The following is a 49,991-nucleotide window of genomic DNA, read 5'->3' as shown; positions in this document are numbered from 1 at the left end:
CTACGGGCTTATTCGGCGCCGAGACCGGCGTCGCTGACGGTGGGCTCGCCCTCGGCCCGAAGGACCTTGTTCAGGAGGGTGAGGTCGTAGATGCCCTTCAGGTCGGGCTTCTCCAGCAGGCCGGCGTTGACGGCGTGCTCCGCCTCGGTGTCGAGGGTGGAGGCCAGCGGGTCGTCGAGGAAGGTGATGGACTTCCACGCCGGGTCGATGACGTCGGCGGGCAGCGCCTTGCCGGACAGCTTCTCCAGCGCCTTGTTGGCGGAGGCCTTCGCCTTCTCCGGGTTGGCGTTGATCCACTGATTGGTCTTCAGCGACCCGCGCAGCACGGCCTCGACGACGTCGGGGTGCGCCTTGAGGAACTTCTGCGACACGATGATGTTCGTGATCACGAACTTCTTGCCGGGCCACAGCGACGACTCGTCCAGCAGCACCTTGGCGCCCTCGGCGACCAGCTTGGACGCGGTCGGCTCCGGCACCCAGGCGCCGTCGATGGAGCCGGACCTGTAGGCGTCCGGAGTGACCTTGTTGTCGGTGCGGACGACGGAGACGTCGCCCTTGCCGCTCTGCGGGTCGACCTTCCAGCCCTGGTCGGCGGCCCAGTTGAGGAAGGCCACATCCTGCGTGTTGCCGAGCTGCGGGGTGGCGATCTTCTTGCCCTTGACGTCCTTCAGGGACTTGATCTTCTTCGGGTTCACGACGAGCTTGACGCCGCCGGAGGCCGAACCGCCGATGATCCGCAGGTTCTTGCCGTCCGCCTTGGTGTAGCCGTTGATCGCCGGGGACGGGCCGATCCAGCCGATGTCGATGGACCCGGCGTTCAGGGCCTCGATCTCGGAGGGGCCGGCGTTGAAGGTCAGGGGTTTGATCGTGGTGCCGCCGAGTTCCTTCTGGAACAGGCCCTCCTGCACGCCCACCAGAGCGGTGGCGTGGGTGAGGTTGGGGAAGTAGCCGATCTTCACTTCGTCGGCGGAGAGCTTCTCGGCGCCCGCCGCGGCCGCGGGCTGTCCGCTGTCGTCCGTGGAGTCGGATCCGTATCCGCATGCGGTGAGCAGGAGGGGGAGCGCCGCTGCGACGGCGAGGGTGCGCAGGGCGGTGAGCGGTCTTGCGGCAGACACGGAGGTGTCCTCTCTGGGGATGGACGATCAGGGAGGTACGCGACGGCGCGGTGCTGGGGGAACCCCATGATTCCCTAGTTTTCCTACCTGGCTGATAGGGATCGTGGCAGAAGGTGGCGCCCGGCCCAAGAGGATGTTCATATGATGGACGTGAGCATCTCGGTTCTCGAGATGGCGTGTACCGCGGGTGGCGCCACGAGCCCGTGTGACGGTTGGGCCTCTTGTCGTGCCGGGGCCGGAAAAAACGCTTGGACTGGGCACCCGCCGTCGCGGGACACTCCCTTCCCGGCCTGCCCGTACGCGCTCGGTGGCAGGGCCGGGGACCGCGGGGGCGGCTTCGGCCGTCGTACGAGACCACGGGATGGGGGGACCGTGTCGTCCGACTCACGAGAGGCATCGCCCCGCAGGGGCGCGGTGCTGCTCGCACTTCGCTGCTACGGACGGGAGTTGGCCCGGCTCCGGCGGCTGACGGTGCCCGCGATGCTGCTTCCGGCGGTGGGCAACATCGGCCTCAACTACATCGCGCCGCTGGTCGTGGCGAAGCTCGTCGCGCGCATCGCCGGAGACGGCCGGGTGACTCTCGGCACGACGCTGCCGTACGTCCTCGGGTTCGCCGGCGTCATGCTGGGCGCCGAGGCGCTGTGGCGCGTCGGCCTGCACTTCCTGAATCGCCTCGACGCCCTCGGCATCGAGCAGCTGTACGTGTTCGGCATGGACGAGCTGTTCGCCAAGGACGCCGCGTTCTTCCACGACAACTTCGCCGGGTCGCTCACCAAGCGGGTACTGAGCTTCGCTTCCCGGTTCGAGGAGTTCGTGGACACGCTGACCTTCCAGGTCGTGGGCAGCCTGGTGCCGCTCGTGTTCGGGTCGGTGGTGCTGTGGCGCTACCAGCCGCTGCTGGTCGTGGGGCTGCTGGTGATGATCGCGGCGACGGCGCTGTGCGTGGCGCCCCTCGTCCGCCGCCGTCAGAAGCTCGTCGACCAGCGCGAGGAGGCGATCGCGCGGGTCTCGGGCCATGTCGCAGACAGCCTGATGAACATGGAGACGGTACGGGCGTTCGCCGCGGAGGAGCGCGAGGCCGCCGAACACCGGGCCCGGGTCGCGGAGTCGCGGCGGCTGTCGCTGCGCTCCTGGGACTACGGCAACCTGCGCATCGACTCGCTGGTGGCGCCGATGTCCGTGCTGACCAACGCGCTGGGCCTGCTCCTCGCGGTGGCGTTCGGCGGGGGCGGGCACAGTGTGGAGGCGGTCGTCGTCGCCTTCACGTACTACACCAACGCCACGCGGATCATGTTCGAGTTCAACCAGATCTACCGCCGGCTGGAAAGCTCGATGACGGAGGCCGCGCAGTTCACCGAGCTGCTGCTGGTGCCGCCGACCGTGCTGGACCCGGAGTCGCCGCAGCCGCTGCTCCCGGTGGCCGCCGACGTGCGCTTCGAAAAGGTGACCTTCGCTCACGGGAGCGCCGCCGAGCCGCTCTTCGAGGGGCTGGACCTGACCGTGCCCAGCGGGGCGAAGGTCGGACTCGTCGGCCGGTCCGGCGGCGGCAAGACCACGCTCACCCGGCTGCTGCTGCGGATGACGGACATCCACTCGGGCCGGATCCTGATCGGCGGTCAGGACATCAGCCGGCTGCGCCAGGCCGATCTGCGCGGCCTGATCGCCTATGTGCCGCAGGACCCGGCGATGTTCCACCGCACGCTGCGCGACAACATCGCGTTCGCCCGGCCGGAGGCCACCGACGCCGAGATCCGCCGCGCGGCCGAGGCGGCCCACGTCACGGAGTTCGCCGACGCGCTGCCGGACGGCTTCGCCACCATGGTGGGCGAGCGCGGGGTGAAGCTGTCCGGCGGGCAGCGCCAGCGGGTCGCCCTGGCCCGGGCGATCCTGCGCGACGCTCCGATCCTGCTGCTCGACGAGGCCACCAGCGCGCTGGACTCCGAGAGCGAGATCCTCGTCCAGGAGGCGCTGTGGCGGCTGATGGAGGGGCGTACGGCGCTCGTGGTGGCGCACCGGCTGAGCACGGTCGCGGGCATGGACCGGCTCGTCGTCCTCGACCGCGGCGAGATCGTCGAACAGGGCACGCACCAGGAGCTGCTCGCCTCGGGCGGCGCCTACGCCAAGCTGTGGCACCACCAGTCGGGCGGCTTCCTCGACTCCTCGGCCGCCTGAGCCGTACGCCTTCCCCGGGGCCGTCAGGCCGCGCCGAACGCCGAGAACGCCCATCCCGTGGCCTGGTGCGTCGCATCGCCCGGCAGCGCGGCCCGCGCGTCGCGCAGGGCCTCGGCCAGGGACAGGCCGGCGCCCAGCCCCTTGTGCAGGGCGAGCATCAACGGCACCACCGCCTCGTCGTTGACGGGCGCGCTGCACGCCACCACTCCGGCCGTGCCGAGCGGCAGCAGCGCGGTGACGAGACCGAGGAGCTCGTCGGCGCCGACGGAGGCGAACCGGGCGGTGTCGCAGCAGGACAGGATGATCCGGTACGGGCTGCGGTCCAGACGCTCGAAGTCGTGCACGATCAGCGGGCCGTCGGCCATCGTCAGCGACGAGAACAGCGGGCTGTCGGCGCGGAAGGTGCCGTGCGCGGCGATGTGCGCGAGCGCGGCCCCGTCCAGCTCCCGCAGCACCCGCGACACATGGGCGTCGTCGCCCCCCAGCACGGTCGGCGACCCGTAGCGGCCCGCCAGTTCGGGCACCTCCGCGCCGCCGGTCGCCAGACCGGGGCCGCGCACCAGCACCTGCCGGGAGTCGGGCGGCGGCTGCGTCTCGCGGGCGCGCAGCCAGCTGCTCGCCGACGGCGACACGCTCAGCACCCGCTCCCGCAGCGCCGGCAGCAGCGCCCACGGCACCCGGTGCAGCGAGCCCGGCGGCACCACCACGACGGCTCCCGTGCCCAGGTGCCGGGCGGCCGGACCGAGCAGCAGCTCCTGAAGGCGCCGCCCGGCCGCCTCCACCAGCGGCAGCCGGGCCGCCGCCCCCGGATGGGCCAGCCGCCGCAGCCCCGCCTGCACATGCTCCGCCTCGACCACCGCCTCTGCGAGCCGACCGGCCTCGAAGCGCCGTACCCGCCCCTGTCCGCACAGCAGCACATGCACCCGGCCGTCCAGCACGGCCAGTTCGACCAGCCGCGCGTCCCCGAGCCGTGCCAGGAGCCGGCCCGGCTCGAACCGGTCGCCGCCACCCGGTGCCGCGCCGCGCAGATGGAGGGTGCGGGAGCGGATCTCCCGTTCCAGGCGCCGCTGTTCCCGCTCCAGCGCCGGAACCGGATGGCCGTCCTGGCGGGCCTCCTGCGCCCGGGCGGCGATCTCCCGGAACGCGGTCAGGCCGCTGAGCAGCGCCGGATCGGCGGGCGGCCGGGTCGGCGGCGCGGACAGCACCGTGGCCCGCCAGCGCTCGCTCCACACCAGCAGCCGCCTGGGCTCACCCGTAGCGAGGGCCGACTCCTGGGCCAGCGCGGCCAGTTCACCGCCCTGCGCGGTGGCCCGCGCCCGCAACTCGGACGCACCGAGCGTCATCCGGTGGTCGTCCAGCACGTCCAGGCCGCGCCGGCAGGCCTCCAGCACACCCCGGCCCGAGCCGGCCGCCCGCGCCCGCAGCGCCTGCGCGGCCCAACCCGTCATCCGCGCCAGCGGCGGCCCGCCGTGCCGGCTGCGCGCGGCGGCGGCCAGATGGTGCTCCGCTTCGGCGGGCCGGCCCAGGGCCAGCGCGATCCGGCCCGCCAGCAACGACGCCTCCGGCGCGGCCGGGGAGCCGAAGGCGGCCAGCCGCTCGGCCACCGCCGCGGCGTCCGCGACCAGCCGGCCGGAGCGGCGCCCGACGGCCACCCGCGCCTCGATCAGCACCAGCCGGGCATGCGTCTCCCACCAGGCGCGCCGCTGACCGGCGAACAGCCGCACGGCCTTCGTCGCCCGCGCGATCGCCGTGCGCGGATCGTCCGCCAGCCGCGCCGCGCGCGCCGCCGCCAGCAGCAGCTCGGCCTTGCGGGTCGACTGGCCGCCCAGCCGGTCGAGTTCGGCGATCGCCGTGTCCGCCTCGGCCAGCGCCTCCGGCGCCAGCCCCGCCGCCATCAGCACCTCGCAGCGCCGGATGTTCAGCATGAAGGTGGGCGTGCCGAGCTTGGCGTAGCGCTCCTCCGCCTCGTCCAGCAGCCGCAGCGCCGCCGGGATGTCGCCCCGCCGGAACGCCGCGAGGCCCCGGCTCTCCACGGCGTCGGCCTTGTCGTGCTCCTGGCCGGTGGTGTCCCACAGCGCCTCCGCCGCCGTGAAGTCGGCGTCCGCCCGCTCCACCGCGCCCAGCGCCAGATGCACGGTGGCCCGCAGCGTGAGCGCCCGCGCCGTCCAGATCACGTCGTCGGCCTGCCGCAGCACGGGAACGGCCCGGCGCACGTCCTCCAGCGCCTGACGGTGCCGGCCCAGCACCCACCACACGTACGCCCGCCGGTACAGCACCCGTGCCCGGGTGTGCCCCGTCCCGCGCGCCACACCCTCCTCGAACGCCGCGAGCCCGTCCCGGGTGCGGCCCGCGTGCACCAGCGCGACCCCGAGCGTGGCCAGCACGTCGGCCTCCCGCTCGGCCGAGCCCGCCCGCGCCGCCAGGTCCCGGGCGCGCCGCAGATGCCGCAGGGCCGGGCGCATGTCGCCGAAGTCCCGCTGCCAGATACCGATCACCTGGTGCGCCACCGAGGCGTGCAGCGGCGACGGGCCGGAGTCCAGCAGCGCCCGCGCCCGCGCCAGCGCCTCGGCCGGGTCGGCGAACACCATCGGCAGCAGTTCCGGCACCGACTCGCTTCCCGCTGTCACCCACCGGATGGTAGTGGCACCCAAGTGACGCCGGAACCGCGTCCCCGGTGTTCGCGGAACCGCCTGCCCGGTGTTCGACGCTGTATCAATCGAGGGTCCGGAGGCTCTGACTGACGACCATCGTCCCAAGGGGAGGACACCCACGCCATGGCACCACAGCGATTCCACGAGCAGTTCGACCAGATCCAGCGCTCGATGCCCGACGTCCCCCTGGCGATGGGCCCGGACGACTCGGCCGAGTTCCTCTACGAGAAGGGGGTCGTCCTCGCCCGCGACGGCGAGGAGGCCCGGCTGGTCGAGGACACCGTCCGCACGCACTTCACCGCGGCGCCCGGCCTCAGCGCCGACCAGGTGCGCCGGGCGAGCCCCGAGACCAACCGCACGGGCGTCACCCGGATCCAGGTCGGCGACCCCTCGGCCGGCGACCCCGGCGGCGACGTCGCCGTCGCGCACGCCCTGCGCGCGCTGCGCGAACCCGAGGGCCGGACCGGCCGCCGCCTGGTCAGCCGCAACCACGTGGTGTCCATCGCGGTCAACGCCTGCCCGGGCGACGAGCCCGTGCCCGCCCCGTTCGGCCAGGGCACCAACCCCCAGCCCGCCGAGGGCGCCCACGACCCGGACACCGCCGTCGGCGTCCTGGTCATCGACACCGGCCTCACCCACGACTACCGGGCGGACCCGCTGCTCGCCCACGTCACGGGCGACGGCCAGGTCCGGGAGACGGACGGCGACGGAGTCCTCCAGCAGTACGTCGGCCATGGCACGTTCATCGCCGGACTGGTCGCGGCCGTCGCGCCCAACACCGACATCACCGTCCGCAACACCCTCAACGACGCCGGCGCCATCCTGGAGTCCGACTTCGGGCACAAGCTGTTCGAGGCGGTGGACCAGCACGGCTGGCCGGACATCATCAGCCTCTCCGCCGGCAGCTCCAACGGACGCGTCGACGGCCTGCTCGGCGTCGACGCCTTCATGCGGGAACTGCGCGCCCGCGGCACCCTGCTCGTCGCCGCCGCCGGCAACAACTCCAGCGCCACCCCGTTCTGGCCCGCCGCCTACGCCGGCCTGTCCGACGACTGGGCCGACTGCGTCCTGTCCGTCGGCGCCCTGCGCGGCGACGGAGAGTTCGGCGCCTGCTTCAGCAACCACGGCGCCTGGGTGCGGGCGTACGCCCCCGGCGAGCGGCTCACCAGCGCGCTCACCGGCTTCGCGACCCCCGTGCCGTACGTCTACCAGCACTCCACGTACGACGCCTGCCGGTTCGGCTTCCAGTACGCCTGCACCTGCCAGTACCCGCGCCACACCGGCCTGCTGAGCGAGACGCGGGAGGGCACCGGGGGCAAGGCGGACCAGGTGATGTTCGAGGGGTACGCGCACTGGAGCGGCACCTCCTTCGCCACGCCGGTGGCCGCGGGCCTGGTCGCCGCCCACATGAGCGCGCACAAGGAGCGCGACCCGCGCGCCGCCTGCCGGCAGCTGCTGTCCGCCAACACCGAGTACGCGGAAGTGCGCGGGGCGCACGTCCCCGCGCTGCGCCCGCCCACCTGGCGCCCGGTGCCCGTCCGGCCCGCTCTGCCGGCATGAGTACCGGAACCCTCCCCTCCACGGCGTACGATGACATGCCGTACACGAGGGGTGAGTCGGTGGATCGTGCAGATGTCGGCGCGCTCGTCCAGTCCGCCGTCGACGGGGACGCGTCGGCCTGGAAGGCGCTGGTGGAGGGGCTCAGCCCACTGGTGTGGTCGGTGGTGCGCGCGCACCGGCTCTCCGACGCCGACGGGCACGAGGTGTACCAGACCGTCTGGTTCCGCTTCGCCCAGCACCTGGGGCGGATCAGGGAACCGGACAAGGCGGGCTCCTGGCTGGCGAGCACCGCGCGCCACGAGTGCCTGAAGACGCTGCGGAGCCTGAGCCGCCTGACGGTGACCGACGATCCGCAGCTGCTGGACCGGGTCAGCGAGGACGGCTCGCCGGAGCAGTCGCTGCTCGACTCCGAGGAGGCCGCCGCGCAGAGCGAGCGGATCCGCCGGCTGTGGCAGGAGTTCGAGCGGCTCGGCGACCGCTGCCGCCAGTTGCTGCGGGTGCTGATGGCCTCCCCGCCGCCCAGCTACCAGGAGGTGTCCGCCTCACTGGGCGTCGCCGTGGGCAGCATCGGACCACTGCGCCAGCGCTGTCTGCGGCGCCTGCGCGCACGACTCGACGCACGGGGGACCTCGTGAACGACGACGACCACACCTTCATGAGGGACCGCGGCGACGGCGCCGGCGGGTTCGAGGAGGCGGTGCTGGAGGAGGAGCTGCGGCAGGCCGCCGCCGTCCTGGACCCGGTGCCGGAGGCCTTGCGCCAACTGGCCGTCGACGCCTACGCGCTGCACGACCTGGACGCCCGCATCGCCGAGCTGACCTTCGACTCGCTGCTCCACGCGCTGCCGGTCAGGGGCGCCACGGACGTGCCGCGGATGCTGACCTTCCAGGCCGGGGAGCTGACCGTGGACGTGGAGGTCTCCGGGGACGGCCTGATGGGACAGGTGATGCCGCCGCAGCCCGCCCGGATCGAGGTACTGAGCGGCCCCGGGGCGGGAGCCCGGCTCACGGCCGACGACCTGGGCCGCTTCACCGCCGACGCCCCGCCCACCGGCCCGTTCGCGCTGCGGCTGCGCACGGGCGGGCACGTGGTGGTCACGGAGTGGCTGCGAGCGTGACCACCCGCGCCCCTGGGGACCTCACCAGGTGACCGGCAGGGTCTGCGGACCGCGGATCATCGTCCGGCGGCGCCAGGCGACCTGGCCCGGCGGAACCGCGAGCCGCAGACCCGGCAGCCGGTCCAGCAGCGTGTCCACCAGCAGCTCGGTCTGGAGCCGGGCGAGGACCGCGCCCGTGCAGTAGTGCGGTCCGTTGCCGAACGCCAGATGGGGGTTGGGGTCGCGGTCGGGGTCGATCACGTCCGGGTCCGGGAAGACGTCCGGGTCCCGGTTGGCGGCCAGGTAGGAGACGTAGACGGGCTCGCCGGCGGCGATGCGCACCCCGTGGACGTCGACGTCCTCCAGCGCGATGCGGGCCAGGCCCACGCTGCTGCGGTGCGGGATGTAGCGCAGCAGCTCGTCCAGGACCGGGCCGCGCGCCCCGGGCCGCTGCCGCATCCGCGCCATCAGCTCCGGCCGGGTCAGCATCAGGTACAGCATCTGGCCGCAGTTGTGGGTGACGGCCTCCCCGCCGATCTGAAGCGGCCCGGCCAGGCCCACCGCCTCCTCCTCGGAGATCTCGCCCCGGCCGACCGCCGCACCGAGCAGCGACAGCACGTCCTGGGCGGTGCTGTCCCGGCGCGCGCGGATCGTGGCGGCGATCCACCCGTACATGCCCTCCTTGGCCCGGTCGGCGGCCTCGGCGCCGCCGGACGTGGAGATGATCTGCCGGGTCCAGGTGTGCACCCGCTCCCGCTCGGCGACCGGCACCCCCATCACCTCGGCGACCACCGCGATCGGGAACGGCTCCAGCACCCGCTCGACCAGGTCCGCCGGCGGCCCGTCCCGCAGCATCGCGTCCACCAGCTCGTCCAGCAGCTGCTGCGCCCGGGGCCGCAGCCGCTTCATCGCGCCGACCGTGAAGGCCCCGGCCACCGGCTTGCGCAGCCGGTTGTGGTCGGGCTGGTCGGCCCAGGCCAGCGAGCCGGGGCGCGGCTTGAAGTGCGGGGCCAGCCGGGTGACCTGGCGCCGGGTGACCTCCGTGCGGCTGAACCGCGGATCGTTCGTGACCAGCCTGACGTCGTCGTAGCGGGTGGCCAGCCACGCCCAGCCCTCGCCGTGGGGCAGCCGGACACGGGTGACCGGGCCCTCGCGCATCAGCTCGGCGAGCACGGGATCGAACTGTGTGCCCTCCAGGTCGAGCGCGGGCCACTCCCGTACCGGAGGAGGCGCCGGCCGCTCGGCGGGGGGCGGAGCCGGCCGCTCCACGGGCGACGGCGTCACCCCCGACGGCGAGGACGGCGTCAGCCCGGCGGGCGGGGGCGTGGTGATCTCCTGCGTCATACGTCAACCCTCGCCGCGCCCCGGGCGGTTGTCGCGCCGGAGTGCTCCAGCCGGAGGTCGGGCCGGAGGTCAGCCGTCCACGCCGTCGACGAGGGCGGCCAGTGCCTCGGCGAGGCGGCCGAGACCGGGGCCGGCGGGGCCGCCCGGCTCGGTCATGTACGTGTCCCGGCGGATCTCGACCATCAGGGCACCGACCCGTGCGTCACGGCCGTAGAACTCGAGCGGCACGTAGGTGCCGGCGAACGGGCTGTTCAGGCCCGTCTCACCGAGGTCCCCGAAGACCTCGCGGGCCCGTTTGACCAGCTCCGCGGGCGTGTGGAAGGCGTCGGTGCCCAGGCACACCGGCGGCCGGGGGCCCTCGCCGTGCAGCTCGTAGGGCAGCGCGGTGGCCGGGTAGGAGTGGATGTCGACGATCAGGGCCCGGCCGGTGGCCGCGAGCCGGTCGGCGACGGCCTCGCTCATGGCCCGGGCGTAGGGGCGGAACCAGCGGGCGAGCAGCGGCTCCGGGTCGGTGTCCGCGGGCCGCAGCACCTCGCGGTGCGTGGTGTGCGTGTACACCGCGCCCATGCCGACCGCCGTCATCTCCTCCCGCTCGTCCGGGAACCTCTCCGGGTCGACGACCAGCCGGGAGAGCCGGTTGACGAACCGCCAGGGCGTGAGGCCGGCCAGCCGGGCCGCCTCTTCGGCGATCTCGGCGGTGTGCGCGTCGGTGATGTGGTCCAGCTCCCGCGCGAGCGCGAGGTCGTCGAGGACGATGCCGTCGCGCACCTCGCCCGGTATCTCCCGCGCGGAGTGCGGCACATGCAGGATCACGGGCGATCCGGCGGCGCCGGGCAGCAGCGCGAAGGCGGGCTCGGCGGGGGTCATACGGCGGCTCCAGGGACGTTGTCGGTGGCACGGTGCATGATCAAGGTGCCACATCGGACCGACATCGAAAGGGCCGGGGATCTCCATGAGGCTGGACAACGCGCGGGCCGCCGGGCACCCGTTTCTACGGGAGCTGTACCAGGACGGCTACTACCCCGACCAGGTGGTCGACCGGGGCAGGGACATCCTGCTGCGGCTGTGCGCCCGGATCGAGGCCGAGCGGCCGGCGGACCTGCCCGCGCTGTACGCCCTGACCCACGCGGCGACCGAGGAGTTCAACGACCTCGAAGCCGCCTTCGAGGAGGCCGGCAGCGAGATCGAGACCGTGGCCCGCGAGGCGATGGCCGAGGACTTCGCCTTCGTGGCCGGGGCCTACGGCTTTCCCGACGCGGACGTGGAGGAACTGATCGCGCCCCGGGAGTGGTGAACGACGGGGAACGGCTCCGCCCCGGCCGGGCGGTGCGCGGCCGGGGCGGAGTCATGGGCGCCCGCGGGACTCGGCGGACCCGTGGGACTCAGTGGTCCTGTGGGCGCCGGTGGTCCCGAGGGGACCGAGGCGTCAGCTCAGGGACGCCAGGGCCTCGTTCCAGGTGGCCGACGGGCGCATGACGGCGGCGGCCTTGGCCGGGTCGGGCTGGTAGTAGCCGCCGATGTCGGCCGGCTTGCCCTGGACGGCGATCAGCTCCTCGACGATCTTCTGCTCGTTGGCGGCGAGCGTCTCGGCGAGCGGGGCGAAGGCCTTGGCCAGGTCGGCGTCCTCGGTCTGCCGGGCCAGCTCCTGCGCCCAGTACAGGGACAGGTAGAAGTGGCTGCCGCGGTTGTCGATGCCGCCGACGCGACGGGTCGGGGACTTGTCCTCGTTGAGGAAGGTCGCCGTGGCACGGTCGAGGGCGTCGGCGAGCACCTTGGCGCGGCCGTTGCCCGTGGCCTCGGCGTACTGCTCCAGCGACGGCACCAGGGCGAAGAACTCGCCGAGGGAGTCCCAGCGCAGGTAGTTCTCCTTGACCAGCTGCTGGACGTGCTTCGGCGCGGAGCCGCCGGCGCCCGTCTCGAACAGGCCGCCGCCCGCCATCAGCGGGACGACCGACAGCATCTTGGCGCTGGTGCCCAGCTCCAGGATCGGGAACAGGTCGGTCAGGTAGTCGCGCAGCACGTTGCCGGTGACCGAGATGGTGTTCTCGCCGCGGCGGATGCGCTCCACGGACAGCTTGGTCGCCTCGACGGGCGACAGGATCTGGATGTCCAGGCCCTCGGTGTCGTGCTCCGGCAGGTACTCCTTGACCTTGGCGATCAGGTTGGCGTCGTGGGCGCGGGTCTCGTCCAGCCAGAAGACGGCCGGGTCGCCGGTGGCGCGGGCGCGGGTGACGGCCAGCTTCACCCAGTCCTTGATCGGGGCGTCCTTGGTCTGGCAGGCGCGGAAGATGTCACCGGCGGAGACCGTCTGCTCCAGGACGGCGTCGCCGGCCTGGTCGACCAGGCGGACGGTGCCCGTGACCGGGATCTCGAACGTCTTGTCGTGGCTGCCGTACTCCTCGGCCTTCTGCGCCATCAGGCCGACGTTCGGCACGGAGCCCATCGTCGAGGGGTCGTAGGCGCCGTGGGCGCGGCAGTCCTCGATGACGGCCTGGTAGACGCCCGCGTAGCTGGAGTCGGGCAGGACCGCGAGGGTGTCGGCCTCCTGTCCGTCCGGGCCCCACATGTGGCCGGAGGTGCGGATCATGGCCGGCATGGAGGCGTCGACGATCACGTCGGAGGGGACGTGCAGGTTGGTGATGCCCTTGTCGGAGTCGACCATCGCGAGTGCCGGGCCCTCGGCGAGCTCGGCGTCGAAGGAGGCCTTGATCTCGTCGCCGTTCGGCAGGCTCTCGAGGCCCTTGAAGATGCCGCCCAGACCGTCGTTCGGGGTCAGGCCCGCAGAGGCGAAGGTCTCGGCGTACTTCGCGAACGTCTTCGGGAAGAAGGCGCGCACCACGTGACCGAAGATGATCGGGTCGGAGACCTTCATCATCGTGGCCTTCAGGTGCACGGAGAACAGCACGCCCTCCCGCTGGGCGCGGGCGACCTGCGCGGTGAGGAACTCGCGCAGCGCGGCGACGCGCATCACGGAGGCGTCGACGACCTCTCCGGCCTTGACCGGGACCGACTCGCGCAGCACCGTGGTGGAGCCGTCGTCGCCGATCAGCTCGATGCGCAGGGCGCCGTCCTCGGCGATGACGGCGGACTTCTCGGTGGAGCGGAAGTCGTCGGCCCCCATGGTCGCCACATTGGTCCTGGACTCGGCGGTCCAGGCGCCCATGCGGTGCGGGTGGGTCTTGGCGTAGTTCTTCACCGAGGCGGGGGCGCGGCGGTCGGAGTTGCCCTCGCGCAGGACCGGGTTCACCGCGGAGCCCTTGACCTTGTCGTAGCGGGCGCGGATCTCGCGCTCCTCGTCGGTCTTGGGGTCGTCCGGGTAGTCGGGCAGCGCGTAGCCCCGGGCCTGCAGCTCGGCGACGGCGGCCCTCAGCTGCGGGATGGAGGCCGAGATGTTCGGCAGCTTGATGATGTTGGCCTCGGGCGTCTTGGCCAGCTCGCCCAGCTCGGACAGCGCGTCGGGGATCCGCTGGTCCTCGGTCAGGTACTCCGGGAACACCGCGATGATGCGCCCGGCCAGCGAGATGTCACGGGTCTCCACAGCCACACCGGCCTGCCCGGCGTAGGCCTGGACCACCGGCAGGAAGGAATACGTCGCCAGGGCCGGGGCCTCGTCAGTGTGTGTGTAGATGATGGTCGAGTCAGTCACCGGGTGCTCCGCTCCACGTCTGCAACATTGCTCGACATCAAGATATCTCGTGATCGCCCCCGGCTCGACAGGGGCCCGGACCGGGCCCCGCCGGCGGGGCGGCCCGGTCTCCGGCCGCGCCGGCTCAGCCGCCGGCCACCTCGCGCTCGATCCAGCGGCAGATCACGTCCACCACGTAGGCGAGCTCGGCACGGCTCAGCTGCCGTCCCTGGGGGATCCCGTGCCATTTGCGCAGGCAGCCGCGGCAGCAGGTCGCGGTCGCGTGCTGGGCGACGAAGACGGGGTGGCCCCGGTACGGCGTCTGCTTGCCGTCCTTGTACGGCGCGGCCGGCGCCAGCCGGCGGGCGACCAGGTCCCGCGCGTGCCACCGCAGCGTGGCGGGACCCCGCAGCTCCGCGGTGACCCGGTCCCGCCCGCGCAGATGGAACTTCGCGCGGAACGGATGCCGCGCGATCGCGTCCAGCCGCTGGTCGAGCGACCGGGCGGCCGGGTCGGCCGGGTCGGCAGGTGTGGGGAAGGGACCGGCCGGGGAGGGGACGGGACCGTCCGGGGAGGGGACGGGATCGGCCGGTGTGGGGTGCGGATCGGCCGGTGGTGTGGGGGAAGGGTCGGAGGTCGTCATGCCGTCTTCGAGCATAGGTCCGCCCCGGGCGCTCCGGCCCGGGGCGGCCCCCCGGGAGCCGACCGGGGCCCTAGCCGAAGGCCGCGGTGCCCGTGCCCGCCTCGTCGCCGCTTCGCTGCTGCGGGATCACCGCCGGGCCCTGCTGGAAGGCCACCGTGCGGGTGGGGGCCGGGATGGTGATGCCCTCCTGGCGGTAGCGCCTGTGCAGCCGCTTGATGAACTCGTGCTTGATCCGGTACTGGTCGCTGAACTCGCCCACGCCCAGGATGACCGTGAAGCCGATCCGGGAGTCGCCGAAGGTGTGGAAGCGGACGGCGGGCTCGTGCTCGGGGACGGCGCCGGTGATCTCGGTCATCACCTCGGCGACCACCTCCGAGGTCACCTTCTCCACGTGCTCCAGGTCGCTGTCGTAGCCGACCCCCACCTGCACCAGGACCGTCAGCTGCTGCTCGGGCCGGGTGTAGTTGGTCATGTTCGTCTTCGCGAGCTGCCCGTTGGGGATGACGACCAGGTTGTTGGAGAGCTGGCGGACCGTGGTCTGCCGCCAGTTGATGTCCTCCACATAGCCCTCCTCGCCGGTGCTCAGCCGGATGTAGTCCCCGGGCTGGACGGTCTTGGAGGCGAGGATGTGCACCCCGGCGAACAGGTTGGCGAGGGTGTCCTGAAGGGCGAGCGCGACCGCGAGGCCGCCCACGCCCAGTGCGGTGAGCAGCGGCGCGATGGAGATGCCCAGCGTCTGGAGCACCACCAGGAAGCCGATCGCCAGCACCAGGATCCGGGTGATGTTGACGAAGATCGTCGCCGATCCGGCCACGCCGGAGCGTGACTGCGTCACCGTCCGCACCAGTCCCGCGATCACCCGGGCCGCCGAGAGGGTGACCACGAAGATCAGCAGCACGGTGAGGATCTGGTTCACATGGTGCTGCACCGTGCGGGTCAGCGGCAGCACCGCCGCCGCGGACGCCGCACCGCCCGCGATCGCCGACCACGGCACCACCGTGCGCAGCGCGTCCACGATGACGTCGTCACCGCTCCAGCGGGTCCGCTTGGCGTGCTTGGCCAGCCAGCGCAGCAGCGTGCGCGACAGGAACGCGGCCGCCAGGCCCGCGGCCACGGCGATGCCGGCGAGGATGAGGTCGTCCAGGGTCACGGCGCGGTTCATCATCGGTCACCTCCGAGGAGACGTACTGCGGCGCACGAGGCCGCCGGCGGCCGGATGTGAAGTTGCGTCACGTTCTCACCTGCTCGATCACGGAATGTGCGAACGCGCCGGCCCGGCGGCCCCGGCGGAGGGACGGCCTCCGGCGCGCTCGCCCATCCTGCCGTATCTCGCACGGCAGTTCGTACGCCGGCGGCCCCTCAGATGATGCCCTCCGCCAGCTCCGCCTGGTCGCGCTCGGTGCCGTACGCGGCGGCGGTGGGCGTCCCGTACGAGCGGCGGGCGACGTACCACCACACACTGGCCAGGACCAGGACGACGGCGAGCGCCACGGAGGCGTAGTTCATCGTGTCGACCGTCACCGGCGACGACTGGGGCAGGCAGAACAGCACGGTGACCAGCGCCACCCACACCACCGCCACCCAGCCGACCGGCCTGCTCCACCGGCCCAGGTGCCACGGCCCCGGCCGGAACCGGTCACCGGCGCGCAGCCGCAGCAGCACGGGAATGGCGTACGCGGGGGTGATGCCGATGACGTTGATCGCGGTGACCGCGCCGTACGCCGTCGCCGAGTACAGCGAGGGCAGCGCCAGCAGGCAGGCGACCGCCACCGACAGCCACACCGCCGCGACCGGCGTCTGGGTGCGGCTGCTGACCCGGCGCCAGAGCGTCGAGCCGGGCAGGGCCCGGTCCCGGCTGAACGCGAACACCATGCGGCTGGCGGCTGCCACCTCGGCGTTGCCGCAGAACAACTGCGCGATGATGACGACGAGCAGCAGGGCGCTCGCGCCGTCCGTGCCGAGGCCGTCCAGCAGGATCTGCGCGGGCGGCACCCCGGTCGCGCTGTCGCGGGTGGCGTCGTAGTCCTGGATGGCGAAGGTCAGCCCGGCCAGCAGCACGAAACCGGCCAGCCACGACACCCAGATGGAGCGCACGATGCCACGCGCCGCCGACACCGACGCGTTCGAGGTCTCCTCCGACAGGTGGGCGGAGGCGTCGTAGCCGGAGAACGTGTACTGGGCGAGCAGCAGCCCGATCGCGGCCACGTACAGGGGGTTGGACCAGCCGGTGTCGTTGACGAACGTGGTGAACACGAAGGAGGGCGAGCGGTGGTGGTCGGGGACCACGGCCAGCGCGCCGACGATCAGCCCCACCCCGGCCAGGTGCCACCACACGGAGACCGAGTTGAGCACGCTGACCAGGCGGACGCCGAACAGGTTCAGCACGGCGTGCAGCAGCAGGATCGCGACGAAGATCAGCATGGTTCTGCCCGGCGTCGGATGGAAGCCCCACTGGAGGTTGGCGAAGGCCCCGGTGAACAGGGCGGCACCGTAGTCGATGCCGGCGATCGCGCCGAGCAGGCCGAGCAGGTTCAGCCAGCCGGTGTACCAGCCCCAGCGGCGGCCGCCGAGCCGGTCCGCCATGTAGTACAGCGCGCCCGACGTCGGATAGGCGCTGGTGACCTCGGCCAGCGCCAGGCCCACGCACAGCACGAACAGGCCGACGCCCGCCCAGCCCCACAGCATCACCGCCGGGCCGCCGGTGCCCAGACCGAAGCCGTACAGGGTCATGCAGCCGGACAGGATCGAGATGACCGAGAAGCTGATCGCGAAGTTGCCGAAGCCGCCCATGCGCCGGGCCAGCACCGGACGGTAGCCGAGTTCGCGCAGCCGCCGTTCCTCGTCGTGCTGTTCCGGGCCGGACGAGGCCGGCTCCAAGGTGGGGGACATGCAAAGACCTCCGAGGGGTCGACGAAGGGGGGGACTCTAGAAACGGCGGCCGGGGTCGTCGTCCGCCGCCGCACGGCAGCGGGCGCGGGCCTGGAGGAACACCTCCAGGGCCCGGGCCGGATCGCCGGGATCGGTGGTGCGGTGGGCCCAGGGCAGGGGCGTCCAGTAGGGGCCGAGCGCGTCGAACACCCGGGCCGCGTCCCGGAACCGCAGCGCACCCCACAGGGCGTGCGCCAGGTGGTTGAGGTCCAGCGGCGACCGCTCGGCGGTGCCGGTGCGGGCGAACCAGGCGTCCAGCGCCTCCCGCGCCTCACGGGTGGCGTCCTCCGCCACCCAGTGCAGATCCAGCGCGGCGTCCTGCCCGCCGCCGCGCCGGTACCGCTCCACCCGTACGTACAGCGGCATCATGTGCAGCGCCGAGCCGGGCGGCGCGGACGCGGCGGCCCACTGGGCGTAACCGGCCGCCTCGGCGAGCCGGCCGGACGATCCGCGCGCGTAGAGGAACTGCAGCATGCGGTGATGGGCTTCGCGGTTGTACGGGTCCCGCTTGCCGGCCTCGGTGAGCAGCCCCCACGGACCCACCGGCAGCGTCGGCTCCGGCGCCGCCACCCGGTGCTCCTCCCAGCTCAGCCCCGCGTCCAGCTGGGCCAGCGCCAGCAGGCACACCCACGGCACCGGGTCCGGTTCGGCGATCCGGGTGGCGGTGTGGCTCGCGTCCCAGGCCTCGATCCACAGTTCGTGCGTACGGCGGTGGCCCTCGCGCCGTGCCCGCAGCGCCCGTTCCACGGCGACCCGGGCGTGCATCACCGCGGCCGGCACGCTCTCGGGCTCCTCCGCCCGCCAGGCGCGCACGACGTCGGTGCCGGCGGCCGCCGCCGCGAGCACCTGGGTGCGCGCGGTCCACTGCCACCAGGCCGTGGTCCGCTCCAGCAGGTCCCGCATCGCCATCCAGCGTCCGGTGCGCAGATCCTGGAGGGCGGCGCGCAGTTCCGCGTCATGGCCCGCGGGGTCGAAGGCGGGCCGCGCCCCATCGCCGCGCGCCATCAGCCGTCCGCTCCGCGCTCAGGGCCCTGCGCGCGGCTCGTGCCGGACCGATCCGGACATAAGACCCTGGGCCGGCTCTGGACGGCAGGGTGGAGTAACAACAGCCCTCCTCAGGGCGGGTATCGAGGAGCGGTGCGGGTCGGCGGTCACTATAGAGGCCGCCGTTCCGGATCACCGGGGGCTTTGCCGGTCCTCCAGAACTCCGTTATGCGACTGATGAGTTGACCACCGAGTAAGAACCGGCCAGGGCGGCTGGGGCGATGCCGCGGGCGGCCCGGAGACGCTGCTTGACTGGTGCCGCGGGCGGCGGCAGGCTGGCGTCGCGGTGATCGTCGGCGGCACGGGCGGAAGGGGCACGATGACAAGTGCGGTGCTGGCCGTGGACCAGGGCACGTCCGGCACCAAGGCCCTGGTCGTCTGCCCCGAACGGGGAGTCCTCGGCACCGGGTTCGCCCCCGTGCGACCCCGCCACCTGCCCGGCGGCCTCGTGGAGGTCGACCCCGCCGAGCTGTACGGCTCGGTCCTGGACGCCGGGCACCGCGCGCTGGCCGAGGCCGGCGAACCGGTCGCGGCGATGGGGCTCGCCAACCAGGGCGAGACCGTGCTCGCCTGGGACCCGGCCACAGGCCGGCCGCTCACCGACGCGCTGGTCTGGCAGGACCGGCGGGCGCAGCGCCTCTGCGACGAACTCACCGAGCAGGCCGAGGAGTTGCGGCAGCTGACCGGGCTGCCCCTCGACCCCTACTTCGCCGCGCCCAAGATGGCCTGGATCCGCCGTCACCTCACCCGCGACGGCGTGGTCACCACCTCCGACGCCTGGCTGGTGCACCGGCTCACCGGCGCCTTCGTCACCGACGCCGCCACCGCCGGACGCACCCAACTGCTCGACCTCGACCGGGCCACCTGGTCGCCGCGCGCCCTGGAGGTCTACGGACTGTCGGGCGAGAGGCTCCCCGAGGTGGTCGACAACGCCGCGCACATCGGCACGACCACCGCCTTCGGCTCCGGCATCCCGCTCACCGGCCTGATCGTCGACCAGCAGGCCGCCCTGCTCGCCCAGCGCGTCACCGGGCCCGGCGGCGCCAAGTGCACCTACGGCACCGGCGCGTTCCTGCTCGCGCACACCGGGGACACGCCCCGGCGCGGCGCCTCCGGCCTGGTCAGCTGTGTCGCCTGGCGGCTGGCCGGGCGCACCGCCCACTGCCTGGACGGCCAGGTGTACACCGCGGCCTCCGCCGTGCGCTGGCTCACCGACCTCGGCGTCATCACCGGGGCCGCCGACCTCGATCCGGTGGGCGGCGCCGTACCCGACACCGGCGGCGTCACCTTCGTTCCCGCGCTCGCCGGACTGGCCGCCCCCTGGTGGCGCGGCGATCTGCGCGGCTCCCTCACCGGACTCGGCCTCGACACCGCCCCCGGACACCTGGTCCGCGCCCTGTGCGAGGGCATCGCCGCCCAGGTCGTCGAGCTCGCCGACGCCGCCGCGGCCGACCTCGGCGGCCCCCTCGACTCCCTGCGCGTGGACGGCGGTCTGACCCGCTCCGCCCTGCTCATGCAGACCCAGGCCGACCTGCTGCAACGGCCCGTCGAGGTGTCCGCGCTGCCCGAGGCCACCGCGCTGGGCGCCGCCGCCCTCGCCCGGCTCGGCGTCGACGACCGCCTGACCGTGGAGGACGCCCTGCCCGAGTGGAAGCCGGCCGCCGTCCACGAACCGCGCGTCTCCTCCGCCGAGGCCGCCGAACGCCTGGGGGCCTTCCGCACCGCCGTCACCGCCCTGCTCGCCTCATGACGGTCACCGCACAAGGGCCGCTGCCCGAGCGGCCGTACGACGTCGCGATCGTCGGCGCCGGCGTCGTCGGCTGCGCGATCGCCCGCGCACTGGCCCGGCATCCGGGGCTGCGGGTGGCGCTCGTGGACGCCCAGGACGACGTCGGCCAGGGCACCTCCAAGGCCAACACCGCGATCCTGCACACCGGGTTCGACGCGGTGCCCGGCTCCCTGGAGGCGCGGCTGGTGCGGGAGGGCGCGCGGATGCTCGCCGCGTACGCCGCCGAGTCCGGCATCCCGGTGGAACCGGTCGGCGCGCTCCTCGTCGCCTGGGACGCGGACCAGCTCGCCCGGCTGCCCCGCCTCGCCGAGAAGGCCGAGCGCAACGACTACCGGGACACCCGCCTCCTCGGCCCCGGCGAGCTGTACGCGCGCGAACCGCACCTCGGCCCCGGCGCCCTCGGCGCCCTGCACGTCCCCGGCGAGAGCGTCGTCTGTCCCTGGACGACCACCCTGGCCTACGCCACCCAGGCGGTCCGCCACGGCGTCGACCTGCACCTCGGGTGCGGCGTCGAACGGGCGGGCCGGCGGGACGGAGAGCACCTGCTCGCCACCACCCGGGGCACCCTGCGCGCCCGTTTCCTCGTCAACGCGGCCGGACTGCACGCCGACGCCCTCGACCGGCAGCTCGGCCACCAGGACTTCACCGTCACCCCGCGCCGCGGGCAGCTCATCGTCTTCGACAAGCTCGCCCGCCCCCTGGTCCGCCACATCCTGCTGCCCGTCCCGACCGCCCTCGGCAAGGGCGTCCTCGTCGCGCCCACCGTCTACAGCAACGTCCTGCTCGGCCCCACCGCCGAGGACCTGGACGACAAGCGGGCCACCGGCTCCACCGCCGAGGGCCTGTCCGCCCTGCGCGAGCAGGGCCGGCGCATCCTGCCCGAGCTGCTCGACGAGGAGGTCACCGCCGTCTACGCCGGGCTGCGCGCCGCCACCGGACACGAGGACTACCGGATCGCCGCTCACCCCGAGAACGCGTACATCACCGTCGGCGGCATCCGCTCCACCGGTCTGACCGCCTCCCTCGCCATCGCCGCCCACGTCATGGAGCTGCTGGCGGACGCCGGACTCGGCCCCGGCCCGGCACGGGACCTGGAACCGGTGCGGATGCCGAACCTCGGCGAGGCCTTCCCGCGCCCCTACCAGCGGGCCGACCTCATCGCCGCCGACCCGGAGTACGGCACGCTCGTCTGCCACTGCGAACGCGTCTCCCGCGGCGAGATCCGCGACGCGCTCGCCAGTACGATCCCGCCGCGCGGCCTCGACGGACTGCGCCGCCGCACCCGCGCCCGCGCCGGCCGCTGCCAGGGCTTCCACTGCGGCGCGGCGGTACGCGCACTGTTCGAGGAGGCGACGGGGACGAACGGGGTGGGCAACGGGGCCGGCGGGGAGGCGACGAGGTGAGCGGCGCGCCCGGCGAAGGCGTTGGGATGGGCGGCGGGTCCGAGGGGGCGGTGGGATGCGCGGCGGGTCCGAGGGGGCGGTGGGATGCGCGGCGGGTCCGAGGAGGCGGCGGGATGAGCGGCGGGTTCGAGGAGGCGGTGGGATGAGCGGTGTGCGCCGTGTGGACGTGCTGGTCGTCGGGGCCGGTCCCGGCGGGCTGGCGGCCGCCGCGCGCCTGGCCGCCGCCGGCGCGGGCCGCGTCGAGGTGCTGGAGCGGGAGCCGTGGGCCGGCGGCGTGCCCCGGCACTGCGCGCACGGCGGCTTCGGGACCTGGACGCACCCGCTGACCGGCTCCTCCTGCGCCCGCCTCCTCACCGAGGGCGCCACGCGCGCCGGGGCCGTCGTACGGACCGGGGTGACGGCGCTCGACTGGGCGGGCCCGCTGGCCCTGACCACGGTCTCCCCGAGGGGCCCGGAGACGATCGAGGCCGCGGCGGTCGTCCTGGCCACCGGCGCCCGCGAACGCCCCCGCGCCGCACGCCTGGTGCCCGGCACCCGGCCCGCCGGGGTGTACACGACGGGCGAACTCCAGCAGGCGGTACACCTCTACGGGCAGCACGTCGGCAGCCGTGCCGTGGTGGTCGGCGCCGAGGACGTCTCCTACGCCGCCACCGCCACGGTACGAGCCTCGGGCGCCCGCGTGGTCGCCATGGTCACCGACCTGCCCCGCGCCCAGGCCGCACCCGGGCGCGCCCTGGACGCCATGCTGCGCCACGGCGTACCCCTGCTCACCGGGACCACCGTCACCGAACTGCTCGGCCACGGACGGCTGTCCGGCGTCCGTGTGCGCCACCGGGACGGCCGCTCGGCCGTGCTGCCCTGTGACACCGTCGTGTTCACGGGAGACTTCGTGCCCGACCACGAGCTCGCGCGACGCGGCGGTCTCGCCCGCGACCCCGGCACGCGCGGACCCGCGGTGGACGGCGCCCTGCGCACCTCCCGCGCGGGCGTGTTCGCCGTGGGCAGCGTGCTGCACCCGGCCGGGAGCGCCGCGGCGGCGGCACGGGAGGGTGCGCTGGCGGCCGGCGCGGTGCGCCAGTGGCTGGCCGGAGGCGACTGGCCGGCCTCCGTACCGCTGGTGGTGGCCGAACCCCTGCGCTGGATCGCGCCGCACCGCGTCACCCCGGCCGACCGGCACGGCCGCTACGTCCTGCGTACCGCCGAGCCCCTGACCCGCCCGGTGCTGCGCATCACCCAGGACGGCCGCACGCTGGACCGCGTACGCGTGCGGGCGGTGCTGCCGGCGGCCCTCGTCCCGTACCGCACCACCCTGACCCTGACGGCCCGCTGGACCCGGCGCGTCGACCCGAGGGGCGGCCCGGTCCGCATCACCGTCGGCTGAGAACGGGAGACGCGTCGTCTCACCCCTCCCGGAACGCCCCGTGCCGTCCGGCTCCCGCCGCGAACCGCGCCGCGCCCTCCAGACTCTCCGGCAGCACGCCCATGCCGTGCAGGAGTTCGCCGCGCAGGGCCGCCTCCTCGTCCAGCCCCTCCTGGTCCAGGGCCGAGGCCCGGTCGGAGCGCAGGCACGCCTGGGGGAACCGGGCGATCGAGGCGGCCAGTTCCTCCGCCTCGGCGCGGGCCCGGCCGCCGGGGACGATCCGGTTCGCGAGCCCCATGTCGTACGCCTCCCGGGCCGGGACCGGCCGTCCGGTGAGGATCATGTCCATGGCGCGGCCGGTGCCGATCAGGCGGGGCAGCCGGACCGTGCCGCCGTCGATCAGCGGCACACCCCACCGGCGGCAGAACACCCCGAACACGGCGTCCTCCTCCGCCACCCGCAGATCGCACCACAGCGCCAGCTCCAGCCCGCCGGCCACGGCGTGCCCGGCGACCGCCGCGATCACCGGCTTGGACAGCCGCATCCGGGTGGGGCCCATGGGGCCGTCGCCGTCCTCGGCGACCCGGTTGCCCCGTCCGGTGCCGATCGCCTTCAGGTCCGCGCCCGCGCAGAACGTGCCGCCCTCGCCCCACAGCACGGCCACCCTGGCCTCCTGGTCGGCCTCGAACTCCCGGAAGGCGGTGGCGAGTTCGGCGGCCGTCGGACCGTCCACCGCGTTGCGGGCCTCGGGCCTGGAGAGGACGACCGTGGTGACGTACCCCTGACGTTCGACGCGCACCGGCATGGTGAAGAGCCCTTTCTCCTCGGCTTCTCCCCGACGTTCGTCGCCGACGGGAGAGGGAAGACTATCCGCCCGGGAAGTTCGCACAGCCGACGGCCGGACTTGCGGCAGTCCGGCCCGACGCCTCCCGTCGCCCGAGCCTTCGCCCGCACCCGTGCGGCCATACAGGAGTGACCGAAGCAGACGCAGCAGCGACCTCCCCGGCCGTGCAGGCGCGTGACCGGGCCACGTGGACCGAACTCTTCTTCGACCTGGTGCTCGCCTTCGCCGTCAGCCAGATCGCGCACCTGCTCGCCGGGCACCCCGACTGGCCGATGCTCGGACGGAGCCTGCTGGTGCTGGTGCCGCTGTGGTGGGCCTGGGTGGACGTGGTGATGGCGATGAACGCCGTCCACGAGACGAACACCCAGCGGGTCTTCCTGCTCCTGTCCGGCCTGGCCGTGTACGGCATGGCGGTGGCCGCGCCGCACGCCCCGGGCGACCGCGAGCAGGCCCTGCTCTACGCGGGCAGCTATCTCGCGCTCCGGCTGCTCATCGGCGAGGCGATCCGCAGGGAGTGCGCCCTGTACACCATCCACCCCTACCGCGCCGGACTGGCGTTCGCGCTGGCCCTGTTCGGCACCGCGACCCTTCCCGAGCCGTGGCGCACCGTCAGCTGGAGTGCGGCCGTGGCCGCCGAGATCGCGGCGCCGCTGGTGCTCCGCGGCCACCTGCGCCACCTGGCGTTCGGGGTGAACCACCTGCCCGAGCGGTTCGGGCTGTTCGTCATCATCGCGCTCGGCGAGAACGTCTTCTCCGTCGGCGCCGGTGTCGCCACCGGCCCCATGGGGCCCGCCAACCTCAGCGCGCTCGTCCTCGCCTTCCTGACGGGTTGTGCCTTGTGGTGGCTGTACTTCCATCTCGCGGCCTCGGCGGTCGCCCACGCGCTGCGGACGCATCCGACCCCGTCGGTCGTCGTGCGGGACGTCCTGAGCTACGGCCACCTGGCGCTGGTGGCCGGGCTGCTGCTGGTGTCCGTGGGCGCCCAGCGGGCGGTGGGGCATCCCCTGAGCACCGTGCCGGGTCTGGCCGCCGGACTCCTGCCCGGCGGCGCGGGCCTGTTCATGCTCACCTTCTGCTACACGCGCCGCCGGATGTTCGGGGCCGCGTCCGTGACCCGCTTCTACGGCTCGCTCGCCCTGTTCGCGCTCGCCGCGGCGGCTCCGCTCCTGCCCGCGCTCGGCGTGCTGGGCGCGACGGCCGCGCTGCTGGTCGTCGTCAACGCCCTGGAACACTGGCTGGTCAGCTCCGGCCGTGGCGTGCTGCTCGTGCTGCGCACGCGCACCGCCGGCGCGTAGGCGGCCGGGCGACGCCCCCACGCGGCTCGCCGAAAGTCCCACGGCCCGGGCCCGGGCCCGGGCCCGGCGACGGGCGACGGAACGCGGCACACGGGGCGCGGCACCTGGGGATCCGGGCACGCACGCCGGCCCGCTCGCCGACCGGGGAGGTGAGGGGGTGCCGTACCCGGTACCGGGACCCCCGTGCCGTTGGTGCCGGGGCGGGGACGTGTCACGAGACCTCCGTCCGGACGGACCTGGTCCGTGTGTTGCCTTCCAGCGCCTCGGGTCCGAACTCGCGCCCGAAGCCGGGGCTCGCGCAGCCGGCGAAGGGGCACGGCCGGGCCCCTCGGAGCGTCAGGAGGCGGACTGCCGGGCCGGCTCGGCGGCGTCCGGGGCGGGCGCCGGCGACGGGCTGTCGACGTCGCGGGGCCGCCGCGCGGACAGCGCCAGGAACACCAGGGCCGGCACCACGCACACCACGCCGCCCAGCGGCAGCGCCGCAGGACCGTGCGACAGCAGCAGGCCGCCGATGCCACCGCCCACCGCCTGGCCCGCGTAGATCGCCGAGGCGTTCATCGACAGCACCACCGGGCCCTGTGGACCGGCGGCGGTCAGCAGCCGCTGCTGCTGCGCCGGATTGAACATCCAGCCCACCAGCGACCAGCCGGCCACGATCAGGCACAGCAGGACGGCCGTGGCCGTGGTGCGTGAGGCGACGCCCGCGAGCAGCGCGAGCAGCGCCCAGGCGACCGCGAGGCCGCCGATGGAGAAGGCGGCGACCCGCAGCGGCGGTATCCGGTCGATCAGCCGGCCGGCGGCCAGGTTGGAGATGACCGCGCCGACACCGAAGATCAGGTACACGGTCGAGACCATCGCGCCGTGGATGCCGGAGGTACGGTCGGCGAACCAGGCGAGGTAGGTGTAGATCACGAACACCCCGCAGATCGACAGGGCGGTCGCGGCGAGTGTGGTGGGAACGGTGCGGATCCCGGCCGCGGTGACGCGGTCGCGCAGGCTCGCCGTCCCGGCCGAGGGAACCCGGCCCAACGCCCGGGCCAGGTCCAGGAACGCCAGTGCGCCGAGCACCGCGACGAAGACGAAGGTGGCACGCCACTGCGAGGCGTTGGCGATCAGGGTGCCGATGGGCACGCCCAGCGCGTTGGCCAGAGTGAGCCCGCCGAGGACGGCGGCCAGCGCACGGCCGCGCTCCTCGGGGACGGCGAGGGTGGCCGCGGCGGCGGTCGCGGCCGGCGTGTAGAGGGCCGCGGCGAGCGCGGCCAGCACCCGGGCCACGATCACGATCGCGTAGTTGGGAGCCGCGGCGGCCAGCAGGTTGGCGAGGACGAAGACGACCAGGGCGGACAGCAGCACCGCGCGCCGCTCCTTGTTCCCGGTCGCGACGGCCAGCACCGGGGCGCTCACCGCGTACACCGCCGAGAACACGGTGACCAGCAGCCCGGCGGTGCCGAGGCCCACCCCGAGATCACGGCCGACGTCGGGCAGCACACCGCTGACCACGAACGAGTCGGTGCCCAGGGCGAACGTGCCCAGGGAGAGCAGGAGGACGGGGCGGCGGGCCGCCCCGCTGGGCAGGACGGCCGTGAGTGAGGGGGCACGCATACGTGTCGACTCCTTGCCTGAGGCATGCGCGGAACAGGCTGGGGACGGGCATGGGCCCCTCGCCCGGGTACGGCCGGTGCCCGGGCGTACTGCGGCGGGCACACGGGCGTACTGCGTCAAGTCGGCCGACCGGCAGGCCTACCCGGCCGATTCGGCCGGCTCCCGTCGACCGCCACCACGCCGGGCCGGGCGGAACACGGCCAGCGGGCGCGGAAGTCCTCCGTGGTCCTCCGGCCGCGGCGGTCGAGGCCGGCGTGCGCCCGGCGCGGTCCGGTGACGACGGTCACGGCTCACTTCCCGGGTACGGGGGGAGCAAGGGGACGCTGCCGTGGAAGTCGGCCATGCGGGCATGAGGCCGGTCGGCCCGGCCGGTTCACGTCAGTCCCAGGCCGGCAGCGGGCAGCCCGTCTGGCCGAGCAGGGTCAGCAGGTCGTCGACCGCCCAGCGTTCGGCGAACCGGCCGTCCGAAACCCGCCAGATCTCGTGTGTGTACCAGTCGAGTTCGGCTCCGGTGGGGGCCAGGCCGAGGAAGGTGCCGGTGTGGCGGCCCCTCAGGCGGACGCGGGTGTAGACCCGGTCGCCGACCGCCGCCACTTCCTGCGGGTGCGCGGTCATCTCCAGGGCGTCGATCACGGCGGCGAGGTTCTTGCGGTAGACCTCCAGGGAGGCCACGTCGACCAGGCCGGGGTGGTGGTCGGTGAAGTCGTCGGTCATGACCTCGCCCAGACGGTTGTAGGCGCGGTCGTTGAAGTGCCGCGCGAAGCGGCGGTACAGCTCGGCGCTCACGTCGATTCCCTCCTCAGATGGTGCCGGAGTGTGCGGCGAGGACCAGGTCGGAGGCCTTCTCGCCGATCATCACGCAGGCCGCGTTGGTGTTGCCGGCCACGATCCGCGGCATGACGGACGCGTCGGCGACCCGCACCCCCGCGACCCCGCGCACGCGCAGCTCCGCGTCCACGACGTCCCCGAGTGCGCAGGTGCCCACCGGATGCCAGACCGTTCCGGCGCTGCGGCGCACGAAGTCCACCAGGTCCTCGCGCGAGGTGACCCGCGGACCCGGGGCGAGCTCCGTCTTCGCCACCTCGGCCAGGGCGTCCGTACGGGCCAGCGCCCGGGCCAGCGCGATGCCGTGCAGGAGTGTCTCCAGGTCCGCCGGGTCGCTCAGGTAGTTGCAGCGCAGCAGCGGAGGGCGGTCCGGTCCGGCCGGGTGCAGACCCACCGAGCCGACGCTGCGCGGCTGGGCGAGGACCGGCGCCAGGGTGAAGCCGGGACCCTCCCGGTCCAGGGCCGGATCGACGAACTTCAGCCCGCCGCAGTTCATCTGCAGGTCCGGGGAGCCCTCACCGGGCCGGGTCCGGGTGAAGAAGCCCGTCTCGGAGATCAGGGTCGGTTCGCGCGGCTGCTCCTCCCGGCTGAGCCAGGCCGTGCCGACGATGAGGTGGTCCTGGAGGTTTCGGCCCACGCCCGGAAGGTCGGCGACGACCCCGATGCCGTGCCGGCGCGTTGCGGCGGCGTCCCCGACGCCGGAGCGCAGCAACAGGTACGGGGACCCGAACGCCCCGGCGCACACGATGACCTCGTGGTCCGCGCGGGCCTGCCGCACCTCGCCGTCCTGGACGTACTCGACCCCGACGGCACGGCCGCCGGCGAACAGGATCCGGGTGGCCGTCGCACCGCTGCGCACCGACAGACCGGGCCGCCCCAGCACGGGACGGAGATAGGCCGCGGCGCCGCTGGAGCGCTCGTGCCCGGTGGTCTTGGTGGCCTGGTAGAGGAAGACCGAGTCCTCCTGCCGGTCCGCGTTGTAGTCGAAGCCGGTCCCGGCGTCGCGCAGTCCCACCTCCGCCCCCGCCGCGAACAGCCGCAGCGAGACGGGGGTGGGGTCGGCGTGCCGGATGACGCTCAGCGGTCCGCCCGCGCCCCGGTACTCCGACGCCCCGCCCGCGTAGTCCTCGGACCGGCGGAAGTACGGCAGCACCTCGCGGTGACTCCAGCCGGGCACCCCCCAGCCGTCGAAGTCCCGCCGGTTGCCCCGCACATGCAGCATCCCGTTCACGGAGCTGCAGCCGCCCCACACCTTGCCCCGCAGGGCCGGCACACGGCGGCCCGCGAGGCCCGGCTCGGGCTCGGTGGCGTACCCCCAGTCCAGCTCGCCCGGCCTCCACAGCGCCAGGGTGGCGGACACCTGCTCGCGGTGGATCTCCGGCCGGGTGTCGGGACCGCCCGCCTCCAGCAGGAGCACCCTGGCGTCGCTGCCGGTGACCAGCCGGTGCGTGACGGCGCAGCCGGCCGAGCCGGCGCCGACGACCACGAAGTCGTAGGCCTCGGTGACGGACATGTCTGTCCTTCCGGTCCGGGTGTCGGGGAGTCGGGGGCCCACCGCGGGAGGCGGTGACCCCACCGTGCGTACCCCGGGGCCGGGCCCGTACCGGAGCGGCCGGCGGCACCCGCCGGGACAGCGCCACATCCCCGCCCGTACTGGGCGAAGTTGACGTAGTGCCACCGCGAAGTGCCCGCAATACGGAGCGCGCCCGGCGGCGTCCGGCGGGCCCCGCGCACATCGACCACCTTGGTGGACGCGGATGCGGATGCTCGGCGTGCTCCGCCGGTACGCGGCGCCGGACACCGGCAGCCGGCGAAGGCGGCGCGGCACACCGCGGCACCAACGGAGCGACCGCACCGCAACGACCCCCGTCCCAAGGAGATTCTGTGACCAGCCAGACCGCACCAGCCAGGCACCAACAGGCTGCTCCCCCCACGAGCGCGCGGCCCTGGGCGGCGCTCGTCATCCTCGCCGCGGCGCTGGCCCTCGACTCCGGCAGCGTCGCGGTCATCAACTCGGCGCTGCCCGACATCGGGCGCGACATGAGCATGAGCGAGGCCACCCTGCAGTGGACGATGACGGCGTACGCCATCGCGTTCGCCGGCTTCCTCCTCCTCGGCGGCCGGGCGGCCGACGTCCTCGGGCGCCGGCGCTGCTTCGCGGTGGGCGTGGGCCTCTTCGCCGTCTCCGCGGTGTGCGCCGCCCTCGCCCCGGACACCGGCCTGCTGATCGCCGCCCGGGCCGGCCAGGGCCTCGGCGCCGCGCTGTCGGGCCCGGCCTCACTGGCCCTGGTGACCCAGCTGTTCCCCGAGGGCCCGCAACGCAACAAGGCGCTCGCCATCTACACCTCGGTCGGCGCGTCCAGCTTCAGCATCGGCCTCATCCTGGGCGGCGTGCTCACCGACGCCTTCGGCTGGCGGTCGGTGTTCATCGTCAGCACCGCGATCGGCGTGGCCGTCCTGGCCTCCGTCAAGGCCACCCTCCCGCAGAGCACGCGCACGCGCGAACCCCTGGACGTGTTGGGCGCGGTCGTGGTCACGGCCGGCCTGGCTCTCGCCGTGTACGGCGTCACCCGGGCCTCCACCGCCGGCTGGGGATCGACCGACGTGGTGGTCACGCTGATCGCCGCCGTGGCCCTGCTGCTGGGCTTCGTGGCCTGGGAGGCCCGCACGCCCAGCCCGCTGCTGCCGCTGAGCATCTTCCGCTCCGGCCCGGTGCGCGCCGCGACCCTGTGCGCCGTGACCTTCTTCACCGCCCTGCTGGGCATGCTCTTCCTGGCCCCGCTGTACATGCAGGGCCTGCTCGGCTACTCGCCGCTGGAGTCCGGGGCGGCGATCGTCCCGATGGGCATTCTCGTCATCGTCTCCGCCAACGCGACGGGCCGCGTCATGGGCCGGGTCGGGCCGCGGCCGCTGATGGCGCTCGGCCTGCTGCTCATCGGCGTGGGTGTCGGCGTCCTGTGGGCGCGTGTCCCGCTGGGCGGCAGCTACTGGGTGGACATCCTGCCGGCCGTCGCCGTGATGAGCGTCGGACAGGGCATCGCCTTCGCCTCGATGACGGCGGCCTCCATGACCGGTGTGCCGCAGGAGCAACACGGCGTGGCCAGCGGCTTCAACGTCACCGCCCAGCAGATCGGCGGCAGCATGGGCGTCGCCGTCCTCGTCACCGTGGCCAACGCGTTCACCGACGGCTCCGGCGCGTCCGCCACGCTCTCCGGCTACCACGCGGCCTTCTTCACCGGCGGCGCCGTCGCCGTGGCCGGCGCGGTGGTCGTCGGCCTGTCGGCGGTCGGCCGCAGGCGTACGGCGGACGGCCTCACCGCGGCCGAGGCCGGCTGAACGAGCACGGTCCTTTGCACCCTCCGGCCCGACCGGGACCCCGCCACGCTCTGCGGCCGCGCGGGGTCCCGCGTCTGTCCGGGGACGTCGCGGGTCTGTCCAGGGGCGTCGCGGGTCTGTCGGCGGACGTCGCGGGTCTGTCCGGGGGCGTTCCGGTTCGCTCACCCGCGGGACACGGCGGCGTCCGGCCCCCGGGCGGCCACCGGATGCGCTACCGATGGAGGCCGCCCCCGGAGACCGCCGTCGGACGCCGTCCTCGGACACCGCCGTCGGAGACCGCCGTCGGACGCCTTCCCCGGACGCCGCCCCGGCCGTCCGTTCCGCACCACACCGCAACAACCAGCCAGCCACCACAGGAGTACTCATGACAGTCCAACCCAGCGGCCAGACACAGGAGTTCCTCGTCGTCGGCGGCGCCGGCCGCACCGGACGCCGGGTCGTCGAACGGCTGCTCGCCCGGGGCCACCGCGTCACCGTCGCCAGCCGCCGCCCCGGCCGGGTCCCCGCCGGTGCCACGGCCGTCCGGCTGGACCTCGCCGGCGGCATCGACCCCGAGCTGCTCGAGGGGTCGGCCGGCGCGGTCGTCTCGGTGGAGCCGCCGTCCGACGCGGGCGGCGCCGACGCGCTGCTGCACCGGGGCGTGGGTGCCCTGGCGGACGCGGCGGCCAAGGCCGGGGTACCGGTCGTCCTCGTCTCCTCGATCTACTCGACCCGGGTCGACGAGCACCCGCAGTACGCCGGAATCATCAGGGCGCGGGCCGCGGGCGAGGAGGCGGTGCAGCGCAGCGGCGCCGCCTACACGATCGTGCGCCCCGGCTGGCTCGGCAACGGGCCCGCCGGCGGTGTCCGGGTGGAGCAGGGCGACACCGGCGACGGCTCCACCAGCCGGGACGCGGTGGCGGACGCGGTGGTCGCGGCCCTGTTCGATCCGGCGGCCCGCGGCAAGACCTTCGAGCTGTACGACGATGCCGGCGCTCCGCCGGCCGACTGGGGCGCCGTCTTCCCGGGGCTCGCCGCCGATGGCGGCTGAACCGCCCGTCGCGGTGGTGACCGGCGCCAACCGCGGCATCGGACACGAGGTCGTACGGCAGCTGGCGGACCACGGCCTCACCGTGGTCCTCGGCTCCCGCGACCCGGACAAGGGCCGTCGTGCCGCCGCCCGGCTCGACCCCGGGGGCCACCGGGTGCGGGCGATGCAGCTCGACGTCTGCGACGACCGCAGCGTCACGGCCATGGCCGACCGGGTGCGCGACGAACTCGGCCGCGCGGACGTGCTGGTCAACAACGCCGCCATCCTGTACGACACCTGGGCCCGGGCCCGCTCGGCGGACCTGGACGAGGTCCGGCGCGCCCTGGAGACCAACCTGTTCGGCGCGTGGCGGGTCGCCCAGGCGCTGCTGCCGCTGCTGCGCCGCAGCCCGCATCCGCGGATCGTGAACGTGAGCAGCGGGGCCGGGGCACTGCACGCGATGGGCGGGGGCACGCCCGCCTACAGCGTCTCCAAGGCGTCGCTCAACGCGCTCACCCGACTGCTCGCGGGCGAGCTGCGTCCGGACGGTGTGCTCGTCAACGCGGTCTGTCCCGGCTGGGTCGCCACCGACATGGGCGGGGGCGGCGGGCGCCCGGTGCGGGAGGGTGCCGCCGGTGTGGTGTGGGCCGCCCTGCTGCCCGACGACGGACCGACCGGCGGCTTCTTCCGGGACGGCACCGCCCTGTCCTGGTGACGGCGACCGCTCCGCCGGTGACGGGACCGCGGCCCGCCACAGTCCGGTCACCGACTTGGCGTAGTGCCGGACCGCGGTCCTCGCCCGCTGCCGTACCCGCCGGGAATTTCCTTTACTGAATTCACGGCGGTATTCGAGTCGTTGGTCACTCCGCCGGCACGAGCGGTGCGCCGAAACCGGCGTCGAGAAAAGCGAGAAGCGAAGGAGAAGGACGAATGACTACGGTCACGTCGAACACCGAAGTCGTACAGCGCATGTACGCCGCCTTCCACGCCCGGGACCTGGACCAGCTGCGCAACGAGATCTACGCCCCGGACATCACCTGGAACATGCCCGGCCAGCACCCGCTGTCGGGTCTGCACCGGGGCATCGACGCCGTCATGGCGTTCAACGCCGCCCTCGCCAAGGCGGGCATCCGCGTGGACAACCTGCACGTGGGCGAGCTCGACGACGGCACCGTGGTCGAGCGGCACCTGGGACACGGCGTCTCGGGCGGTGTCGAGTACCTGTTCCCGACCTGCACCTCCTACCGCGTGGTGGACGGGAAGATCGCCGAGGTGCGGGTGCACGCCGGTGACCCGCACGCGGTCAACGAGTTCATGTGGTCGCAGTACCGGCTGAAGGAGCTGCCCGACCGCCTGTCCGAGGGCCAGGTCTGACCAGCGAGGAGGTGAACCGGCCATGCCCGACACCACGACACCGCGCCGCCTCGCCGTCATCGGCACCGGACGGATCGGCACGGCGGCCGGCCGTCTCTGGCTCGCCGCGGGTCACACGGTCGTCTTCGGCTCGCGCAACCCCGAGGCGCACGCCGCGGACATCGCGGCGCTCGGTGAGCGGGCCGGTGTGGCGCTTCCCGCGGAGGCCGCCAAGACCGCGGACATCGTCCTGCTCGCCGTGCCGGGCGAGACGGTCGACGAGCTGACCGACGAGATCGGCGGGCTGCTCGCCGGCAAGATCGTCATCAACGCGACCAACCACCTCGCCTACGTCGACGGGCGCTGGGCCTCCGCCCTGGAGCCCGGTCTCACCGAGGGCCGCCGCATGGCGCGCAGGCTGCCCGACAGCACCGTCGTGCGGGCGTTCAGCCACGTGCCCGACGAGCTGCTCTGGCCGCGCGGCAGCGAGCAGGCCGGCTACTGGGCCATGGCCGTCGCCGCCGACGACGAGGCAGCCGCCGCGATCGTCGCCGAGTTGGTCCGGGACGCCGGCTGGGTGCCGGTCCACCTCGGCGGACTCGACGACTCCGCCGCCCTGGACCCCGGCGGCTCGGTGTTCCATCTGTTCTACAGCGAGGCCGAGATGCGGGATGTCGTCGGCATTCCCGCGACCGTCGGCTGACACCCGCGGCCCCTCCCGCGCCCTCCTGGGCCGCCTCCCCCCGGTGCCCCTTCATCGGCCCGTCCGATGGAGGGGCACCGCGTCGTGGCACGACAGTACGACGTCCGACTTGGCCAAGTGCCGCGTGCGCCACGGCATTCCGTTGTCCGGGATCCGCGGGCCTTGTGTAATGAATTCACGGCGGTATTCGAGGCATTGCCCCTTTCCGCTGAATTCGATGATGCGTCGAGCTGAAAGAAGGAGTGACGGATTCCATGGACAGGAACACCGGCGCCCTGACCCGGGAGCGCGTCGAGGCCGCCTACGGCGCGCTCGGCAGCGGGGACCGTACGGCCATCGAGGAGTACTGGGACCCCCGGGTCACCTGGCAGGCCGCCGGCCGCTCCCGGGTCTCCCGCACCTACACGGGCCTGGACGAGTTCATCGGGTTCCTCACCACGATGGGCGAACTGTCCGGCGGCTCCCTGGCGATGGAGTTCGTCTCCGTCCTCGTCGGGGACGACACGGCCGTGGCCGTCACCCACAACACGGCGAGCCGCGCCGGCGACCCCGGACGGCGGATGGACATCGAGGAGGTGCACGTCCTGCGCTGGCGGGACGGCCGCATCGTCTCCGGGCGGGGCGCGATGCTCGGCGCCGGCACCGCCGAGTTCGAGGCGTTCGTCGCCTGAACCGTCCGAGCCCCGCCCAGGTGCGAAGAACCGATTCCTCACAGGAGGCACGCATGGACACCAGGGACGTCATCACCCGCTACTACGAGCTGGCCAACCAGGGCGACTGGTCCGGCTTCGCCGACCTGTTCGCCGTCGACGCCGTCTTCGACGAGCAGCTGGCCGGCCGCGTGGAGGGACGGGAGGCGCTGCGCGGGATCCTGGCCGGCTTCCCCGAGATGTACGCGTCGTTCACGAACACCCCCCGGCACGTCGTCGTCGAGGGCGAGCAGGCGGCCGTGATCTCCCACATCTCCGCGAAGACCCCGGCCGGCGGCACCATCGAGGCCGACGTCGCCAACTACTTCCGCGTCGTGGGCGGAGAGATCGCCCATGTGGCCAACTTCCACGACACGGTGCCCTTCCGCGCCGTGCTCGCGGGCTGAGACACGGAGCGGGCCGTGGAGGAATTCGACTACGTCATCGTGGGCGCGGGCACCGCGGGATCGGTGCTCGCCCACCGGCTCACCGAGGACCCCGGCGTTCGGGTGCTGCTGCTGGAGGCCGGCGGCCCGTGGATCCCGGCGGCGGTGGACTCCGCACCGCAGTGGGTCACGCTGCTCGGCAGCTCCGTCGACTGGGGCTACCGGACGGTGCCGCAGCCCGGTCTGGGCGGACGCGTGGTGTACGAGCCGCGGGGGAGGATGCCCGGCGGCAGCAGCAACCTGTACATCATGATGCACGTCCGCGGGCACCCCTCGGACTTCGACGGCTGGGTGAAGCAGGGCGCGGAGGGCTGGAGCCACGAGGACCTGCTGCCGTACTTCAGGAAGCTGGAGTCGCAGGAGGACCCCACGGAGGGCGTCAGCGGCACCGAGGGCCCGCAGCGGGTCACCAACGCGGGCCTGCACGACCCCAATCCGTACTCGCGGACCTTCATCGAGGCCTGCGTCGAGCTCGGGCACGAGCGGACCGAGGACTTCAACGCCGGCCGGATGCTCGGCGTCGGCTGGCACCACCTCGACGTCGTGGACGGCCGCAGGCAGGGCGCCCTCCAGGCCTATCTGGAACCGGCCCTGGACCGCCCCAACCTGACCCTGCGCACCGGAGCCCGGGCGAGCAGGCTCGTCTTCGACGGCGACCGCTGCGTGGGCGTGACCTACCGGCTCCGGGCCACCGGGGCCCCCGAGGGCGAGGGCCGCCTCATCGGTGAGGCGGCGACCGACGAGCCCGGTGAGTACACCGTGCGCGCGGCCGGCGAGGTGCTGGTCTGCTCCGGCGCGATCGAGTCGCCCAAGCTGCTGATGCTGTCCGGCATCGGGCACCCGGCGCAGCTGCGCCGGCACGGTGTGCCGCTGGTCGCCGAGGTGCCCGGGGTCGGGGAGAACTTCCACAACCACGTGCTCACCGGAGTGATCGCCGAGACACTGGAGACCGTGGGGCCGCCGCGGCAGAACATGTCGGAGAGCGCGCTGTTCACCGCCTCCCGCCCCGGGCTCAGCGTGCCCGACCTGCAACTCGGCTTCGTGCACGTGCCGTTCGACATCATCGTCGGCCGGCAGCACCCGAACGCCGTCAGCATCCTGCCCGGAGTCGTCCAGCCGCGCTCGCGGGGCTGGATCCGGCTGGCGGACGCCGACCCGTCCAGCCCGCCCCTCATCCACCCCAACTACCTGGGCGACCACGACGACACCCGGCGCCTGGTGAGCGGGGTGCGGCTGGCCCGGGAGATCTTCGCGGCGACTCCGTTCGCCTCCGTCCTCAAGGGCGAGCTGCTGCCCGGGCCGAAGGTGCGCACCGAGGCCGAACTGACCGAGTTCGTCCGCTCCCGCGCCGACACCTACCACCATCAGGCCGGCTCCTGCCGGATGGGCGTGGACGACGGATCCGTGGTCGACCCCCGGCTGCGGGTGCACCAGGTCCGCGGGCTGCGTGTGGTCGACGCCTCCGTCATGCCGACCGTGCCCTCCGGCAACCCCCACACCGCCATCGTCGCCGTGGCCGAGCGGGCCGCCGACCTCATCAAGGAGGACCGAGGTGCCTGACACCCCCGCACGCACCGCGCTGCGGTGGTCCCACGCCGGGCTCAACTGCCGCGACCTGGACGCCACCGAGGCCTTCTACCGCACCTGGTTCGGCTTCGAGCGGGCCCGCGCGGTGGAACTCGGCGAGGACCGCATCGTGTTCCTGCGCAACGGCGACGCCTACCTCGAACTCTTCACCTCGCACGCCGACCCCGGACCGGCGGCCGGCGGCGACGGACCGCAGCAGCCCGGCAGCATCCGGCACCTCGCCTTCCAGACGGACGACCTCCAGGCCTTCCTCGACCGGGCCGGGGAAGCCGTCCCGATCTCCCTGGGCCCCCTGGAGTTCGACGAGTTCATCCCCGGCTGGCGCACCGTCTGGGTCACCGACCCCGACGGTGTGGTGGTCGAGGTCAGCCAGGGCTACCGCGACGAGCAGCCGGTCCACCCCCCGCACGGCCACTGAGCGCACCCGCCACGAAAGGGAAGGACACCCATGGCAGCGACCACCATCACCCAGGAGTCGGCACAGGACTTCGCCCTGTGCTGGTTCGACGCCCTCGACCAGCACGCCCCCCTCGACGAGCTGCTGCCGTACCTGACGCGGGACGGGCTCGTCATGAAGTTCCCCGAGGGCACCTTCCACGGCATCCCGGGCTTCACGGACTGGTACGACGCCGTCGCCCACAAGTTCTTCGACGAGGTCCACACGCTGACCTCGGTCCGTATCCTGTCCGGCACCCATCTGCGGGCCGAGGTCGAGGTCGTCGTCAACTGGCAGGCGAAGGTGTGGAGCCCGCCGGCCGCCCGCAGCACCTGGCTCGGCTTCGACGCCTCCCAGACCTGGACGCTGGCCGTCGAGGACGGGGCCGTCCGCATCGCCGAGTACGTCGTCGACGACATCGCCGCCATGCCCGGATCGGCCTCGCTGTAGCGGCCCGCCCGACCCGAGAGGAACACCCTCATGACCAAGCGCATCCTCATCGTCCTGTCCGAGTACGGGTACTGGGGCGAGGAGCTGATCGGCCCCCTGGAGACCTTCGACAAGGCCGGCTACCACCTCACCTTCGCCACCCCCACCGGCAAGCGGCCCGAGGCGCTCCCGCCGAGCATGGACCCCGACTACATCGACCCGCCGCTGGGCCGCTCCGTCACCACGCCCGAGATGGCCGCCAAGGTGCGCGCCGTGGAGGCCTCGGACCGGCTCGACAACCCGCTCGACCTGGCGTCTTGGCTGCCCGACCGGCCGTACCGGTCCAAGCCGTACTTCCTGCGCGACTGGGAGGCGTACAACACGCGCCTGGAGCAGGTCCGGGCCCAGATCGCCGACCGCTACGACGCGCTGCTCATCGTCGGCGGCAGCGGACCCATCGTCGACCTCGCCAACAACTGGCGGGTGCACGACCTGATCCTCGCCTTCCACGAGCTGGACCGGCCGATCGCCGCCGAGTGCTACGGCGTCGCCTGCCTCGCCTTCGCCCGCGACCAGGAGACCCGCGAGTCCATCATCCGCGGCAAACACGTCACCGGGCACTGCATCGAGTACGACTACAAGGACGGCACCGGCTTCCTCGGCACCGACTTCGTCATCGGCCCGCCGCCGTACCCGCTGGAGTACATCCTGCGCGACGCCACCGCACCCGGCGGCGCCTACCACGGCAACTTCGGCAAGGAGACCTCGGTGATCGTGGACTACCCGTTCATCACCGGACGCTCCACCCCCGACTCCTACCTGACCGGCCAGAAGACCGTCGAGGTCCTCGAACACGGCCTGCGGCAGTGGGGGTTCAGGGCGGCCACCGCCTGACGCCCGGCCGCAACCCGCCGTCCCACGAGAGGTGAGCACACCATGGACGCAAGGCCCGCGCGGGTCGCGCTGCTGGAGCAACTGCAGGCCGAAGGGGTCCGGTACATGTTCGGCAACCCCGGCACGGTCGAGCAGGGGTTCCTCGACGAACTGCGCTCCTTCCCCTCGGTCAGGTACGTCCTGGCCCTCCAGGAGGCCACGGCCGTCGGCATGGCGGACGGCCACGCCCGCGCCACCCGCACCCCGGCGGTCCTGCAACTGCACTCCGGAGTCGGCCTCGGCAACGGCATCGGCATGCTCTACCAGGCGATGCGCGGGCACGCCCCCATCGTGACGCTCGTCGGCGAGGCCGGGCTGCGCTACGACGGCATGGACGCGCAGATGGCCGCCGACCTGGTCGGCATGGCCCGCCCCGTCACCAAGTGGGCGACCCGGGTCGTCGACCCCGACTCCACCCTGCGCGTGCTGCGCCGCGCCTTCAAGGTGGCCGGCACCCCGCCCTACGGCCCGGTGCTGGTGGTGCTGCCCGCCGACGTGATGGACCGCGACACCCGCGAGGCCGTCGTGCCCGTCTCCTACCCGGACACCCGCAGCGCGCCCTCCGCCGAGACCGTGGAGCGCGCGGCGGCCCTGCTGGCCGGCGCCGAACGCCCGCTGGTCGTCGCCGGTGACGGCGTGCACTTCGCCGGTGCCCAGCCCGAACTGGCCCGCCTCGCCGAGGTGTGGGGCGCCGACGTGTACGGCGCGGACTGGGCGGAGGTCAACCTCTCCGCCGAACACCCGGCGTACGCGGGCCAGCTGGGCCACATGTTCGGCGAGCAGAGCCGGCGGATCACCGGCGTCGCCGACGGTGTGCTGATCGTCGGCACCTACGCCCTGCCCGAGGTCTACCCGGCCCTCGACGGGGTCTTCGGCGACGGAGTCCCGGTCGTGCACATCGACCTGGACACCGACGCGATCGCCAAGAACCACCCGGTCGACCTCGGCATCGCCGCCGACCCGAAGGCCACCCTCGGCCTGCTGGCCGAGGAGCTGGGCCGGCGGATGGGGCCCGACCGGCGGGCCTCGGCGGCCGAACGGCTGCGCAGGCGCGCCGCCGAACGGGCCGACGCGCTCGCCGGACTGAGGGAACGGGACTGCTTCACCGCCGACGCCGGGCAATTGCCCACCATCGCCCTCGCGCAGCAGCTGGCGCGGCAACTCCCGTCGGACGCCCTGCTGTTCGACGAGGCGCTGACCGCCTCTCCGGAGATCTTCCGGTACCTGCCTCCGACCGTACCCGGCCAGTGGATGCAGACCCGCGGCGGCTCGCTCGGCGTCGGCATCCCCGGCGCGCTCGGCGCCCAGCTGGCCCATCCGGACCGCACGGTGGTCGCCTTCACCGGCGACGGCGGCAGCATGTACACCTTCCAGGCGCTGTGGACCGCGGCCCGCCACGGCATCCCCGCCAAGTTCGTCATCTGCAACAACGGCGGCTACCGGCTGCTGGAGTACAACATCGAGGAGTACTGGCGCAGCCAGGACATCCCCGCCCACGAACAGCCCGAGATCTTCGACCTGAGCCGGCCGCCGATCGACTTCACCGGCCTCGCCGCCTCGCTGGGCGTGGCCGCCGTACGAGTGGAGAAGCCCGGCCAGGCGGAGGCCGCCGTGGCGCAGGCGCTCGCGCACCGGGGGCCGTTCCTGATCGACCTGGTGACAGCGAAGGGACGGGGGTAGCAGCCGTGCGACTGTCCGGTCACAAGATCGCCGTCCTGATGGAGAGCGACTTCTACGAACCCGAGATCCTCTACTACCGGCACCGGTTCCCCGAGGAGGGCGCCGAGATCCACTTCCTGTCCCGGCTGTGGGGCAACGACACGATCACCTTCCGGGGCCACGAGCACCGGATGCCCTTCGACGTCACCGAGTCCTTCGAGGACGTGGACGAGTTCGGGCTGAAGGAGTTCTCCGCGGTGATCGTGCCCTCCGGGATGGTCGCGGACCGGCTGCGCTACACCGAGGACCCCGGCCGGCTGCCGCCCGCGACGCGGTTCCTGCGCCGCGCGTTCGCCGACCCGGCGATCGTCAAGGGCATCATCTGCCACGGCATGTGGCTCGCGGCCCCGGTCCCCGGTCTGGTGCGTGGCCGGCGTGCCGTGGTGCACAACAACCTGCTGGGCGACCTGCGCAACATGGGCGGGGAGTACGTCGACCAGGACGTCGTCGTCCACGACGACCTGGTGACCGCCCGCACCGGCGACCACTGCCACCTGTTCGCCCGCACGATCATCGACCTGCTGGCGACCCGTCGGCGGCCGGCCCCGGTCGGGCGCCGCTGACGGAGCACGGAACGGGGGAGGAACGATCATGACACCGGTGACCGGGCGCGCACAGCCGTCTGCGGCGCGCCCGCTCATGCCCGCACCACCGCCCGGCGCCGCGGCCCCGCCGCGGCCGCCCGTCGCACGGTGGCTCACGCCCGCGGAGGACCGCCCGGCGGGGCCCGGACTGCTGGAGCCGATGCTTCCGGCGCTCGGTCCCTGGCTGTCCGGCCGCCGCTGGTTCGACGCGCGGTACGCCGGGGCGGCGCTGACGGCCCGTGCGGCGAGCGTCGTCGGCGACGAGCCGCCGCTGTTGCTGCACGCCGTCGTCTCGGCCCACCGACCCGGCGGACCGCCGCTGCACCACCAGCTCCTGCTGGGGCTGCGCCCGCACCTGCCCGCCCGCCTCGAACCCGCCGCCATCACCTGTGTGCCGGACGGCCCCTGGCGGGGCTGGCGCCTGTACGACGCGCTCGCCGACGGCACCCTGCTGGGTCTGCTGCTGCGCACCCTCGCGGACGGGGGCGCCGGTCCCGGGCCGCGCCTGGAGCGCGCCGGCCGGTATCCGCTGCCCGTCGGCGGGGTGCCCCGGCCGCTGGAGGCCGAGCAGTCCAACACCACCGTGGCCTACGGCGACCGGGTCCTGCTGAAGCTCTTCCGCCGTCCCGAGCCCGGCCCGCACACCGAGGTCGACGCGCTCGGTGCCCTCACCCGGCAGAGCTGCGCGCACACGCCCCGCCTGTACGGGGCGCTGCACAGCGACGCCCCCGGCGCCGAGGGCCTGGTGCTCGGCCTGGTCGAGGAGTTCCTGCCGGACGCACGCGACGGCTGGGAGGAGGCGGTACGGCAGGCACGCGCATGCCTGGACGGCTCGTGCCGGGGCGTCCCGGCCACCGGCGGCTTCACCGGGTACGCCCACAGCCTGGGCCGGGCCGTCGCCGAGGTGCACGGCTCGCTGGCCGAGGCCTTCGGACGGACCCGGCTGACGGCCGAGGACGTGGCCGAGGAGGCGGCCCGGATGAATCTCCGGCTCAAGGAGGCCGCCGAGGAGGTCCCGGCCCTCGGCCGGTACACCCGACGGCTGGGCGTGCTCTTCGACGCCTACGCCCGGCTGGCCGGCCGCGGCTGCCCCGTCTTCACCCAGCGCACCCACGGCGACCTGCACCTGGGACAGGCCCTGCACACCGCGGACGGCTGGCGGATCGTCGACTTCGAGGGCGAGCCCGCCCGGCCCGCCGCCGAACGCGCCCGCCCGCAGCCGGTGCTGAAGGACGTCGCCGGCATGCTGCGCTCCCTCGACTACGCCGCCCGTACCGCACTGGCCGCGCCCGACTCCGGCGATCCGGACGGCGCTTCGCCCGCCCAGCGGCTGCGGCGGCTGCGCCGCGCCCACGCGTGGGCCGTGCGCAACCGGCGGGCGTTCGCCGCGGGGTACGCCTCGGCGGGGCGGGACGACCCCGACTGCCACCCGGTGCTGCTGCGGGCGTTCGAGGCGGACAAGGCCGTCTACGAGGCCGTCTACGAGTCCCGCCACCGCCCCCACCTGCTGCCGGTCCCGCTCGCCGCGGTGCACCGGCTGGCGGGGACGGCCCGGTGAGGCGGCGGCGGAGTTCCGCACTTCCGCGTGGGGGGCGTTCCGTCCGGCGGCGCGGGGAATTCGCCTGCGGTCCCGCGGAATTCGGATCTTCGCGGGGCCGCAGGCGGGGGGCCCGGATGAATTCCGGGGGAAAGCGGAGTCGCCGGACGGGGCGCGGGAATTGGCCCGGGGCGGGGAATGCCGGCGACGGGGTCAGGGCCGGTGCTGCCGGGCGAGGACCGTGCTGGGGTCGCGGTGCGACGTCATGCCGACGGCCGCCAGCGCTTGGTCGTAGGCCTTGAGGGCCTCGCCGCTGTCGCCCTGCCGCTTCCACAGGTCGCCGATGTAGCGCCAGTTGAGGGCGGTCATGTGGGAGGGCGGAAACTGGCGCAGCTGGCGGGTCGCCCCTTGCAGATACTGTGCCGCCTGGCCTCGGTCCCCGCGCAGCAGGTGGATGTCGGCGAGCGTGGCGCGCGCGCTGACGGCCTGGATGCGCAGCTCGTTGCCCGAGAGGCCGAGGGCTCGCTCCGCGTGGGCCGCGGCCTGGTCCCAGTTCCCGAGCATGGCCTCCGCGTCGGCGAGGTGGACCTCGCAGGCGGCGAGCTCGGGCACGTTGCCCACTTCGGCCAGCAGTTGCTGAGCCTCCTCCAGCAGGTGTTTGGCCCGCTCCGGTTCAGGCGCGTCGACCCGCAGGAGCAGGAAGCCGTAGTTCATCTTGAGCATGGCCAGGTGACGCAGGTTGTCGTCCTCGGACATCAGCGCCAGCGCCCGCTCCACCAGGGCGAGGGCCTCGTTGAGCTGACCGCGCGAGCGGGCCACGAGCCCGGCGTTCCAGTAGACGGCGCCCCGTGCGGCCCGCGCGCCCTGCCTCTCGGCGGTGTCGACGAGCCTGTTCCCCAGCAGCTGGGCCCGGGTGAGGTCACCGCGCATGTGGTAGGAGCCCATGAGCGTGGCCCCGAGCTGGATGTGGTCGACGGTGACGTCCAGACCGAGGGCGTCGAGCCGGGTCATGGCACGTTCGCCGATCTCGATGCTGAGCGTGATGTCGCCGGCGTCCCGGTAGCACCGGCACAGGGCGACGTGGACCTGGCACCACTCGGCCGATCCCGGCGCCAGCTCCGGGTCCCGCTGCAGTTCGTCCAGGACCGCGACGGCGGCCTCGATCCGGTTGAGCTTTTCCAGGGCGGTGGCCTGGGCGAGTCGCGCGCGCCGGGTCATGTGCGCGTCCAGCAGGGACGGATGGGCGAGAAGCTCGCTGAGCGCCTGCAGGGCCTCGCCGTTGCTGCCGTTGCGCAGGGCCATCTCGCCGAATGCCAGGCGCAGCCGCGCCTCTTCCAGCTCCTTGTCGTCGCGTCCGGTGCGGAGGTACTCCACGGAGCACTCCAGGCGCTGGGCGAGGGCCGTGAGCACGGCGTCCGAGGGCGCCCGCTTGCCGGACTCGATCAGGGAGATGTAGCTCGCCGATATCTCCCGGGACGCGAGGTCCTGCTGCTTGAGTCCGCGCTTGCCGCGCAGCAGCTTGATCCGCTCGCCCAATTCGGTGGGGGTGGAGGTCTCACGAGGGTTCATATGTTGCTCCCTGAGGGGGTGCTTGACCACCACCATGACACTCCGACCTTACAGGGAAGTCAACGACTGGTCAAGGAGATTGGCTTGACCCTTACCCTCTTCTGCGCCGACGCGCGGTGGCCTCGGAGCGGCCATGGGTGTGCGTACGGAGAAACGAATTCCATTCGGATATCTCTATTCCGTTTCCCCTGGCCTGTATTTTGCTTTCTGCTACTTGACTCAGATAGTCAAGTCAAGTTGACTCAAGGAGTCATCGAAGTTCTCTCGAGCCTCACAGGAAGGGATTCCAGTGCGTCTCAAGATATTCGCACTCATCGCAAGCATGATCTTCATCGGCGGACTCGTGACCATGGGGACGTGGGTGCACGGGTCCCATGGCTCGGAACGTCCCCTCGTCAAGGAGGCGGGCCCGGTCACCGGCGGCGGCTGCTGCTGAGCCCCCGCTCACGCCGGTCCGGTCGACCAGGGGGTGTCTGTGCCGGTGCGGGAGTCGTGCACAGCCACATCACCGAGCGGGAAATGGCAGGCCGCGGCGTGCGTGCCCGAAGGGGCGAGGGGCACCTGCGGCGGCAGCCCCGTCTCGCAGCGCGTCCGCTGGGCGGACGCCAGTGCCGCCCACACCGGGCACCGGGGCCTGAAGCGGCACCCGGCGCCCGGCTGCGCGGCGGAGAGCTGCTCACCGGGCAGGGTGATCCGGCGCCGGGCCGGCCGGGCGGCCGGGGCCAGGAGCGGGACGGCCGAGAGCAGCGCCCGCGTGTAGGGATGGCGCGGCCGGCCGAACACCTCGGCCACCGCGCCCGTCTCCACCGTCCGGCCCCCGTACATCACGGACACCCGGTCGGCGATCTGCCGCACCACCGCGAGATCGTGCGTGACCAGCAGACAGGCCGGCCCGATGTCCTGCTTCAGCCGCAGCAGCAGGTCCAGGATCCCGGCCTGCACCGACACGTCCAGCGCGGACACCGGCTCGTCGAGCAGCAGCAGCGCGGGCTCCGTCGCCAGCGCACGGGCGATGGCGATGCGCTGCCGCTGCCCTCCCGAGAACTCGTGCGGATAGCGGTCCGCGTCCGTGGGGTCCAGGCCGACCTGGGCCAGCAGCCGCGGCACGCGCGCCCCCACGACGGCCCGCGAGGCGTGCCCCGCGAGCAGTGGCTCGGCCACGATGGCGCCGACCGGCATCCGCGGGTCGAGGCTCGAGAACGGATCCTGGGGCACGATCTGCACAGCCCCGCGCAACCGTCGTGCCGTGTCCCGGGAGAGCAGCGCCGTGTCCTGTCCGAGGACCTCCACCCGGCCGGCCTCGGGCACGGCGAACGAGGCGACCGCCATCAGGGTGGTGGTCTTCCCGGCGCCGGACTCGCCGACCAGCGCGTGGGTCTCGCCGCGGCGGACCTCCAGGTCGACGTGTTCGACGGCGGGCAGTGAGCGCTCGCTCCGCCCCCGACCGCGCGGTAGCCGGTAGGACCGGGCGAGCCCTGAGACCCGTAGCACGGCCTCGGACGCGGCGGCGGAGGGCGCGGTGCCCGCCGGCGGCGCCCCGTCGAGCGCGGCGGCGGTCCCGGGCGGTGTGACGGCCGACGACGGGAACAGCTCCGCCGCCGTCAGGTGCGGTACGACGGCCGTCCGGTGGCAGGCCACCTCGTGTGCGTCCGCTCCGGTCGGTCCGGACCCGGACAGGCCGTCCACGCCCGCCAGTTCCGGTTCGGTCCCCGCGCACCGCGGCTGGGCCAGGGGGCAGCGCGGCGCGAAGGCACACCCCGGGCCGACGGCGTCCGGCGGTGGCGCGGTGCCGGGTACCGGTGTCAGCACCACCCTGGCGTCCGGCCGGGGCACCGAGCCGACGAGCCCCAGCGTGTACGGCATCCTGGGCCGGGACAGCACCGCCGCCACCGGACCGGTCTCCACGATCCGCCCCGCGTACATGACCGCCACCCGGTCCGCCTCCTCGGCGGCCACCGCGAGATCGTGGGTGACCAGCAACAGCGCCGCACCGGTCTCCCGCCGGGCGTCCGCGAGAGCCTGGAGGATCTGGGCCTGCACGGTGACGTCGAGCGCGCTCGTGGGCTCGTCGGCGACGAGGACCTCGGGGCGGTTGGCCACCGCCATCGCGATCATCGCCCGCTGGCACATCCCGCCGGACAGCTGATGGGGGTAGGCCCGCGCGGCCCGCGCCGGATCCGGCACCCCCACGAAGTCCAGCAGTTCCACCGCCCGCCGCAGCGCCGGCGCGCGCCCCGGACGCGGGCGCTCGTGGATCCGTATCGCCTCCGCGATCTGGTCGCCGACCTGCCGCACCGGGGTGAACGCGTGCAGCGGGTCCTGGAAGACCATGCCGATCCGGCGTCCGCGGATCCGCGCCAGCTCCCGCACGGGCAGCCCGACCAGTTCGTGGCCCGACAGCCGTACCGAGCCGCCGAGGCGTCCGCCCGGCGGCACCAGGCCCAGCAGGGAGAGCGCGGTGAGCGTCTTGCCCGCCCCCGACTCGCCCACCAGCCCCAGGACTTCGCCGCGGCACAGCGTGAGGTCCACCCCGCGCACCACCGGCACGAGACCGTGCCGTCCGCCGCCGACGGCGACGGTCAGGCCGCGCACCTCCAGGACGGCGGTCACCCGGAGATCCCCGGCGCGGCGGCGTGGGACGGCACGGAGGACGTGCGCACGGCCGCGGGGTCGAGTGCCTCCCGCAGCGCGTTGCCCAGGAGATTGACCGCGAGTACGAACGCGATCAGCAGGCCCGCGGGGAAGAAGAACATCCACGGATACACCAGCGCCACATCCGTCCCGTCCGCGATGAGCGTGCCCAGGGACACGTCGGGCGGCTGCACGCCGAACCCGAAGTAGGACAGTCCGGTCTCGCTGATCACCGCCCCGGCCACGGCGACCGTCGCGTCGGTGATCAGGAACGACGCCGTGTGCGGCAGGATGTGCCGCCAGATGATCCGGGCCGGCCGCACCCCCATCAGCTCAGCCACCACGACGAACTGACGCTCTTTCAGGGACAGGGTCAGCGCGCGCACCGTCCGCGCGGTGACCATCCAGCCCAGCAGGGCGAGCACCACCACCAGCGCGAGCCAGCCCCACTTCCGCAGCCGCGGCGCCAGGACCACCAGGACCAGGAAGGCGGGCAGCACCAGCATCAGGTCCACCACGAACATCAGCACCCGGTCCGTCCAGCCGCCGAGGTACCCCGCGCAGGCACCCACGGCGGCGGCGAGCGCGGTGGCGAACAGGGCGACCAGAAGGCCGATCAGCAGCGACTTGCGCAGCCCCCACACGGCCTGCGCGAACACGTCCTGCCCGATCCGGTTCGTGCCCATCCAGTGCCGGGCGCCCGGCGGCCGGCGCAGCGCCGTGTAGTCGACGTCCGTGTGCGACCACGGGCAGACGTACGGTCCCACGAAGGCCAGCGCGGCCAGGACCAGCAGCATCGCCAGCCCGCACAGCGCGCCCGGATGGCGCGGCAGCCGGCGCAGCACGGCCCGTCCCCGTCCGGTGCCCCTCACGGTCGGCGCACCCGGGGGTCGAGCACGGCGTGCAGCACGTCGGCGAGCAGCCCGGCGGCCAGGACGAGGGCCGCGGCGAAGACGTTGACGGCCATCACCGAGTTGACGTCGCCCTTCTCCACGGAGTCCATGAACCACGTGCCCATCCCCGCCCAGCCGAAGATGCGCTCGGTGAACACGGCCCCGGTGAACACGGCGAGGAAGCCGAAGGAGAAGAACGTCGCCGACGGCACCAGGGAGATCCGCAGCCCGTGCCGCAGCAGGGCGCGGCCCGGGGTGAGGCCCTTGGCCTGCGCGGTGCGCAGATGGTCCGCGCCGAGCACGTCGAGGGTGGCGCCGCGCTGGTAGCGGCTGTAGAAGGCGATGCCGGCGAGCGCGACACAGAGCGACGGGAGCAGCATGTGCGCCGCCGCGTCGCGCAGGTGTACCGTCCAGCCGCCCCGCAGTCCCGGCGTGCGCTCTCCCGTGTAGCGGATGACCGTGCCGCCCGCCGCCCGGTTGACGGCCAGCGCGCCGGTCTTGAGGAGCAGCGCCAGCACGAACGTGGGGATCGACAGCACGGCGAAGGAGAACACGGTCAGGGCCCGGTCGGCGGGCCGGCCGCGGCGCACCGCCGCCCACGTCCCGGCGGCAACGCCCAGGGCCGTCCCGATGAGGGTGCCGGCCAGCAGCAGCCGTACGGACACCCGGACCCGGCGGCCGAACTCGGCGTTCACGGACTCCCCGTCGAGGGTGCGGCCCAGGTCGCCGCGGGCCGCCCGGGCGGCCCAGTGGCCGAAGCGCTCCGGCAGGGGAGTGCGGTCGTCGACGCCGAGGCGGGCGAGCTCGCGGTCCACGGTGCGGGCGGCCGGAGGCGGCTGCCGGTCCTCGAAGTAGGCGCGCGGGGACAGCGCCGTCGCGGTGAGCGCGTAGGACAGGACCACCGAGGCGAGGAACAGGCCCGCGCAGCGGGCCAGACGTCCGGCGATCAGCGTCAACACACTGCGATGTTAAGCTGCCGTGCCGCAATTCGCTGGCTAGTTCGGTTAGTTGACGGACGCATCCTCGACAGGGGGCGATGGATGGTACGGCGATTACGAGGACTGTTGGCCTGGGCGCTGAGCGCGGTGATCGCCGTCGCCGCCGCGGCCGGGTGTTCCGGCTCCGCCGGCCGGGACGACGCACCGCACGGGGCGCTTCCGACGTACGGCGCCTACGACATCAACCCCCGGCCGGCGGACGCACTGCGCTCCGGCGGCACCCTGACCCTGCCGATCACGCAGATGATCACGCAGTTCAACTACCTCCACGTCGACGGGGCGACCACGGGGACCTGGACCGTCGACACCATGACGGAGCCGAGGCTGTTCGCCCGGGACGTGAACGGCGTACCGCGGCCCGACCCCGCGTACCTGCGGTCCGCCGCCGTCACCAAGACCTCCCCCCAGGTGGTGACCTACCGGCTCAACCCGAAGGCCAGGTGGTCGGACGGGACGCCGCTGAGCTGGCGGGACTTCGCGGCGCAGTGGCGCGCGCTGGGCCGCGGCGACCAGCGCTACCCCGTGGCCGACCCGAGCGGGTACGACCGCATCGGGGACGTCCGGCAGGGCTCGGACCCGCACGAGGTGCGTGTCGTCTTCAAGCGGCCCTTCGCCGACTGGCAGCAGTTGTTCACGCCGCTCTTCCCGGCGGCCGCCTACGCCACCCCCGGCCAGTTCGACCGGGCCTGGCAGGGGCGGCTGCCCATCACCGCCGGACCCTTCACCCTCGGCTCCATCGACCGGACCACGCAGACGATCACTCTGGTCCGCTCCCGCACGTGGTGGGGTCCCCACCCCCGGCTCGACCGGGTGGTCCTCCGCGTCCTGGACCCGGCCGCCGCCCTCCAGGCCTTCCGCAACGGCGAGGTCGACGTCGTCAACGCCGCCACCACGGAGGCGTACCAGCAGCTCGCCAGGGCGCCGGACTGCGACATCCGGGTCGGGTCCGCCTGGGACGAGGTGCACGTCACGATGAACGGCGCCGCCGGCCCGCTCGCCGACCGGACCGTGCGCAACGCGCTCCAGCAGGCCGTCAACCGCAAGGCCCTGGCGGACGTGGCGGCGGAGGGCCTGCCCGTGAAGGTGCCCCTGCTCGGGAACCACTTCTTCATGACCGACCAGCCGGGGTACGCCGACAACTCCGGCCGCTACGGCACCTACGACCCGAAGGCCGCCGCCCGCGCCCTGGAGAGGGCCGGCTGGCACAGCCGCGGCGCGGGAAAGCCGCGCGTCAAGGACGGCAGAAGCCTCACCCTGCGCTTCGTGCTGGACGCGAACACCAACCGCCTCGGGCTCGACCTGGCCCAGCTGCTCCAGCAGATGCTCGCCGGGGTCGGCGTGAAGGTCGACCTCCTCAAGGTGCCCGCCGACGCCTACGGCCCCAAGTACCTGAACAAGGGCAACTTCGACCTCGCCATCTTCCGGTTCGTCGGCCTGACCTACCCGAGCTCCACCTACGCCATCTACCACAGCCCCCAGGGACAGCAGGTGTTCGAGAACTACGGCCGGGTCGCCTCCGCGGACGTGGACCGACTGCTCGACCGGGCCGTCGGCACCCTCGACGTGAAGCAGGCCCGCCGCCTGTACAACCAGGCCGACGCCGAGATCTGGAGCCTGGGCCACGACATCGAGCTCTATCAGCGCCCGCAGGTGCTCGCCGTCCGCAAGGGCCTGGCGAACTACGGGGTGCCAGGCCTCGGCGACATCGACTTCACCCGGGTCGGCTGGCAGAAGTGACGGCACCACCTCGCCGTCCGGGTCTGCCGCCGTCCCCTCCGGGGCCGTCCCGTCCGCCGACGGCCCACCCGCTGTGGATCCCGGCGCCGCCGTCCGGTCACACCGC

The 49,991-nt window shown here is 73.6% G+C and carries 41 protein-coding genes; 24 read left to right on the top strand and 17 right to left on the bottom strand.

Annotation, left to right across the window (positions count from 1 at the left end):
• Nucleotides 1–8 precede the first annotated feature (8 nt).
• Nucleotides 9–1,115, bottom strand: a complete 1,107-nt coding sequence (locus ABZ484_RS22485) for an aliphatic sulfonate ABC transporter substrate-binding protein (protein ID WP_358867690.1) — start codon at nt 1,113–1,115, stop codon at nt 9–11.
• Nucleotides 1,116–1,529: 414 nt separating this feature from the next.
• On the opposite strand from ABZ484_RS22485, the gene ABZ484_RS22480 reads away from it, so the two are divergent.
• Complete coding sequence (locus ABZ484_RS22480) at nt 1,530–3,287, top strand: ABC transporter ATP-binding protein (RefSeq protein ID WP_358867689.1); 1,758 nt, start codon at nt 1,530–1,532, stop codon at nt 3,285–3,287.
• Between the two features lie 23 nt (nt 3,288–3,310).
• On the opposite strand, the gene ABZ484_RS22475 is transcribed toward ABZ484_RS22480, so the two are convergent.
• Nucleotides 3,311–5,875: a CHAT domain-containing protein gene (locus ABZ484_RS22475; RefSeq protein ID WP_358867692.1), complete on the bottom strand. Its 2,565-nt coding sequence runs from the start codon at nt 5,873–5,875 to the stop codon at nt 3,311–3,313.
• 186 nt (nt 5,876–6,061) lie between these two features.
• On the opposite strand from ABZ484_RS22475, the gene ABZ484_RS22470 reads away from it, so the two are divergent.
• From ABZ484_RS22470 to ABZ484_RS22460, 3 genes are read left to right on the top strand one after another with little or no spacing between them, the layout of a single operon-like run.
• Entirely contained in the window at nt 6,062–7,498 is a 1,437-nt protein-coding gene (locus tag ABZ484_RS22470; RefSeq protein ID WP_358867688.1) for a S8/S53 family peptidase, read from the top strand.
• Entirely contained in the window at nt 7,495–8,133 is a 639-nt protein-coding gene (locus tag ABZ484_RS22465; protein ID WP_358867687.1) for a sigma-70 family RNA polymerase sigma factor, read from the top strand. The genes ABZ484_RS22470 and ABZ484_RS22465 overlap by 4 nt, the downstream gene beginning before the upstream one ends.
• Before the next feature lie 20 nt (nt 8,134–8,153).
• Nucleotides 8,154–8,615 carry a hypothetical protein gene (locus ABZ484_RS22460; RefSeq protein ID WP_358867691.1) on the top strand — a complete coding sequence of 154 codons (462 nt, stop codon included), beginning with the start codon at nt 8,154–8,156 and terminating at the stop codon, nt 8,613–8,615.
• A gap of 21 nt (nt 8,616–8,636) precedes the next feature.
• Here the strand turns inward: ABZ484_RS22460 and ABZ484_RS22455 are convergent, their stop codons facing one another.
• The gene (locus ABZ484_RS22455; RefSeq protein ID WP_358867686.1) at nt 8,637–9,938 is read right to left on the bottom strand and encodes a cytochrome P450; all 1,302 of its coding nucleotides are present in this window, start codon (nt 9,936–9,938) and stop codon (nt 8,637–8,639) included.
• 69 nt (nt 9,939–10,007) lie between these two features.
• On the bottom strand, nt 10,008–10,805 hold the full coding sequence (locus tag ABZ484_RS22450) for an N-formylglutamate amidohydrolase (RefSeq protein ID WP_358867685.1): 798 nt from the start codon (nt 10,803–10,805) through the stop codon (nt 10,008–10,010).
• A gap of 85 nt (nt 10,806–10,890) precedes the next feature.
• Here ABZ484_RS22450 and ABZ484_RS22445 point away from each other — a divergent pair, with 85 nt between their 5' ends.
• Nucleotides 10,891–11,232: a DUF5713 family protein gene (locus tag ABZ484_RS22445; RefSeq protein WP_358867684.1), complete on the top strand. Its 342-nt coding sequence runs from the start codon at nt 10,891–10,893 to the stop codon at nt 11,230–11,232.
• 132 nt (nt 11,233–11,364) lie between these two features.
• Here ABZ484_RS22445 and ABZ484_RS22440 read toward each other — a convergent pair whose 3' ends face one another.
• The 5 genes from ABZ484_RS22440 to ABZ484_RS22420 form a co-directional block, all read right to left on the bottom strand.
• Complete coding sequence (locus ABZ484_RS22440; RefSeq protein WP_358867683.1) at nt 11,365–13,584, bottom strand: NADP-dependent isocitrate dehydrogenase; 2,220 nt, start codon at nt 13,582–13,584, stop codon at nt 11,365–11,367.
• A 124-nt stretch (nt 13,585–13,708) separates the two neighbouring features.
• Nucleotides 13,709–14,206: a DUF4186 family protein gene (locus ABZ484_RS22435; protein WP_358867682.1), complete on the bottom strand. Its 498-nt coding sequence runs from the start codon at nt 14,204–14,206 to the stop codon at nt 13,709–13,711.
• 70 nt (nt 14,207–14,276) lie between these two features.
• Nucleotides 14,277–15,368: a mechanosensitive ion channel family protein gene (locus ABZ484_RS22430; protein WP_358867681.1), complete on the bottom strand. Its 1,092-nt coding sequence runs from the start codon at nt 15,366–15,368 to the stop codon at nt 14,277–14,279.
• Between the two features lie 197 nt (nt 15,369–15,565).
• The gene (locus ABZ484_RS22425) at nt 15,566–17,095 is read right to left on the bottom strand and encodes an amino acid permease (protein WP_358867680.1); all 1,530 of its coding nucleotides are present in this window, start codon (nt 17,093–17,095) and stop codon (nt 15,566–15,568) included.
• Nucleotides 17,096–17,131: 36 nt separating this feature from the next.
• The gene (locus ABZ484_RS22420) at nt 17,132–18,139 is read right to left on the bottom strand and encodes a hypothetical protein (protein ID WP_358867679.1); all 1,008 of its coding nucleotides are present in this window, start codon (nt 18,137–18,139) and stop codon (nt 17,132–17,134) included.
• A gap of 358 nt (nt 18,140–18,497) precedes the next feature.
• On the opposite strand from ABZ484_RS22420, the gene ABZ484_RS22415 reads away from it, so the two are divergent.
• The 3 genes from ABZ484_RS22415 to ABZ484_RS22405 all read left to right on the top strand — a co-directional run bounded on the left by ABZ484_RS22415 (nt 18,498) and on the right by ABZ484_RS22405 (nt 22,751).
• The gene (locus ABZ484_RS22415) at nt 18,498–19,928 is read left to right on the top strand and encodes an FGGY family carbohydrate kinase (RefSeq protein ID WP_358867678.1); all 1,431 of its coding nucleotides are present in this window, start codon (nt 18,498–18,500) and stop codon (nt 19,926–19,928) included.
• Nucleotides 19,925–21,370, top strand: coding sequence for an FAD-dependent oxidoreductase (locus tag ABZ484_RS22410; RefSeq protein ID WP_358867677.1), 1,446 nt, complete (start codon nt 19,925–19,927; stop codon nt 21,368–21,370). Before ABZ484_RS22415 ends, ABZ484_RS22410 begins: the two co-directional genes overlap by 4 nt.
• Before the next feature lie 142 nt (nt 21,371–21,512).
• Nucleotides 21,513–22,751 carry an FAD-dependent oxidoreductase gene (locus tag ABZ484_RS22405; RefSeq protein ID WP_358867676.1) on the top strand — a complete coding sequence of 413 codons (1,239 nt, stop codon included), beginning with the start codon at nt 21,513–21,515 and terminating at the stop codon, nt 22,749–22,751.
• Nucleotides 22,752–22,770: 19 nt separating this feature from the next.
• On the opposite strand, the gene ABZ484_RS22400 is transcribed toward ABZ484_RS22405, so the two are convergent.
• Entirely contained in the window at nt 22,771–23,535 is a 765-nt protein-coding gene (locus ABZ484_RS22400; RefSeq protein WP_358867675.1) for a crotonase/enoyl-CoA hydratase family protein, read from the bottom strand.
• 167 nt (nt 23,536–23,702) lie between these two features.
• On the opposite strand from ABZ484_RS22400, the gene ABZ484_RS22395 reads away from it, so the two are divergent.
• The gene (locus ABZ484_RS22395; RefSeq protein WP_358867674.1) at nt 23,703–24,869 is read left to right on the top strand and encodes a low temperature requirement protein A; all 1,167 of its coding nucleotides are present in this window, start codon (nt 23,703–23,705) and stop codon (nt 24,867–24,869) included.
• A 336-nt stretch (nt 24,870–25,205) separates the two neighbouring features.
• Here ABZ484_RS22395 and ABZ484_RS22390 read toward each other — a convergent pair whose 3' ends face one another.
• The 3 genes from ABZ484_RS22390 to ABZ484_RS22380 form a co-directional block, all read right to left on the bottom strand.
• Nucleotides 25,206–26,471 carry an MFS transporter gene (locus tag ABZ484_RS22390; protein WP_358867673.1) on the bottom strand — a complete coding sequence of 422 codons (1,266 nt, stop codon included), beginning with the start codon at nt 26,469–26,471 and terminating at the stop codon, nt 25,206–25,208.
• A gap of 378 nt (nt 26,472–26,849) precedes the next feature.
• Nucleotides 26,850–27,257, bottom strand: coding sequence for an ester cyclase (locus tag ABZ484_RS22385; protein ID WP_358867672.1), 408 nt, complete (start codon nt 27,255–27,257; stop codon nt 26,850–26,852).
• Between the two features lie 13 nt (nt 27,258–27,270).
• A complete protein-coding gene (locus tag ABZ484_RS22380) occupies nt 27,271–28,809 on the bottom strand; it encodes a GMC family oxidoreductase N-terminal domain-containing protein (RefSeq protein ID WP_358867671.1) in 1,539 nt (512 codons plus the stop codon).
• Nucleotides 28,810–29,180: 371 nt separating this feature from the next.
• On the opposite strand from ABZ484_RS22380, the gene ABZ484_RS22375 reads away from it, so the two are divergent.
• From ABZ484_RS22375 to ABZ484_RS22310, 14 genes are all read left to right on the top strand, one after another.
• On the top strand, nt 29,181–30,632 hold the full coding sequence (locus tag ABZ484_RS22375) for an MFS transporter (RefSeq protein ID WP_358867670.1): 1,452 nt from the start codon (nt 29,181–29,183) through the stop codon (nt 30,630–30,632).
• 364 nt (nt 30,633–30,996) lie between these two features.
• On the top strand, nt 30,997–31,662 hold the full coding sequence (locus ABZ484_RS22370) for an NAD(P)-binding oxidoreductase (RefSeq protein WP_358867669.1): 666 nt from the start codon (nt 30,997–30,999) through the stop codon (nt 31,660–31,662).
• Entirely contained in the window at nt 31,652–32,356 is a 705-nt protein-coding gene (locus ABZ484_RS22365) for an SDR family oxidoreductase (protein WP_358867668.1), read from the top strand. Before ABZ484_RS22370 ends, ABZ484_RS22365 begins: the two co-directional genes overlap by 11 nt.
• Before the next feature lie 215 nt (nt 32,357–32,571).
• Nucleotides 32,572–33,015, top strand: a complete 444-nt coding sequence (locus tag ABZ484_RS22360) for a nuclear transport factor 2 family protein (protein ID WP_358867667.1) — start codon at nt 32,572–32,574, stop codon at nt 33,013–33,015.
• Nucleotides 33,016–33,037: 22 nt separating this feature from the next.
• Complete coding sequence (locus ABZ484_RS22355; RefSeq protein WP_358867666.1) at nt 33,038–33,697, top strand: NAD(P)-binding domain-containing protein; 660 nt, start codon at nt 33,038–33,040, stop codon at nt 33,695–33,697.
• Between the two features lie 254 nt (nt 33,698–33,951).
• Nucleotides 33,952–34,368, top strand: a complete 417-nt coding sequence (locus ABZ484_RS22350; RefSeq protein WP_358867665.1) for a nuclear transport factor 2 family protein — start codon at nt 33,952–33,954, stop codon at nt 34,366–34,368.
• A gap of 53 nt (nt 34,369–34,421) precedes the next feature.
• Nucleotides 34,422–34,793 (top strand): nuclear transport factor 2 family protein, encoded by a 372-nt coding sequence (locus ABZ484_RS22345; RefSeq protein WP_358867664.1) that lies wholly within the window; start codon nt 34,422–34,424, stop codon nt 34,791–34,793.
• Between the two features lie 15 nt (nt 34,794–34,808).
• Nucleotides 34,809–36,392 carry a GMC oxidoreductase gene (locus tag ABZ484_RS22340; RefSeq protein WP_358867663.1) on the top strand — a complete coding sequence of 528 codons (1,584 nt, stop codon included), beginning with the start codon at nt 34,809–34,811 and terminating at the stop codon, nt 36,390–36,392.
• Complete coding sequence (locus ABZ484_RS22335; protein WP_358867662.1) at nt 36,385–36,837, top strand: VOC family protein; 453 nt, start codon at nt 36,385–36,387, stop codon at nt 36,835–36,837. The genes ABZ484_RS22340 and ABZ484_RS22335 overlap by 8 nt, the downstream gene beginning before the upstream one ends.
• 30 nt (nt 36,838–36,867) lie before the next feature.
• The gene (locus ABZ484_RS22330; RefSeq protein ID WP_358867661.1) at nt 36,868–37,305 is read left to right on the top strand and encodes a nuclear transport factor 2 family protein; all 438 of its coding nucleotides are present in this window, start codon (nt 36,868–36,870) and stop codon (nt 37,303–37,305) included.
• A gap of 30 nt (nt 37,306–37,335) precedes the next feature.
• Nucleotides 37,336–38,178, top strand: a complete 843-nt coding sequence (locus ABZ484_RS22325; protein ID WP_358867660.1) for a type 1 glutamine amidotransferase domain-containing protein — start codon at nt 37,336–37,338, stop codon at nt 38,176–38,178.
• 42 nt (nt 38,179–38,220) lie between these two features.
• On the top strand, nt 38,221–39,897 hold the full coding sequence (locus tag ABZ484_RS22320) for a thiamine pyrophosphate-binding protein (protein WP_358867659.1): 1,677 nt from the start codon (nt 38,221–38,223) through the stop codon (nt 39,895–39,897).
• Between the two features lie 5 nt (nt 39,898–39,902).
• Complete coding sequence (locus ABZ484_RS22315) at nt 39,903–40,499, top strand: DJ-1/PfpI family protein (RefSeq protein ID WP_358867658.1); 597 nt, start codon at nt 39,903–39,905, stop codon at nt 40,497–40,499.
• A gap of 28 nt (nt 40,500–40,527) precedes the next feature.
• On the top strand, nt 40,528–42,078 hold the full coding sequence (locus ABZ484_RS22310) for a hypothetical protein (protein ID WP_358867657.1): 1,551 nt from the start codon (nt 40,528–40,530) through the stop codon (nt 42,076–42,078).
• Nucleotides 42,079–42,270: 192 nt separating this feature from the next.
• Here ABZ484_RS22310 and ABZ484_RS22305 read toward each other — a convergent pair whose 3' ends face one another.
• The 4 genes from ABZ484_RS22305 to ABZ484_RS22290 form a co-directional block, all read right to left on the bottom strand.
• The gene (locus ABZ484_RS22305; protein ID WP_358867656.1) at nt 42,271–43,626 is read right to left on the bottom strand and encodes a helix-turn-helix domain-containing protein; all 1,356 of its coding nucleotides are present in this window, start codon (nt 43,624–43,626) and stop codon (nt 42,271–42,273) included.
• Between the two features lie 444 nt (nt 43,627–44,070).
• The gene (locus ABZ484_RS22300; RefSeq protein WP_358867655.1) at nt 44,071–46,236 is read right to left on the bottom strand and encodes an ABC transporter ATP-binding protein; all 2,166 of its coding nucleotides are present in this window, start codon (nt 46,234–46,236) and stop codon (nt 44,071–44,073) included.
• Complete coding sequence (locus ABZ484_RS22295; protein WP_358867654.1) at nt 46,233–47,129, bottom strand: ABC transporter permease; 897 nt, start codon at nt 47,127–47,129, stop codon at nt 46,233–46,235. The genes ABZ484_RS22300 and ABZ484_RS22295 overlap by 4 nt, the downstream gene beginning before the upstream one ends.
• On the bottom strand, nt 47,126–48,109 hold the full coding sequence (locus ABZ484_RS22290) for an ABC transporter permease (RefSeq protein WP_358867653.1): 984 nt from the start codon (nt 48,107–48,109) through the stop codon (nt 47,126–47,128). Before ABZ484_RS22290 ends, ABZ484_RS22295 begins: the two co-directional genes overlap by 4 nt.
• Before the next feature lie 105 nt (nt 48,110–48,214).
• On the opposite strand from ABZ484_RS22290, the gene ABZ484_RS22285 reads away from it, so the two are divergent.
• Complete coding sequence (locus ABZ484_RS22285; protein WP_358867652.1) at nt 48,215–49,885, top strand: ABC transporter family substrate-binding protein; 1,671 nt, start codon at nt 48,215–48,217, stop codon at nt 49,883–49,885.
• Nucleotides 49,886–49,991 lie beyond the last annotated feature (106 nt).

The sequence above is a fragment of the Streptomyces sp. NPDC006393 genome, assembly GCF_040628575.1.
Taxonomy (GTDB): Bacteria; Actinomycetota; Actinomycetes; order Streptomycetales; family Streptomycetaceae; genus Streptomyces.
The sequence above is the reverse complement of the archived record's forward strand: the minus strand, read 5'-3'. Positions and strand labels throughout refer to the sequence as shown.

Bases quoted from the DNA above. Each gene is read 5' to 3' on its own strand.
- ABZ484_RS22475 (WP_358867692.1), bottom strand. From the start codon at position 5,875: ATGGTGTTCGCCGACCCGGCCGAGGCGCTGGCGCGGGCGCGGGCGCTG.
- ABZ484_RS22470 (WP_358867688.1), top strand. From the start codon at position 6,062: ATGGCACCACAGCGATTCCACGAGCAGTTCGACCAGATCCAGCGCTCG.
- ABZ484_RS22465 (WP_358867687.1), top strand. From the start codon at position 7,495: ATGAGTACCGGAACCCTCCCCTCCACGGCGTACGATGACATGCCGTAC.
- ABZ484_RS22460 (WP_358867691.1), top strand. From the start codon at position 8,154: ATGAGGGACCGCGGCGACGGCGCCGGCGGGTTCGAGGAGGCGGTGCTG.
- ABZ484_RS22455 (WP_358867686.1), bottom strand. From the start codon at position 9,938: ATGACGCAGGAGATCACCACGCCCCCGCCCGCCGGGCTGACGCCGTCC.
- ABZ484_RS22450 (WP_358867685.1), bottom strand. From the start codon at position 10,805: ATGACCCCCGCCGAGCCCGCCTTCGCGCTGCTGCCCGGCGCCGCCGGA.
- ABZ484_RS22445 (WP_358867684.1), top strand. From the start codon at position 10,891: ATGAGGCTGGACAACGCGCGGGCCGCCGGGCACCCGTTTCTACGGGAG.
- ABZ484_RS22435 (WP_358867682.1), bottom strand. From the start codon at position 14,206: ATGACGACCTCCGACCCTTCCCCCACACCACCGGCCGATCCGCACCCC.
- ABZ484_RS22430 (WP_358867681.1), bottom strand. From the start codon at position 15,368: ATGAACCGCGCCGTGACCCTGGACGACCTCATCCTCGCCGGCATCGCC.
- ABZ484_RS22425 (WP_358867680.1), bottom strand. From the start codon at position 17,095: ATGTCCCCCACCTTGGAGCCGGCCTCGTCCGGCCCGGAACAGCACGAC.
- ABZ484_RS22420 (WP_358867679.1), bottom strand. From the start codon at position 18,139: ATGGCGCGCGGCGATGGGGCGCGGCCCGCCTTCGACCCCGCGGGCCAT.
- ABZ484_RS22415 (WP_358867678.1), top strand. From the start codon at position 18,498: ATGACAAGTGCGGTGCTGGCCGTGGACCAGGGCACGTCCGGCACCAAG.
- ABZ484_RS22410 (WP_358867677.1), top strand. From the start codon at position 19,925: ATGACGGTCACCGCACAAGGGCCGCTGCCCGAGCGGCCGTACGACGTC.
- ABZ484_RS22405 (WP_358867676.1), top strand. From the start codon at position 21,513: ATGAGCGGTGTGCGCCGTGTGGACGTGCTGGTCGTCGGGGCCGGTCCC.
- ABZ484_RS22400 (WP_358867675.1), bottom strand. From the start codon at position 23,535: ATGCCGGTGCGCGTCGAACGTCAGGGGTACGTCACCACGGTCGTCCTC.
- ABZ484_RS22390 (WP_358867673.1), bottom strand. From the start codon at position 26,471: ATGCGTGCCCCCTCACTCACGGCCGTCCTGCCCAGCGGGGCGGCCCGC.
- ABZ484_RS22380 (WP_358867671.1), bottom strand. From the start codon at position 28,809: ATGTCCGTCACCGAGGCCTACGACTTCGTGGTCGTCGGCGCCGGCTCG.
- ABZ484_RS22370 (WP_358867669.1), top strand. From the start codon at position 30,997: ATGACAGTCCAACCCAGCGGCCAGACACAGGAGTTCCTCGTCGTCGGC.
- ABZ484_RS22365 (WP_358867668.1), top strand. From the start codon at position 31,652: ATGGCGGCTGAACCGCCCGTCGCGGTGGTGACCGGCGCCAACCGCGGC.
- ABZ484_RS22360 (WP_358867667.1), top strand. From the start codon at position 32,572: ATGACTACGGTCACGTCGAACACCGAAGTCGTACAGCGCATGTACGCC.
- ABZ484_RS22355 (WP_358867666.1), top strand. From the start codon at position 33,038: ATGCCCGACACCACGACACCGCGCCGCCTCGCCGTCATCGGCACCGGA.
- ABZ484_RS22350 (WP_358867665.1), top strand. From the start codon at position 33,952: ATGGACAGGAACACCGGCGCCCTGACCCGGGAGCGCGTCGAGGCCGCC.
- ABZ484_RS22345 (WP_358867664.1), top strand. From the start codon at position 34,422: ATGGACACCAGGGACGTCATCACCCGCTACTACGAGCTGGCCAACCAG.
- ABZ484_RS22330 (WP_358867661.1), top strand. From the start codon at position 36,868: ATGGCAGCGACCACCATCACCCAGGAGTCGGCACAGGACTTCGCCCTG.
- ABZ484_RS22325 (WP_358867660.1), top strand. From the start codon at position 37,336: ATGACCAAGCGCATCCTCATCGTCCTGTCCGAGTACGGGTACTGGGGC.
- ABZ484_RS22320 (WP_358867659.1), top strand. From the start codon at position 38,221: ATGGACGCAAGGCCCGCGCGGGTCGCGCTGCTGGAGCAACTGCAGGCC.
- ABZ484_RS22310 (WP_358867657.1), top strand. From the start codon at position 40,528: ATGACACCGGTGACCGGGCGCGCACAGCCGTCTGCGGCGCGCCCGCTC.
- ABZ484_RS22305 (WP_358867656.1), bottom strand. From the start codon at position 43,626: ATGAACCCTCGTGAGACCTCCACCCCCACCGAATTGGGCGAGCGGATC.